Origin of the sequence: Sporocytophaga sp. (genome assembly GCF_017745095.1) — a bacterium.
In the GTDB taxonomy this organism is placed as follows: Bacteria; Bacteroidota; Bacteroidia; order Cytophagales; family Cytophagaceae; genus Sporocytophaga.
Genome location: NZ_JAGHZZ010000009.1, coordinates 57672 through 115342 on the forward strand (window position 1 = coordinate 57672; position 57671 = coordinate 115342).

Consider the following 57671-nt stretch of genomic DNA (forward strand, 5'->3'; position numbering starts at 1 on the left):
AAACTATGACAAATAACAAATTAAAGAGAATGGACAATGTCGGCATTGTTGTAGAATCCCTCGACAATGCCATCGCTTTTTTCACTGAATTAGGCCTCAAGCTAGAGGGAAGAGCAGCGATAAAAGGGGAATGGGCTGGTCGAGTTACCGGATTGGGCGATCAAAGCGTAGAGATTGCTATGATGGTTACTCCGGACGGTCATAGTCGTCTTGAACTTTCGCAGTTTCTTGCCCCAGCTACAATCTCGGACCATCGCAATGCACCTGTTAACTCTCTCGGTTATCTGCGGGTCATGTTCGCTGTTCAAGACATTGATGAAATGGTAGCCAGGCTTATCAAGCATGGAGCTCAGCTTGTTGGTGAAGTTGTTCAGTATGAGAACTCCTATCGGTTATGCTACATTCGAGGAATTGAAGGACTTCTCATAGGGCTAGCAGAAGAACTCGGTAAAAAATGAATGAAGCGAAGCACATATTCTGATATTAAATCAAGACGATCTATCCGAAAAGAAGCAACAGTAGGAGCAAGAGCAACAGATTTTAGCCTTTTATAATCCTGTCTTTCCTCTTGCTGTTGCTCATTACTCTTGCTGAACAAACCCGCACGTCCAAGCGGACATCCCGATATAAATCGGGACGAGTCTACCAATTCTTGTATTATATTTGTTTTTTAGATCAGAGGCATAAAAAAAGCCCGAAGATAACTCTTCAGGCTTTCGTACCAGGGGCGGGACTTGAACCCGCACGTCCAAGCGGACACAAGATTTTAAGTCTTGCGTGTCTACCAATTCCACCACCCCGGCAAAGATTTTTTAAGTGGAAGTTGTTGATTTTTAATAGTCAACCCCTATTTAACAAATAACCCCGGCAACCGGGGTTTTATTTGAGCGGGAAACGAGACTCGAACTCGCGACCCCGACCTTGGCAAGGTCGTGCTCTACCAACTGAGCTATTCCCGCTTATTATTTCCTTAATGGGACTGCAAAGGTAATAGATGAATTTAATAAGTCAATAGCAACGCCCGATTTTTTTTAATTTTTTTTCGAAAAATTATTGATTTCACTTTTAAAGTGGTTTTTGCTAATTTTGATCATCTTCTTATTACATGAATCTCAGAATCTTTTTTGATAACATCAAGGAGCCTTTTGAAAAGCCTTCTGTCGACCCTACACTATTCGTAAACAACATTAAAACTCACAATGAAGATTTTCCAGATTGGAAAGAGGCTGATATTGCATTGATTGGCTTAGCAGAGGACAGGGGAAGCGCTACAAATAACAATCTGGAAAACGGTCCGGATGAGATTAGAAAGAAATTATATAAACTAAAAAGAGGTGGTGGCGCTTACAAGATTGTTGATCTTGGAAATCTCCGTTGCGGCGTAAACCTTGAAGAAAGTTATCTGAGAGTGAAGGAAGTTTGTGAAATGCTCATGCAGCATAATACCATTCCTGTTTTATTTGGGGGTACACATGATCTTGATTATGGACAGTTTCTTGGATATGAATCTTCGGGAAAGGTGATTAATATGCTTAATGTCGATGCTTTTGTTGATATGGCAGCAAACAGAGAAGACATGAGTCGCCATCATATCCATAAAATTCTGGTCAACGATCCTAATATTATTTTTCACTATAGCCAGCTTGCACACCAGTCCTATCTGGTAGATCCTGAAACAATTAATGTTCTTGAAAAGCTTTATTTTGAAACGAGAAGACTAGGACAGCTTCGTGAAAGCCTTGAAGATATAGAGCCCATGGTGCGAAATGCAGATATGCTGAGTTTTGATATCACTTCTATAAAACAAGCGGATGCTCCCGGTAATGCCAATGCACAGCCATTTGGTCTGACAGGGGAAGAAGCCTGCCAGATATGTTGGTATGCAGGACTTAGCTCACGTCTCAGCTCTTTTGGGATTTATGAATATAATCCAGAGCTTGATTTCAGAGGGCAGACGGCAGGTGTGATTGCAACGATGATCTGGTATTTCATAGAAGGGTTTTATCTGCGTCAGGAAGATAAAGATGTGAGCAGCGCTAATTTTACCAAATATATTGTATCGCTTCAGGAAGAACCGCACAAACTGGTTTTCTATAAAAATGAGAAATCAGAAAAATGGTGGCTTGAGGTTCCTTATCCTTCAGGAAAAAGCAAATTTGCGAGAAATTCTATAGTTCCTTGCAGCTATGCAGATTACCAGGATGCCAATAATGGTGAGATTCCTAACCGCTGGTTGCTTACCCACGCAAAACTAATTTGATGCTAATAGGTTATTTCTTCAGTATGGAGAAAGAACCCATTACCGTCGTCGATAATTTTACACTAGCCTCTCCTGTAGAAAGGATACTGGCCTTGTTTATCGATTATATAGTTGCTGCAGTAATTTATACCCTATTCTTTTTCATCTTTCCGGGTTTTATTGCTGCATTGGCTAGTACAGTATATCTGATATTCAGGGATAATTTTGGTTTTCTAGGCTATAAATCTTTGGGAAAAAAAGTTTTTAAAATTGAGGTTTTAAAAAATGACTCTCGCAGGATCAGTATTAAAACAGCCCTTAAACGTAATTTTGTTTTCTTTACAGCGCTACTGAATATTAATCCCGGTTCCTGGTTTTATATTGCCGGGTCTGTTACTTTGTTATTCTTTGCTATAGAAGGTTATTTGCTGCTTACCACAGATGATAACCAAAGACTGGGAGATTATTTCGCAGATACTTTAGTTGTAAAGGAATAAGCTACCTCTTTGAATATTCCTGAAGATCAAGATCCAGAGAACCTACCAGAACATTTGCTTCCACTTTTAAAAGTATTCTTCTGTCGTCATTCGTGATCCACGCTTTTACCGGCAGTTCACCAACGAGAAGATTATTTGGGGGAAGTATAGGGGCAATTTTATAGGCATTTATTTTCCCGAAAATACTTTTCACTTTCTCTGTTCCAAGATATTTTACTTTGATGTTGTAAGCGCTTTCGTCCATAAATACATCGATTACCATTGTATCACCAATTGTCATTGAGTTAAAATTAGCATTTCTCAATAAGTATAATGAGCTGATCATATCTTCCATGTCAACTGTTATATCAAATGTTTTATGTTTAATATTCTCTTTTCTTGTGGTATCAGTTACAAATACTTTATTTTCCAGTCTGTTGAAAATGGAGAATTCATCTTTACGGTACTTGTTTTCCAGAAGGTGTCTTGAAAATTTTAAAGGAAGCAGGTCGAAGGTATCCACACAAGTTTCCCAGGTATCATCGAGATTGGACATCCATCCAGCCGCGCCTTTCAGCTTGCAGTTTGCTCGAACACTGTAACAGGGAGTTTTGTCTACCCAGTGAAGTTTGTTATCATTTTCAATGATCAGTGTGCCGGCATTAAGCAAGCCATAGCTGGCATTATATTTAAATCGTTCACCTTCCTTATAATAGTTATGTGTATGTTTGATTTGTTTATGTGTTGGAATAAATAGTTCCTTGCCACCTTTTTCACCTTCACAGCTACATAAAAACCAGATAGGTATAATTAACAAAAGAAAATATTGATGGATATAAGTAGATTTATTCATGCTCATTTTTTAAGTGGGAATGGCTCCAAAAAATTGTGCCATATTTTTCAAATTTAATATTTCTGCAACGGTAAAAACAAAAAAGTAAGTATAATGTGCTATGTCAAAGCCTACTAATAATTAAGACTTTTGTAACTGTCGCTTACCAGGCGCTTATGAAAATCAATCATTTGCAATGTTTGCTAATGGGTACCGAAAAAACTTTTTCATTTTGAGAGTAAAGATATTTAAACTTGTACAAGATAAAATCGAGATAAATATGAAAGGAATTCTGGCAATAGGTCTTTTGATACTTTCCAATGCATTTATGACTCTGGCATGGTATGGTCATTTGTTTTTTAAGAAAGTGCCCTGGTTCAGCAAGCTAGGTTTGTTTGGTGTTATTATTATCAGTTGGGGAATGGCGTTTTTCGAATACTGTTTTCAGGTACCTGCAAATCGTATAGGCTTTGAGGAAAATGGTGGTCCTTTTTCACTATTTGAACTAAAAGTGATTCAGGAAGCTGTTTCTTTGATTGTCTTTACTGCCATTGCTATTAATGTATTCAGATCAGACAAACTGGCCTGGAATCATGTGGTGGGCTTTTCGTTGATCATACTGGCGGTTTTCTTTATATTTAAAAAATGGTAAGTTGCAATTGCTAACGGATTTACCTTAGACAGAAATTAATATTATTGAGCTGATGGCAGAAATTACAGATAAAGAGCGTACGGAATTATTATATACAAAATTAAAGCAGGTCAGAGAGGAAGTAGGAAAAGTGGTGATTGGTCAGGAGTATATGCTGAACCGTCTGCTTTTGGGGTTATTTACAAATGGCCACATATTGCTGGAGGGTGTTCCTGGTCTTGCCAAGACATTAATGGTAAATACTTTGGCTAAAGTTTTACATCTTGATTTTAACAGGATTCAGTTTACCCCCGATCTTCTTCCAGCGGATCTCATTGGTACCATGATTTACAATCAGGCTAAAAGTGATTTTGAAGTTAAGAAGGGGCCCATCTTTGCCAACCTCATTCTTGCAGATGAAGTAAACAGGTCTCCTGCAAAAGTTCAGGCGGCTTTACTTGAATCAATGCAGGAAAGACAGGTGACGATCGGTGAAACGACGTTTAAGCTGGATAGTCCATTTCTGGTATTGGCCACTCAAAACCCCGTTGATCAGGAAGGTACCTATCCATTGCCCGAAGCCCAAATGGACCGCTTCATGATGAAAGTCCATGTTGATTATCTCGACAAGGAATCGGAACTGGAAGTGATGAGACGTATGTCAAACATGAACTTCAGATATGAACCGAAAAGGATTCTTGATAAAGGTGATATTGCCTTGATCAGAAATGAAATCAATAAGGTGAATATGTCTGAAAGTCTTGAGAAGTATATTATAGAACTTGTATTTGCAAGCCGCAGGCCAAAGGAATATGGGCTGAATGACGAAGCAGAATACATCCAGTATGGAGCTTCTACAAGAGCAAGTATCAATCTGAATCTGGCGTCTAAGTTCATAGCATTTTCCAATCAAAGAGACTATGTACTCCCTGAAGATGTGAAGTCTGTTGCTTATGATGTTTTGAATCACCGTATCATTCTTAACTATGAAGCCGAGGCTGATGGAGTGACGACAAGACAGATCATCGAATCTATCTTAAGAAAAGTCACAATCGGAAAAGTATAACACTAGGGCGAATCTGATAGGAGAGGAGGCCAATTTAACATTTTCATAACCTCGCTATAACTCGGAATTAATAAGAGTTGGCGAACTTTGAATCATATCCGGAAATGATTATTAATGGCTCTCCTGCGTTAGTAATTGACTTTTAAATCAAAAAAAGCCGAAGAGACGCTTCGGCTTTTTTTATTTTAAATCCGAAAGAGTTTACCCTTTAGATTTTTTAAGACACTTCGACTGTTTTGCAAAAAGCAAATAGGAAATTTTTTTAATAATTCAACGAGAACTCCTTTCCAACTTGATGGTATATTGTTCTGCTGCTTATTCTTTGTGGAACTTTAGATAAAGATATTTGTACACATCTGCAGAAATACCTAATGCAAGAAATACAAAGCTGCTATAGAAAAAATTGACTGCAGTGCTCATAATGATTTGGCCATCTTTTGCCATGCTCCAATTTTGTGATAGGTAAATATAAAATCCAAGGGGATGAACTATAAAGAGCAATAATGTAAAAATATTGGTGTATGATTTTGTGCTGATATTTTTTTTCTCCTTAAGTTGTTCAGTGATACTGTAATGAAGATAAAGACAAGATAGCGCAGATAAAAAAGAGAGTATAAGAATTATACCTACTCCACTGGTTTCAGCAGGTTCATTGGGAAGTGCCACTTTAATAATAGCTTCAAGAAGAATCGTAGGCAATGAAATTAGAATCGGTACAAGGTATGTAGGTGCTGTGAGGATACTAAATAATGAATATGCAAGACCAATTAATGTTGCAGTAAATTTTCCTTTCATGGATATCTTAAATGTAAATGTCGCTTAGACTAGCAGATTGTTTTATGAATTTTCAATAGATCTGGATGAAGAGTAATAAAGTCTCGATCTGACAATTAAAATGTTTACTTTGGGTTTTCTTCCGAATGAAATTGATTAGAAGAACCTACAATGTTTAATATTTCCAAAGCATCCAGAACATTATTAAGCCCCAGAGGAATTATAAGGTATTCATAAATGCCCAGAGATTCTTTTTGTATAATCTTAGTGATCGAAGCCCCCTCACTTTGGGGATCTTTAAACCTTAAACGAACAAATTCATAATTCTCATTGGTGAATTTCTTATGAACATTTAAAGCATGATCAAACAGAATTCTGGCCTTAATTTCCCATTTGCTATTGACCATTTGAGAAACCAATATGGTGCCTCGAGTAAGGCCGCTCAGATTATGTTGCAGTTCTACGATAAATCCTTTATTGGCTATGTTGAAAAAGCTATGGACTTTTGCTGTTTTATCTGTCGCTTGTTGGTTGTTTTCCATATACCAATGTAGAGATTAATGAGGAATACAATTTGACCTAATAAAGGAATTGAATGTGTAATTAAAAACGCATTGATGAAAAAGTTATCTCCTAATGTAAATAGTAATTTGTCCAAATCATTTTCAAAGATATAGAAAAGGAATTCTGGCCCCCATAGGATATAATATAGAGGTAATATTGTCATTATAAAGTGAGATAGAGTAAGGTACTTGTTTGTATGATTTATTTTTCTGTCAACAAGCCAGTATAAAAAAGAAATGAATAAAAGAAGTTCCAATAATAAAAAGGTTGTTGGAGATGATTCATTTTCAATGGTTGTGTGCCATCCGAAGCCAAGTGAATAATTCAGGCCAGGATAAATCATCGCGAATATAATCGGAACAATAGCGAGTAAAAATAATTTATATCCTTTCATTACATTATTATTACGCTTTAAATCTATTAGAATTTACTCTCCAACAACGAACCATGGTATATCAAATCTTCCTTTACTAAAGTATATGGTAACAATATCATTATTTCCAAGTTCATTATAGAGTTCTTTTGACACTGAAACTTCTTCTGAATACTTTTCAGGTCCCCAGGAAGTGAGTTTGAAATAGTAACTTTTCGTTTTGCCTGAGCTTATGCGTTTGCTTAGAATTTTTGCATGATATACTTGAGGAATAGATTGATCAAGAATATTATTTAAACCAATTATAGTTCCATAGGTATATGCGAAGAAACATGCAGAAAAGAAAAGTGCTAAGAGATAACCCTTCAATTTCCTGAATGAGAATTCATTGTTTCCAAGTATAACAACGGTCATGATGAATGCAGTGATGGAGCATGCAGGTAACCATATATTTTCGTAATTAAAAATATTATAGTCTAATAAAGCTCTTATCGCAAGTACAATGGCAGGGAAAAAAACAGCAGCGAAAATTGTTGGATAAGCAGTATCGTTTTTATCCTCTAATCGAATGATTCCCTTTGAAAATTTTAATATTAAAATAGCAGGAATCGGAATTATCATTAATGCTACTATTAAATATTCATAAGGATCAGGTGCAAAGAATGTCCAGGCCGAAATTAATCCAGCGGTCCAATTTATAATCTTTGTTGTTGTTCTTGCTTTTTTTAATCTTTGTTCTCTTTCAACTACTGTAGCTCCAAAGTCTTTGTTTTCTAAAATTTCATGCTCTTCCATTTCAGCTGTTAATTTATCAAGATCCGGATAGTGCGATGCAAGCCATGCAATGATTTCTCCTTTACTTCCAACATAAGTACTGAGTTTTATTTGCTTTTTTCCTTTGGTGCTGGATTCGATAAAAATAAACTTGCTGGTAACTCTATAACCTTTGATCTCATCTAAGAGGAGTGTTCGTTTGGTTAATGTTGTATTAAGATAAATTCTATCATGCCCTATAACAAACTTACCTTTGATTGTATCAATTATACCAATTATAAATAGAACAATCATTGTAACAGAAATTGGGATAATAATCCAATAGACTTCTACTGGTACTTCATTTTCAGCTGCACTTGGAATGAATGGCATGATTAAAATCGATCCAAATAGAGCTATCAATAAGGGAGCAAAGACGTAAATGAATATTGCCCAACCCTTTGCTATTTTATATTCCTTATTAATGCTGGTATTATCAAGAGTTTGAGAATAAGTATTATGCATTTCTATAGATTTGAATGAACAATATTGTCAATTAAAAAAAATCCCGGCTACCTTCCTTCAAAAGTAACCGGGAATGTTTTATAAATATAGTAAGCTATTTTTACTTCAGCTCATCAAGTTTTGCCTTCACTACATCTACCGCTTTTTTCATCTTCTCGACATCGCTTGCGGCGGCTGCTTGATCAAGCTTGTTTTGCTCAACATCTTTTTTCAATTGTTCAAGTTCAGCGGCATTGTCTTTTATTTTTTGTTCAAGATTTATTTTCTCCTGTTTGTTTTTATCAATATCGCGAACAAGATTTTCTCCATCTTTAACTTTTCTTTCCTGATTTTTAACAGAAGTATTTAACGCTTTCTCTGCATCTTTAATTTGATTATTAACATCTACTCTATAGCATTCCAAAGCAAATTCATATAATATTTTTTCAGCAGCTTTATATGCACTTGAATTTGATTCTTTGGTTACGTGAGTGGTTCCCATGTCTATTGCCCACCATACCTTAGTTCCTTTTCCAGAGCCTTCTACCTTAGATACAATTTTAACAGGGCTTGAAGAGATCTCAGAAACATTCGCAACTGGTACAGTATAGGTACCTTTAGAACTTTCTGTTTTTCCATAACTCTTTAATTGTTTTTCCCACATTTTCTCCACCATTTTCTGATCAAGGTCAATTACCACAAACAGACCTGACCTTTCCAGCTTATCAATTGTTTCTGTTGATTCGCTTACTTTTACTTTTTGAGCTACAACAAATTGGGAAGCAATAAATAAGAGTAATGTAAATACTATTTTCTGCATAAGATTTTTGTTTAAATATTAATTGCTAAACAATATTAATTTCTTTAAATTATTTAATCAAAGGGTTTTGTTTTATTTCCTGAATATTTTAAAACCTAAACAGGATGAATGGAAAAGTATTAATTACAGGTGGTACGGGAATTATAGGATCAAGGTTAACTCAAATTCTCAAAGAAAAAGGTTATGAAGTTGCTCATTTGAGCAGATCAACCGGAAAGGGTGATATTAAGACATTTGTGTGGGATATTAAAACAGGAGCCATAGATGATAATGCTATAAAATTTGCAGATTATATTGTACACCTGGCAGGGGCCAATGTTTTTGAAAAAAAGTGGACGAGTGAGGTAAAACAAGAAATAATAGATAGTCGGGTAAAGTCAGCAGACCTGCTTATCGATACTTTGAAAAAACTCAAGCTCCCTTTGAAGGCATTTATATCTGCTTCAGCTATTGGCTACTATGGAGCAGATACAGGTGATAAGAGAATAGTGGAAACTTCTCCGAAAGGTAAGGACTTCATCTCGAAGGTGACTGAAGAGTGGGAAGCTGCTGTGGACAAAGCTGTCGCTTTGGGGATCAGAACTGTGAAGCTCAGAACAGGCATTGTTTTCAGCAAAGACGGAGGGGCTTTGGAGCAGCTTGCAAAAACTGTAAATAAAAGTATGGGTGCCTCTGTGGGGAGCGGGAAACAACTTATATCATGGATACATATAGATGATCTTTGCAATATGTATGTAAAGGCTATTGAAGATGAATCAATGAGCGGAGTTTACAATGCTGCAGGTATTCATCCGGATACAAATCAGGAAGTAATGAAAGAAGTTGCTGAATTGCTTGGGAAGAATCTTCTTCCAAATGTGCCTTCATTTATATTAAAGATGATGTTAGGCGGCGAAAGAGCGGAAATGGTGCTAGGAGGAAATAATATTTCCGAAGAAAAAATTTTAAACACTGGTTTTCAGTTTAAATACAAAGAACTAAAACCAACCTTGCAAGAGCTTTTATTACAAAACTAATATTTAAATTCTTATTTATCTGGGGGTTTAGAGAGTTAGGCTAAATATGACCAAGGTTTTAAAAACAACCTTATCCTTAAATCCGTTTAACATAGGTAGAAAAATAATCGAGGTAGGAACAAAATTTTTTAAAATTATGGACGACTACAGATCACCTAATCCCTTAAAATCAGACGATTTTTCTGGAGAACCAAATCGAAATATTAATCCAATTAATCCTTCAAAAAATCTAAAAATTGTTACAGAAGAACAACAGAGGGTCGATGAAGAAAACAAAATCAGAAAAGCATTCAAAGAGCGTGACTGGAATGAAATCAAGAGTGCGGATTCCTGGGCTGTGTTTAAAGTCATGGCAGAGTTCGTCGAAGGCTTTGAAAAACTAGCTAAAATCGGACCTTGTGTGTCAATATTCGGATCAGCGCGTACCAAGCAGGATAACCCTTACTATCAAATGTCTGTGGAGATTGCAGCCAAATTGGTCCGTCATGGATATGGTGTAATTACAGGTGGGGGCCCTGGTATTATGGAGGCGGCAAACAAAGGTGCGCACATGGAAGGTGGAAAATCCGTAGGGCTTAATATTCAGCTTCCTCACGAACAATTTCACAATGTGTATATAGATCGCGATAAGATTCTTAACTTTGAGCACTTCTTTGTGAGAAAAGTAATGTTTGTGAAATATTCCCAAGGCTTTATTGTAATGCCTGGTGGCTTCGGTACACTAGACGAATTGTTTGAAGCGCTTACATTAATTCAAACTAAAAAGATCGGAAGATTCCCGATAGTTCTTGTTGGTAAGTCTTTCTGGAAAGGTTTGATGGATTGGATTGAACAAATCATGTACACAAAAGAAACTTGTATCGATATTAAAGATATGAGCCTTGTTACGATTGTGGATACTCCTTCAGAAGCTGTGAAGGCTATAGATGATTTCTATTCTAAATATCTGCTTCAACCAAACTTCTAATCATTGAATAAAAGCTTAACAATAGGACTAACAGGTATACTGGTATGTATTTCAGGATTAGGTTTTTATGGCAGTCTTGCTCATAAACTGGAATACATACCGGAAGACCAACTTCGTCATCAGCGCAAAATCAAGAGAATACCAGAAGATATGACCTTTGCTGGGGAGAAAGTGCATTTTAAATCTCCAGATGCTTATTTAAGATATTACAGGGAGCTTAAGGTCAATACTCAAAGTAATTCCAGCACAAGGCTTCTTTTTAGAAATGTAAGAATATGGCTTCCTGAAATTACAAGGATTGTACAAGCTTACAATCTTCATGATGATTTCAAATACCTTGCCGTTGCAGAAAGCAATCTGAGTAATTCTGTTTCTCCTAAAGGGGCTGCCGGTTTCTGGCAACTCACTGCACCTACTGCTATTGAACTGGGCCTCATCGTAAATGAGGAAGTCGATGAGCGTTATCATCCTTTCAGAGCAACTAAAGCAGCTTGCAGATTTTTTAAAAAATCTTATAAAATATTTGGAAACTGGACTTCAGTAGCCGCTTCCTATAACAGAGGTGTTGGCGGTTTGCAAAGAGCATTCAATAACCAGAGTGTGAATTCATACTATGATCTGGCTTTAAATGATGAAACATCCCGATATCTCTATCGCATTTTAGCCATCAAAGATCTGCTCAATCATCCTGCGAAGTACGGAATCACAGTTTTACGTAAGCAGCGGCCAAAGATGAAGCTAGTAAGAGTGGATACTAGCATTACGAATCTTGATAAATTTGCAAGATTACATAAAACCGATTTGGTGACATTAAAAGAATTCAACCCCTGGATTCTTGGTAATAAATTGACTGTCAGTAATAAAAAGATGAGTTACGAGGTAATCATTCCATTGGAAGCTACCCGTATAGCTCTGAAACCACAAATTGACACCAATAAGATGCTTATTCCCGAAAAAGACGTTGATAAGCTTAGCAATATTATGAATGGAACTTCAATTGGGGAGTTTGAACCTGACGCTTTTAAAAATTCCTACTGACAGAATTCCTGTTATTGCTTTTTCCTTTTAACTTGCATTTCGGGTAAGCGAACCTTCCCTTATAGAAATTGTTATGCCAGTGGAGCGAGTCAACGAAGTGAAAAAAACTAAAGAAACAACTTTTACAGATTCTACGGGATTTGAATACATCGAAGTTTTTGGTGCAAGAGAACATAATCTCAAAAATATAGACCTTACCATTCCGAGAAATAAACTGGTAGTCATTACCGGAATAAGCGGAAGTGGTAAGTCAAGTCTTGCATTTGATACCATATATGCCGAAGGTCAAAGACGATATATGGAGAGCTTCTCTACATATGCCAGGTCTTTTATCGGTGATATGGAAAGACCGGAAGTAGATAAAATTAATGGTCTAAGCCCGGTTATTTCTATCGAGCAAAAGACAACTTCCAAAAATCCTAGATCAACTGTCGGTACCGTTACTGAAATATATGACTTTATGCGTCTTCTCTATGCAAGAGCTTCTGACGCGTTTTCATATGTCACAGGAAATAAAATGGTGCGCCAGTCAGAAGATCAGATCCTGCAACATATCATAGACAATTTCAATGGTCAGAAACTGAATATCCTTGCCCCTGTGGTAAAAGGTAGAAAAGGTCACTATCGGGAACTTTTTCAGGAAATCAGAAAAATGGGCTTTACCAAAGTCAGGGTCGATGGTGAACTTATGGAGCTTGTTCCTAAAATGCAGGTAGACCGTTATAAGATTCACGATATCGAAATTGTAATAGATAGGGTGCTTGTAAGGGAAGAAGACAGATTCAGAATTTCTCAGTCTGTTAAAACGGCAATGACGCATGGAAAAGGTATTATCATGCTTTTGCAGGAAACTAAAAATGCCCAAGCAAAATTTTATTCCAAGTACCTGATGGATCCGGAATCAGGCATTTCTTATGATGAACCTGCTCCGAACATGTTTTCCTTCAATAGTCCCTATGGTGCTTGTCCTGTCTGCAATGGATTAGGTCAGGTAGAAGAAATAACGGAAGATGCGGTGATTCCTGATACCTCCCTTAGCATAAGCAGAGGTGCAATTGAACCACTGGGAGAATACCGTGATATATGGATCTTCAAACAGATCGAAGCTATCCTTAAAAAATATCAGCTAAATGTAAGTACTCCTGTTTCAAAAATTCCAAGAGATATACTGGACGTTATTTTATATGGAACGGAAGAAGCAGTGAGGATGAAAGCTTCATCGGGAAATGTATATAACTTTAAATTTGATGGTATCATCAACTTTATGAAGCAGCAGCAAGAGTATGGTTCTGAAAAGACACAGGACTGGCTGAGTGATTACACAACAGTTAATGTTTGCCCTGAATGCCATGGGGCAAGGCTTAAAAAGGAGTCTCTTCATTTTAAGATCAACGGTAAAAATATTTCTGAACTTGCCAGAATGGACATTTCTACTCTGGATACTTGGTTTACCAATCTTGATAAAAAACTTACCTCAAGACAAAAGCAAATCGCCGCAGAGGTTGTAAAAGAAATTAAAAAGAGAATAGGTTTTCTTGTAGATGTAGGATTGGATTATCTGATGTTGGACAGGCCTATGAGAACTCTTTCCGGCGGGGAATCGCAGAGGATCAGACTTGCAACACAGATTGGAACTCAACTTGTAGGCGTACTCTATATTCTTGATGAGCCTAGTATCGGTCTGCATCAGCGCGATAACGTGAAGTTGATAAGTGCTTTGAAAAATCTGAGAGATATCGGAAACTCTGTTCTTGTAGTAGAGCACGATAAAGATATGATGCTGGAGTGCGATTACATACTTGATATAGGTCCGGGAGCTGGCCGTCATGGAGGAAATGTTGTAGCTTCCGGAACTCCTGATGAATTCCTTAAAAAAGATAGCTTAACAGCTAAATATCTGAAAGGCAAACTGAATATTGAAGTTCCGGCGAAAAGAAGGGATGGCTCTGGTGAGTACTTAAAATTACTTGGAGCAAAAGGGAATAACCTGAAGAATGTAAATCTAGAACTTCCGCTCGGTAAAATGATTTGTATTACCGGAGTATCAGGAAGTGGTAAATCTTCATTGATTCACGATACATTGTTTCCTATACTAAACAAACATTTTTACAATTCAAGAAGAGAACCACTGACCTTTAAAAAGGTAGAAGGACTTGAACATCTTGATAAGGTAATTGAAGTAGATCAGTCTCCGATAGGAAGAACTCCAAGGTCAAACCCTGCAACATATACAGAAGTATTCACTGAAATAAGAAATCTTTTCTCTCAGCTTCCAGAGGCTAAAATCAGAGGATATAAGCCTGGCCGTTTTTCTTTCAATGTAAAGGGAGGTCGTTGTGAAACATGTGAAGGCGCAGGATTAAAGGTGATTGAGATGGACTTCCTTCCGGATGTTCATGTTTTCTGTGAAACATGCAAAGGAAAAAGATATAATAGAGAAACTCTCGAAGTCAGATACAAAGGGAAATCCATTGCCGATGTACTTGAAATGACTGTTGAACAGGCAACAGAATTTTTCGAAAGCATTCCAAAGATTCATAGGAAAGTTCAAACACTGTTTGAAGTTGGTTTGGGATATATTACCCTTGGCCAGCATGCGACCACCTTATCAGGTGGAGAAGCACAAAGAGTAAAACTGGCAACAGAGCTTTCAAAAAAGGATACAGGTAAAACCTTATATATTCTTGATGAGCCTACTACAGGTCTTCATTTCGAAGATATAAGGCACTTGCTGGATGTACTTAATAAACTTGCAGATAAAGGGAATACTGTCTTAATCATTGAACATAACCTTGATGTTATAAAGGTTGCGGACCATATTATTGATCTTGGTCCTGAAGGTGGAGCCGGAGGAGGTGAAATATTAGTACAGGGAACTCCAGAATTAGTTGCCAAGGATAAAAGAAGCTATACAGCGAAATTTTTAAAGGAAGAACTTAAATAGTTCTTCCTTTTCTTTTTATGAAATTCTCTTATTCCCTTGTTGACCTTTGCTTAAAGGTTCCCATTGCAATTATTTGTGCATTTAGTTGCTGTTGCTCCAAGCTGTTGCTGTTAAAAGAAGCTATACAGCGAAATTTTTAAAGGAAGAAATAGTTCTTTCCATTTCTCTTAGGAAATTCTCCTTTTTCTTATTGGATTATATGTTATTGCCCTTTGCTTAAAGGTTCCTATTGCAATGATTTGTGCAATTAGTTGCTGTTGCTCCCAACTCTTGCTGTCCCTGGGGGAACATTAGCCATTTCCATACGGTTCTTCTTAAAGATAATGGCACTAAGATATGGACTTTATTCAACAGCCGGAGAGAGGTAAGGGTGATCCTTCTGAAAAAAGGATTCAATTTATGAACATTCCTAACACTACTAAGCCCAGACTTGTAGTGATAGGAGGTGGATTTGGGGGAATTGAGCTTATTAAGGAACTAAAGTATTCAGGAAAGTTCCAGATCGTACTTCTGGACAGACATAATTATCACACCTTTCAACCTTTATTATACCAGGTGGCTACAGCCGGCCTTGAACCGGATTCTATCGCTTCGCCATTGAGGAAAGTATTTAAGGGATATGACGATTTCTATTTCAGACTAACTGAAGTAGAAAGAATTAATCCTGAAAAGAATTGCATAGAAACATCCATTGGTCATCTCAAATATGATTATTTGGTTATTGCGACTGGATCAAAGACCAATTACTATGGAATGGAGGATTTTAAGGCATTGTCTATGCCTATGAAAAAAGTTTCCGAAGCTCTTGATTTGAGAAGCAAGATCCTGCAGAACTATGAAAAGGCTTTGCTAATAGATGATCCAAAAGAATTTAGCAGTTTGGTTGATATTGTAATTGTTGGCGGCGGTCCTACAGGTGTTGAGTTAGCCGGTGCTCTTTCAGAATTAAGAAAGTATGTCTTACCAAAGGACATTCCGGAACTAGATTTTTCAAAAATGAATATTCACCTCGTTGAAGCTGGCCCAAGACTATTGTTTGGTATGTCAGATAATGCAGGAGAAAAGTCATTGAAATACTTGAGAGATTTGGGAATTATAGTTCATCTAAACTCAGCAGTTAAATCTTTTGATGGTTTTAATGTAAAGCTGCAGAATGGTTCTGAAATTCTCTCCGAGACAGTTATATGGGCTGCAGGAGTGACAGGTAATGGCCTTGATGGTTTAAATCCTGAAGTTGTAAAGGCTGGGCGTTATTCTGTGGATACATATAACAGAATTTTAGGATATGAGAACATAATGGCTATCGGTGATGTGGCTTTGATGATCAAGGAAAAAAATCCTAAAGGGTATCCTATGCTGGCCCAGGTAGCTATTCAACAAGGTAAACTTGCAGCGAAAAACTTGCAGACAATACTAAAAGGTGGTGTTTTAAAACCATTCGAATATAACGACAAAGGAAGCATGGCTACAGTAGGAAGAAATAAAGCGGTAGTTGATCTTCAGAATTTTAAATTCTCAGGAATATTTGCCTGGTTTGTCTGGATGTTTGTGCACTTGCTTTTTCTGATTGGTTTCAGAAATAAAGTGACAACATTTGTAAACTGGATCTGGAACTATTTTACCTTTGACAGGGCCACAAGGTTGATCATAAGGCCATGGTCCCGATCGGCCTGTGTACGGGAGTTTAAGGAAGAAAAAGCATATGTTGAAAAACAGAGAGGCAAAAGTTAAGAACTTTTGCCTCTTCTACATTCGTCTACTCTTTCGTTGAAGCGCTGTCTCCAATTATCCCCATACATTCTTTTTAATTTCTTATCTGTCTTCTTATTATTTCTGGCTAAAGCCTTTTCCACTTTTTTATTTACAACGCAGCCTAAGTCCCTCGTTTTGAAAAAGAAAAGCTCTTCTGTTTTGGATGTACACGCATCATAACTTACATGATTCGGGTCGCAATAATAAAATTCCAGATTCGTTTTCTGTTTTCTTTCAATGGTTTGCGCAAATGACAGATGCATTATTGCAAACATTGGAATTAGTGTTAATAATCTTTTCATAGGATTATTCATTTATTAAAACAACTGTTAAAAATCTTAAACTGTTAATTGTGCTCTTTTAATCTCATTTTAAGGTTTTTTTAACGCTATTTTAAACCACATAAATTTTCTTTGAATTATAAAAAAACAACTGATTATTTGAATATACCTCTACTGATTTTAAATGTGTTACAGTTCTCCTGCACAATTATCATCTCCAATCTTAAAACACATTAAATACAGGGTATTATGACATCGTCACAAAACGAAAACAAAAACAAAAAAAATCAGGTAATTGCATTTGCTGCAACCGGAGCCATCATGACCGGATTGTTTGCCGGAAGTACAGTTCTTTATGTAGATAATGGTCAGCTGAAAGCAGAGAATGCTGAAAAGGTTCAACAGATTGAAAGCCTTGAAACAATAGGTAAAAAACTGAAAAGTGACCTCCAGCAAATTAATGAAGAGCTCTCTTCAATGCAGGGAAGAAATAAAGAATTGGATCGTTTGCTGGCTTCTGCAAAGGATGATATTAATGGAAAGTCAAAGAAGATTACCTTACTTATAAAAGATAATGCATCTCTTAAGAAGGTGCAAAAGCAAGTTGCTGAACTCAAAAAGGTTAAATCAGGTTACTTTAACAAGATCAAGGAACTGGAAGAGCGCTTAGGCCTTCTTACCAGTCAGAATGATGAATTAAGAAGAGATAACGAAAGCCTTCAGGATAAATTGGATGACCTTTCTGCAAGATATTCCGAAATGGAAAGAAAGGTTGAAATTGCTTCTGTGTTAAGAGTTGAAAAAGCGACTACTTTAGGATTCAAAAAAATTAAATCAGGTAAGCTTGTTAAAAATAGTAATGCTGGTAAAGTAGACAGACTTACATTTTCTTTTGACCTGGTTGAAAACAAAGTAGCAGAGAAAGGAACAAAAACAATTTATGCAAGAGTAATAAATCCAAAGGGAGAAACACTTCCTGCTCCTGCATCAGAGTCCGGTACTTTCAATAATTCAGATAACAATATAAGTTTGCCTTACAGTGTTTCAAAAGAGGTAAACTATAACAATGAGAATCTGAAAGTAGAGATGTCCTATGATTTTGCAGAAGATAAGAATGCAAAAGGTTTATATAAAGTAGAGTTTTACTGCGATGGATTCTATTGCGGATCTTCTCAGATAAGACTTAAATAAGCTTAAAGCAGAAAGTTTAAAGCTTAGAGTAATTTGCAGCTTTAAGGATACTAGATCTGTTATCTTCTATTAATCAAATCTCGTAGTGTTGATATTGTCAACATAGGTAATAGCCCTACGGATTGATTGGTTATCGAAAATAACATGTAGATATTTCTTTGAGTTTTAAAGTAATATTACTTTAAACTTTAAGCTTTTAACTTTCAACTTTAAATAGTATAATTTAATTTAAAAAAGGCAGTACATTTATATCAATTGTACTGCCTTATTCTTTTTGACTTATGAAAATACTTTTGGTTGAAGATGAAATAAAAGTGGCATCCTTTATAAAAAAGGGGCTTGAGGAGCAATTGCATGAAGTGACGGTTGCGTATGACGGATATACCGGTAAACAGATGGCTCTGTCTAATCCTTATGAGCTATTTATTCTGGATATCAATTTACCGCAGATAAATGGCATACAACTTTGCAAAGATCTCAGAGCGGCGAATATACAGGCTCCTATTTTGTTGCTAACGGCTTTGGGTACAACAGAAAATAAAGTCACGGGATTGGATGCAGGTGCTGACGACTATCTGGTAAAACCATTTGAATTCCCTGAACTGCTTGCCCGTCTCAGAGCCCTTTCAAGGAGAACCACTTTACAGAATTCTCCCGGAACCAAGTATAAAATTGCTGATCTGGAAATGGATACTGATACAAAAACGGTTATCAGATCCGGAAAGAAAATAGATCTCACGGCAAAGGAATTTTCTTTACTCGAATATCTTTTGAAGAATAAAGGAAGAGTTATTTCCAGAGTGGATATCGCGGAAAAAGTATGGGAAATCTCATTCGATACAGGCACCAATGTTATCGATGTTTATATCAACTTTTTAAGAAAGAAAATAGACAAAGACTTTTCTCCTAAACTTATTCATACTTTGGTAGGTATGGGTTATGTTTTAAAAGTAGAAGATTGATTATGAAGATAAGAAGTAAACTGACATTAAAGTTTACAGGTATCGTCGCGCTGATTTTGCTTATTTTCAGCACGGCAGTCTTTTATCTTTCTGAAATCAATAGATACAATGTATTTGAAGATCGTCTTGCTGAAAGGGCGCTTAATACTGCAAGGATGTTCCTTGAAGTAGATGAGATTGATGAAAAGCTATTAAAGACATTGAGAAGGAATTACCTCAAATCACTTCCTTCCGAATTTGTCCGAATCTATGATAAAAACTATAAACCGGTATTTATAGATGATACTATAAAGTATCATTTCGATAAAGACTGGTTAAGTAAGATTCAGAAAGAAGGAATTTCAAGTTATGAAGATGGAAACCGGCAGGTAGTCGGCATTTTTTATTCAGATAATCAAGGCGACTTTTTAATTGTTGCCAGCGCTATTGATTGGTATGGTCATAAGAAGGTAAGTAATCTGGAAGCTGTGCTTACAGCGGGATATTTCATTTCACTCATTATTGTCTTTTTTTTAGGGCAGATATTTGCAAGAGAAGCTCTAAAGCCTATACAGAAGGTTGTGAGCCAGGTTCAGAAAATATCAGCATCAAATCTACATCTGCGAGTGGATGAAGGAAATGGTAAAGATGAAATCTCGGATCTTGCAATTACTTTTAATACCATGTTTACTAGGATCGAGACGGCTTTTGAATTGCAAAAGACTTTTGTCTCCAATGCCTCCCATGAGTTGCGGACTCCTCTTACCACTATCACCGGAGAAATCAGTGTAGCATTAATGAAAGATCGAACTGTCGATGAGTATAAAGAGATATTAGAATCTTCACTGGAAGAAGCAAAGGAGTTAACCAAACTGATCAATGACCTTTTAGAGCTGGCGCAGACAGGTGTTGATGCAAACTCTGTGCTTATGAGTAACCTTGACTTAAGCGAAACGATCAGGAAAGCTACGGATGAGACGCTGCGGAGAAAACCGGATGCTATGTTAAATCTTAATATGGCTAAGACATTTCCCAATGGTCCAATTGTATTTGGCAATGAAAAACTATTGTTAACCTGTCTTCTAAATATAATCGGTAATGCCTTTAAGTTTTCAGAAGATAAAGAAGTACTTATTGATTTTTCTTTTAATGATCATGAGGCCTGCATTGCCATTACTGATAAGGGATTTGGCATTAGTGAGGAAGAATTGAAAAATATTTTTGTACCATTTTATAGATCAGAAAGATCAGGAAATTTGCCTGGCCATGGTATCGGACTTCCTCTTACAATGAAAATTGTCAACATCCATAGAGGAAGGATAGAGGTTCAGTCAGCCCCAGATAAGGGAACCACCTTTTACATATTTTTACCGGTTTTGTTTATTTAATACCGTTTTAATTCTCTTTTAATTGGCCTTTAACTATTAGCAAGGACTTTTGTCTAAGTAAGATCAAGATATATTTCAGCATCTTTTAACTATTTGCTGGGAATTTTGTCTTAGCAAGACAGATTTACTACAGAATCCATCAATTCTTTTGGGATTTGAAAATAATTAAGAGGGATAAAATCAATTATAATGAAATGGTTATTCAGCATCCTGCTAATCGTTGAGCTATTAGTTTGTGTGGATGTTTTTGGGCAAACACAGGTATTTTCTGATACAGTTAAAATTACCGTTGAAGAAGCTGATAAGCAGTTTCTGGAAAAAAATCTTTTACTTTTGGCTAGCAGGTATGATATAGAAGCAGCCAAAGCTCAGGTCATGCAGGCTCGCTTATGGGAAAACCCTTCTGTGTATTATGAACAGAACGTTTATAATCCTCAGACCAAAAAATATTTTGACGCTTCAAAAAGTGGTGAGTTTATTCTTCAGGCTTCCCAACTTGTAATGCTGGCAGGAAAGAGGAATAAAAGAATTAATCTTGGAAAGACCAGCGCGGAGATTGCCGAGTATCAGTTTTTCGATCTCCTTCGCACTCTTAAATATGAGCTAAGGACAAATATAATTGAATTGTATTTCCTTCAACAATCTTATTTCATGTTTACAGATGAAATAAGAACTATGAGAAATACTGTAAGTCTTTATCAGACTCAGTATGAAAAGGGGAATATTCCATTAAAGGAAATCATTCGTCTTAAAGCATTCTTGTTTAACATGGAAAATGAAAACAAGGACTTGATCGCCCAGATTACATTAAGACAAACTACACTCCATGTGCTTCTGAACGACAAATCCAGATCATTTTATTCTCCTGTTCTGGATAAAAAGCAGGTTGATAGTCTTAATGTGAAAAATGTGAATCTCCAAGCTCTTATTGATACAGCTAATGTAAACAGATTTGATTTGAAAGCTTATAAATCCTCTCAAAAATATGAGGAACAAAACCTGGCTTATCAAAAAGCTCTTGCCGTTCCTGATCTGCGATTAGGTGGTGTCTTTGACCGGAATGGTAACTATATACCAAATTATTATGCTGTTTCTATTGCAATGGATTTGCCATTACTAAATAGAAATCAAGGTAACATAGAAATAGCCAAAAAGAGGTTTGAGAGAAGTAAGGTCCTTACGGACGAGTATGAAAATAGAGTAGAAGCTGAAGTCGCAGGAGCATTGAGCAGATCAATTGAATACAATGACCTCTATTCAAATTTTGACAATAAGTTTACCGGTGAATTCGACAGACTTATTGGAGGTATTCTTACAAACTATGAAAAACGAAATATAACATTAATTGAATTCATAGACTTTTATGAGGCTTACAAAGCTTCTGTAATCCAGATGAACCAATTGCAGACAAACAGAATGAATGCATTTGAGGAGCTTAATTTTTCTGTAGGAAAGCCCATCGTTAAATATTGATATTATCTAGTATGAAAAAAATATATTTTATAATCGCCTCTGCTGTATTGGCGGTTAGTTGTTCTGAAAAACACGCTGAAGTTCATGATGAAAAGTTTTGCCTGAGCGATACTATGAGTCGTGTAATATCCATTGATACAGTTAAAAAGCAAAGACTGGCAAATGAACTGACCTTGTCAGGAAAAGTTACTGCAAATGAAGATAAGGTAGTGAAAGTGTTTCCCCTCGTTGGAGGTATTATTGAAGACCTTAGGGTTGAGTTAGGGGACTATGTGGAGAAAGGCCAAACCTTGGCAATAGTTAATAGTAGTGAAATTGCGGATTTTGAAAAGCAATTAATTTCAGCAGAATCAAATCTTTCCATAGCACAAAAGAACTTTTCAGTAACGCAAGACATGTACAAAGCTGGTCTGGCTTCCGAAAAGGAGATGGTTATGGATAGAAAAGAACTTCAAAAAGCAGAAAGTGAATTGAAACGGATCAGAGAGGTTTTCAGAATTTATGGAGTTCAGGGTAATTCTGTCTATACGATGAAAGCGCCAATTTCGGGTTTCATTATTGAAAAGAATGTTACAGAAAATATGCAGTTCAGAACTGAAAGCTCAAATAATTTCTTTACCATCTCCGGCCTTGACGAAATATGGGTTGTCGCGAATGTTTATGAAACGGACATCAATAAAATAAAGGTAGGCTATGACGCAGAGATAAAAGTACTTCCTTATCCGGATAAGGTATTCAAAGGAAAGATAGATAAGATCTTTAATGTTCTTGATCCCGCTACTCGTGTGATGAAAGTAAGGATAAAGATGAATAACAAAGGTTATGAATTGAAGCCTGAAATGTATGCGCAGGTAATTGTAAGGTATGAAGAAGGTGATAATTCTATGATTGCTGTTCCATCTGAAAGCATTGTTTTTGACAAAAACAGAAACTTTGTGATGGTATACACTGACAAGTGTTCAATTGAAACCAGAGAGGTAGAGATCCAACAAAGACTGAATACAATTACTTACATTAAAAGTGGTCTTAAAGAAGGCGAAAGAATCATCTCTAATCATCAATTATTGGTTTATAATGCACTCAATAATTAATTTTTATTCTACGTGCATTTAATAATCAAAGATCTTTCAGTTAAGATCATCTATTTAAGATTACATTTATGAAACGGTTTATTGGAAATATAGTAGGGTTTTCCTTAAAACATAAATTCTTTGTTTTTTTCGCAACCTTAGTATTGATTATTGCAGGTATATTCAGCTATCTGAATACTCCTATAGAAGCTTTCCCGGACGTGACAAATGCTAGGGTTCAGATTATTACTCAATGGCCTGGTAGAAGTGCAGAAGAAGTTGAGAAGTTCATAACGATACCTATAGAGGTAGAAATGAATTCTGTTCCGGGCAAGACCAGTTTAAGGTCAATTTCACTTTTCGGATTATCAGTTGTCACTATGATATTCGATGATGATGTGGATGATTTTACTGCAAGGCAAAATGCAATCAATCGTCTTATGAATGTGAACCTCCCGGACGGTGTGGATCCTGAAATGCAACCACCATATGGTCCTACAGGTGAAATATTCCGATATACACTTCATAGCAAAACAAAAGATGTTAGAGAACTGAAAACCATTCAGGACTGGATCATCGATAGAAACCTGAAAGGTGTACATGGTATAGCTGATGTGGTAAGCTTTGGTGGAGAAGTTAAAAGTTATGAATTGAGCATCAACCCGGACTTATTAAAGAACTATGATCTTACTGCTCTTGATGTTTATGATGCAGTTACGAAAAGTAACATGAATGTCGGCGGTGATGTAATAGAAAAAAATGATCAGGCCTATGTGGTTAGGGGTATCGGACAGCTGAAAAGCATAGCCGATATTGAAAATATTATTATTGATGATATTAATGGTACTCCTGTTTTTGTAAAGAACGTTGCAAAAGTTCGGGAACATCATCTGCCAAAGCTAGGATATGTTTCCAGAGATACTACAAAAAATCTTGTCGAAGGAATTGTGATCATGAGAAAGGCTGAAAACCCGAGTATTGTGCTTGCAGGACTTAAAGAGAAGATAGACGAACTGAACGATTACATACTTCCAAATGATGTTAAGATAGTTCCGTTTTATGACAGGTCTACACTTATAGGTTTTACTACACACACTGTTACCAAAAACCTTATTGAAGGTATTGTGCTGGTTACTGTTATAGTATTTATCTTCATGGCTGACTGGCGAACTACTATTACGGTTTCCATTATTATTCCATTGGCTTTATTGTTCGCATTTATGTGTATGCGGATCAAGGGAATGTCTGCAAACCTTTTATCCATGGGAGCCATAGACTTTGGAATTATCATAGATGGTGCCGTCGTGATGGTGGAAGGGCTGTTTGTAATGCTCGATCATAAAGCCAATAAATTTGGCATGGAACGTTTTAATAAACTGGCCAAGATGGGCTGGGTTAAAGCAACTGGCGCTGAATTAGGTAAGTCTATCTTCTTTTCCAAATTAATTATCATCACAGCACTTCTGCCTATATTCTCATTTCAAAAGGTGGAAGGTAAGATGTTTTCTCCTCTGGCCTGGACCCTTGGCTTTGCACTTCTCGGGGCATTGATTTACACCCTTACTCTGGTGCCTGTTCTGAGCCAAATCCTTTTAAACAAGAATGTTCGCGAGAAACATAATTTCTTTGTTGAATTTGTAAACAATACAGTAATGAAGGGCTTTTCATTTGTTTTAAAACATAAGAAAGTCAGTTTCATAACCTCACTTGTTGCACTTGGAATAGGATTGTTTTCTTTCACATTCCTTGGGTCTGAATTTTTGCCACAGCTGAATGAAGGTGCTGTTTATATAAGAGCAAGCATGCCAATGAGCTCATCATTGAACGAATCTATTTCAATGACGAATAAAATCCGTAAGTCTATTTCTTCTTTTGATGAAGTTAATGCGGTGATGAGTCAGACCGGAAGACCAAACGATGGGACGGATCCTACCGGCTTCTTTAACATTGAGTTTCACGTTGATTTGAAACCCAAGGAGAAATGGGAAAGGAAGATCAGTAAAGAAGAGTTAATTACTGAAATGAAAAATAAGCTTGAGGTTTATCAAGGTATCAGCTTTAACTTCTCTCAGCCAATTATGGATAACGTGGAAGAAGCTGTTTCGGGAGTTAAAGGATCTATGGCAGTTAAGATTTTCGGTGATGACTTTGGAAGATTAGAAGAGCTGGGTGAACAAGTTAATAAGATACTGTCAGGTGTTGAAGGTATCGAAGACCTGGGCATAATCAGACTTATTGGTCAGCCTGAAATGCGTATTGAGCTTAATCAGCAAAAGATGGCAATTTATGGTGTGAGAACTGAAGATGCACAACGTGTTATAGAAATGGCTGTTGGAGGAAAGACTGCATCAAAGATGTATGAAGGAGAAAAGAAATTTGATATTGTAATTAGATATCTGCCACAATTCAGAAGGACGGAAGAACAGATTGCTAATATTACAGTTCCTACAATTCATGGGAACAGAGTTTTATTGAAAGAACTGGCGGATATACGACCTGAAACTGGCCCTGCCTTTGTTTACAGAGAAGGCAATCACAGATTTATTGCTGTAAAATTTTCAGTTAGAGGAAGAGATTTGGGAAGTACCATTAAAGAAGCTCAGGAAAAAGTTCAGAAAGCAGTGAAGCTTGATAAGGGAATGAAAGTAGAATGGAAAGGTGAATTCGAAAATCAGGTAAGAGCAACCAAACGACTTGGACAGGTAGTGCCTTTGAGTATTCTATTGATCTTCCTTATCCTGTTTGTAACCTTTGGAAACCTTAAAGATGCTGTGCTTGTGCTATTGAATGTGCCATTTGCACTGATAGGCGGTATCTGGGCATTGCTCATAACGAATACTAACTTTAGTATTTCCGCTGGTGTTGGCTTCATTGCTTTGTTTGGTATTTGTATTCAGAATGGGGTTATTCTTACCACGGTATTTAAGAATAATTTGAAGGAAGGTATGTCCCTGGCAGATACCCTTGTTGAGGGAGTAAAGTCGAGGATCAGACCAGTAGTAATGACCGCAATGATGGCCGCTTTAGGATTATTACCTGCCGCATTGTCTACTGGCATAGGTTCTGAAACTCAAAAGCCTCTAGCTATAGTAGTTATAGGAGGATTGATAACAGCTACAGTACTTACATTACTTATTTTCCCTCTGATATTTGAGTGGGTTTATAGGAGAAATATGGATTTTGAAAGACAGTTTGATTAAAGGTTGTTGTTTCCCTGGTTTCTTAAAATGTCCCGGCAATTGCCGGGACATTTTTATTTATAAATGTTTGACAAGCATAAGGAAAACTCCAGGCTTTTATCTTTCCTGACTTCCATTTGAAGATTTTTATTAACTTGAAGGTTAGAATTTTTTATAAACCAAACCCATTAAAATTTTTATGAAAAAAAAATCTTTTATTCTATTAGTTGGATTAGCTTTTTCTTTGTTGATAAGCTGTGGTAAAAAGAACGATCCCAAACCATCATCATCATCCGGACCGACTATGGAATTGGTCAAAAGTAAAGGCTCTGTTACTGTAGATACAACAGTAAAACCGGGAACAACAATAAAAATAGTTTTTCTGGCAAAAAAAGGAAGTTCAGATCTGAAAGCTATATCAATTAAAGAAGATGGTACGCCTACATCAGATCCTTATAATTTTCTACCTGACTTGAACATGCTGAATAAGGTTTCTCCTATTTTGGATTCAGTAACTTTTACATCGACAACAAGCACCTCTGGGACTAAAACATTTTCTTTTACAGTTACAGCAGCAAACGGAGATGTTGCAACAAAATCAGTGAAAGTTACATATTTCGATGCTGTGACTTCTACTACCAAACAGGACGTTGTATCCTTGAATGATTCTACTGCAAATCATTCTTCTTTTCCAGTGGGAGGATTTTATTCCTTATCCAGAAAGCCATTAAATTTTACAGGCTCATATCTTGAAAGTGAAGCCGGATCTTATGCCAGCTATATAGATTTTTGCTATATCCACAACTATACAACCTATGAACAATTTCTAGCGGCACCAAGTGATGAGGCATCCAAGGAGGTTTATCCTTCTTTAAAGAACTGGTCTGTGACTAATGCTACTAAGTTTGTAGAAACAACTTTGACAGTGGATCAATATAAAAATGCTACGGGCTCTGATATTGAAGCTTTTGCTAAAGAAGCCGGTGTTGAGAATGGAAGCACCAAAATTCTGCTCCGTAAAAACAATGGGGTAAGATATATTTATGCAATGAAAACTGCATCGGGGAAATATGCTTTGATTGATCCTTATTTTTTCGATACCAGTCAAGGAATCGCTATAAATGTTAAAATGGTGAAGTAATTCATTAAGGTCCTTGTAAAAACAGTAAAAGAGGTTGTCTTGACGGCAGCCTCTTTTATAATTTTCAATTGATAACTTTTTATCCAAGCTTTCGGCTTTCAGTTTCATTCACCTTTCAATTACTTCAAACTTTACCCGCTTGCTTTCTCCGTCTCTGTCAGTAACAGTTAAGTAATGTTCTCCTGGCTCAGGATTCACCGCCAGTTGATGAAAATCTTTAGTAGATCCAACATAGGAACTATCGATATACCAAAACACTTCTTTCCCAGGATTTCTGTGAGCAACTTCAAAAACTGTCTTTCCTTTTCTCTCATCAATTTCAATAGGAATAAATATTTTGCTTCCATGTGAAGGGTAAAGGATTTCAAATGAGCGATTGGTTACATAAGCCATACAGTCTTCTCTGTATGGAGGTAGTGTTTTATATGAGGCATTTTTATTTTTGAAATAATACTCCATAGCTGGAGGAAGTACAAACAAGGCCTTTGTGTGCATATTTCTGACAGACTCACATTCTCCGCTTACTCTATACTGCTCTGTCTCGTCCAGATGAATAAGCTTGTGATATGGACATAGTCCGGAGAGATGAGCTGCCTTTTGCGTCCATTGAATAATGCGTTCTTCACAATTTTCACCAGCTTTAAATCCACTTTTCAAACATACCTCTGTTTGAGTCATTTCATTAAATGGTTGCAAAAACCATTGCGGTGATTTAAGATGTTTAAAGATATCAAATAAAATGGGTGCAGCTGAGCCAATACCTGTAAGGTCAGGTCTACCTTCCCCGTCTGCATTTCCTGCCCAAACAGCAACCACATACTGAGGGGTGCAACCGATAGCCCAGGCATCTCTGTTACCATAGCTTGTGCCTGTTTTCCATGCTATTTTATATGCTGAACTGAAGTCTCTCCATGAAGCATCTTCTTCTGGCCTTGAGACTTCATTCATAGCTTCAAAGGTGAGCCAGATAGAGCCTGCATCTAAAACAGTACAATAATTTTGTTTTGCTTGTTCTGAAGTAAAAGATGGCTTTTCTGTTTTTAACCTGAATTTATGGATAAGATGATAATCATTTAAGGAAGATGCCATATTTCTATATATTCCTGCAAGATCCCAAAGGGTACCTTCTGCACCTCCCAATATTAGAGATAACCCATAGTGCGTATGAGGCTTGTTTAGAGTTGTTACACCAAGTTTCTTCAGATTATGATGAAATTTTTCAACTCCATACTCCTGAAGGATTCGCACTGCCGGTACATTGAGAGACCTGGCTATTGACTGCTTGAATGCTACAGCTCCATCATAAGTGAGAAAATAGTTTTTGGGAGCATAGCCTCCGATAAGCGTAGGAATATCAGCAACCAGTGACGTGTTCAATAATTTTCCTTCTGTCAAAAGCATACCAAACAACAGTGGCTTAAGGATACTTCCTGTACTTCTTCTTGCCTGAATAATATCTACACTGTAGCCGTGGTCATCGATTTTATCACTCAGTATATTGCCACCATAAGTGAGGACTTTACCCGTTTTAACATCAAGTATAAGAGCTGCCGCATTATATACACCATTCGCGGATAACCTTTCCTGATGGCGGGCTAGTATCTTATTTACAGTTTTTTGAAGGTGAATATTTATAGTGCTGATTATACGTTTACCTTTCATTCCTTTTTTCTCTGAATAGGCCAGCAAATGAGGAGCAACAATTGGTAATGCATAGGGCCTGCCTGGCAAAGGTTCTTTTAATGCCAAGTTATACGATATGTTATCGAGATAGCCATTTTCATACAGACTTTTGAGAAGTCTGTTTCTTTTCTTTAAAAAAATTACTTCATTTTTCCCGGGAAAGATGAGAGCCGGGCTGTTAGGCAATACCGCAAGAGCTGCTGCTTCGGCCCAGGACAGTTGGCTGGAGGGGGCATTGAAATACCTCCATGATGCAGCTTCAAGGCCTACAACATTACCACCGAAAGGAGCATTTGAAGCATATAATGTCAATATCTCTTTTTTTGATAAAGTAAGTTCAAGTCTTAGAGCCTGTGTGATTTCTATAAGCTTTTCAAGGAATGACCTTTTCTTGTTCTTTCGGCTCAGTCTTATTACCTGCATAGTCAGAGTACTACCTCCTCTTACTATTCTTCCGCTTTTTATATTTTGCCATGCAGAATTGCCAATAGATAAAAAATCTATGCCAATATGATTATAAAAGTTTTTGTCTTCAAAGGTTAAGATGGAAGTAACAAATTTATTCGGAACAGAATCACTGACAGGAAACCTCCATTGTCCATCTGAAGCAATTTTTGCAGCGAGTAGCTCACCTTTTTTATCTTCAAGAATGGTGCTGGTAGGATCTTTAAATAGGTTTGAAGGAAGGGAAAACCAGAACAGCAATAATAAAAAAAGGAGAAGCGTAAGTATACCTAGATATATTTTGCTTCTCCTTTTCATATGGTTAAGAATAATTATTTAAGAGAAATATTCTCTCCTGCTTTAAATACTTCTACCCATTTCCCTGGCACAGTTGCATTGATAGAGCCATCATACATAGCTTCTGCATAAGTCGCCGGAAGGTAGAATCTTCCAAGATATGCGGCATTCAGCATTACACGGAATGTTTTTTTCTCATTTGCCTTTATGTCAAAGAAAGTATACACTCTGTCATCCCTGATATCTCTATAGGTTGGAGCATCTGCCAATGGAAGTCCGTTAGAGGTTGTTTCCTCAGCTTCATCTTCATTTTCTGATTCTTCATCTCCATAGTAATAAGTATACCTTCTTCTCTTTTCTTCTTTAGTCTTTTCAGTAAAGTTATCCAAACGAGAATTATTAATTTCCCATCCTGAAGCAAAGATTTGCTTTAATGCCATTTGCTGGTAATCACCTCTTAGACCAGGATTTGAAATAGACACTTCTGCAATGAAGTCCGTTCCCTGCTCAAGTTTTTCAACATCTATTTCAGCCCCATCTTTTGACAAATAACGTACTGAAATTCCCAGATTGTTTTCAGCAGCTTCCTCCATTCCTGGCTTTGGTGTGCCTGTCAATAATACTCTGGCATATGTAACTCCATTACTGTTGTTTTTAACCTGAAGATTGAATGGATTTACATTTGGTTTGAGGTCAACTTCAGAAATTTTCATATCTGACATTGCCGTTATAGGTTTACTATTGTTGATAGAATAAGCAAAACTTACTTTAGTGCCTGGAGCAGAAACGTTTGCAAATTTTGTAATCGCCATGAGACAATAAGCAGTTTCCTGTGTACTGAGCCACTTATCTGAAGACAGAGCCGCTGAAATTTCTTTTGCAAGTGGCGCAGCTTGTGCTTTCATATTCATGATGCTTAATACTTCCAGAATCATGGCCTTATCTCTTAACGTTGATCCGTAAGTATTGTCCATTTCTCTGTAATCTTTTACTGTGAGAGATGCTGTACTTACCAAGTTTTTAGCAACCTCTGTTTGCCCTGCAAGGTGGTATGCGGCAGCAAGTCTCCATTTAGCGGGAGAGGAGAGACTTCTTGATTCTCTCAGTCTGTTCATCGCACCTATTTCAGGATCGCCTGCAAGTGCGAGTGTATATAATCTGTACGCCTGAGTCAGGTCATCGTTATATTCTCCATAGTTCCAGTTACGAGCTTCTTTCTTTTGGCTCTTCTTCCAATTATTGAGGAAACCTTGAGGAAGCGCGTATCCTTTCTTCTCTGCTTCTACCATAAAATGACCTGCATAGTTGGTGGCCCATGGATCGTAATAATTGTGTCCTGGCCAATAAGTCATACCTCCATCGGGTAGTTGAAACAATTTAAGACGTTGGATTCCTGCTTTAACATTCTTCTCAACCATTCTTTTCAAGTCCTCTGTTGGCTGCATCAATTCAAGGACATATAGTTGTGGAAATACAGAAGAAGTTGTTTGCTCCACGCATCCATATGGATAGTGAACCAAATATCTTAAACGTTTTCCCAAATTTATCGGAGGTATCACTGAAACTTCAAGTGTTGCCTTGTTTGTTCCTGCCAATCCAAATGGAGTAAAATCAGCATTCCAAGATGCATTTGAAGAAAGGACATTTTCATACACTTTGGTAATTTCAGTATTACCATTTCTAATGTCTATGTCAACATTATATTCAGCTCTTTCTTTTCCACTTGTAGCAGTTACAGAAACAGACCCTTTGCCTGCTGCTGGTTTGGCTTTTAGGAAGAAGTTTACAACTTCATCTCCAGGCTGATTGAATGTTATGCTTTTTGAGCTTTCAGCAACTGGCTCAAACATATTATTTGCTTTGATCGTGACATTAACATTCTTCACGTTTTTAGTCATAGCAAAAATATTCACAGGCAATGCTACAGATTCTTCAGGACCTAGCACTCTTGGAAGGGTCGCCAATACCATTAATGGCTTTCTTACCGGAACAGCTTTCTCAGCTTTGCCATAAGCCCCGTCAGGATTTCCTGCAACGACCATTGCTTTCACAGAACCTACGTATTGTGGCATTTTTAATGTGTGCGTAACCGAGCTTCCAGCTGCAAGACTAAATGGTCCTATAAACTTGACAACAGGTTTAAATCTGTTGGTTTTATTTCCTTCACTTCCTTTAAGTTCCCCGTCACCACCAATGCTTAATATCTTATCTATTCGTTCTCCATATGCACCGATGACATAGTCATACATATCCCATGTATTTACTCCAAGTGCTTCTTTAGCATAGAAATGGTCATGGGGATCGGGAGCTTTAAAATGAGTAAGGTCAAGCAAGCCTTCATCAACAACAGCAAGTGTATATATCATAGGTTTGCCGTTTTGTTCTTTTATAGAGACGGTAAAGTCTTCTTCCGGTCGCAGCTCTTCTCTCATTGTAATGACCGGAGCCAGTATGGTTTGTGGATTTTCAACAGTTATAGGAATTATTCCATATAATCGAATCGGAAGATCATTAAGCGTTTGTGCGTGTGGCTGAATCAATGTAACGTTAACAAAGATGTTTGGAGTCATCTCTTCAGTAACTTTGAATTCAAAATTATTATTCCCTTTCTTAGTCTCCATCCATTGGGTCTGCAGTACTTTAGCTCCCGATTCAATGCTAATCAAGGCTCTACCCTCACTGCTTCCCGGAATTGAAAGACGAGCAGTTTCTCCTACGTTATATTTTGGCTTATCCGAAGAGAAAGAAAGTAATGCTGCACCTCCCTGATTTCTTTCTCTTGAGTTGCCAGCCCATCCTGGCCAGTCTATAAATACTATCTTCCCGGTGCTATGACCACTTTTAGTATCTTTAGCACGAATATAAAAACGACCCCACTCAGGATAATTGACTCTGAATTGCCATTTTGCCTTTCCATTGATAGTGACTACATTTTCTCTTACAAGAGCTTGTTTGTAATTATTGTCCAGATATGCTGAAAGGTTCTCTTCTCCTTTTTCCCACCAGTATCTCCATTCTATTTTGTAAAGCTCCATCTGGATGTTTCTTCCGGATACAAGATTCCCATTAGCATCAAGAGTTACTATGTCAATTGTATGAGAAGTATCGGTGAGGAGCATGTTTCTGGCTTTGTCGCCTTCTGGCACTCTAATACCTGTAAAGGATGTAAATGGATAATATGGCATAGAAAATCTGTCAATGCTTGAAGCACCACCTTCTTCCATTACTCTTACTTTAAAGTTGGCTGTCATCACGCCAGGTGCATTATCACCAGCTTCAAGATGTGCATTCACCATTGCATTACCATTCTGATCTATTCTGCCTTTGAAAATTTCAATTGGTTCGCCTTCATATTTTTTCCCTGGATCATCAAAGATGAAATCAGAATATTTGTTAAACTTAGTTTCGCCTTTTGCTAGTTGAACTGTCACGTCAGTCTCTAGATTCTTTGCAACCGCTCCATGCAGCCATTTTACATTTAAATCACCTTTCATTGATGATTCGCCTGCTGTGATTTTATCTGTGCCAAAATCAAGATTTATTTTAAGTCTGTTTGGCATTACGGTTTCTATCTTCAACGGATAGCTGAAAGTAGCTCCACCAACTTTAACAGTTGCAGTCCAGTTACCAGTAGGATCTTCTGGGGAAGTTGTAGTGCTGAAGTTGTAGAATCCCTCTACTGAATTAGAAGATACGAGCTTCTTTACTACCTGACCTGAAGGGTTGGCTAGTTCAAAGTTTACAGGTAGATTTTTAGGAAGATTATGAAGTTTATCTTCAAGTATAAAAGTTAAAAACAGAGAATCTCCTGGTCTCCAAACTCCTCTTTCTCCATATAAAAATCCTTTTATTCCTTTTTGTACTTTAGCTCCTGAGATATCAAAATTGCTGACAGCTAAAGCGGATTGATCATCCATTTTTAGATAACCAATTTGTTCTTCTTTCTTAACCTTAACTAAAAAAGGTTTCTTCTTTAAGTCAATGGTAAGCACCCCTTCACCATTAGTTTTATCCTGCAATAATAGTTGCTGTTGGTAGTCATAGACTTCTATACTTGCGCCGTCAACGGGTTTGGTTGTTTTAAGATCTGTAACTACAAATACAAGATTTCCTGAAGAACCAGCCTTAGCGATTATACCAAGATCTGAAGCGAAAATGTTCCTTGAAACAGATCTGTATTCACCGTAATAAGAATTATTGCAAGGATTCTCTCTCTCGGAATAGTCGTAATCCTCATTATAATATTCTTCCGAATAGTCCCAATAGCTGGATTCGTTTTCCTCAATAATATCATCTTCATTGTCTTCCAGAGTAGTTTGGCCTGTAGCCTCAGATACGGCCTCTTCAGAAGCATCACAACTATAGAAAATATCTTTTTTGTCAAAGCCAATTTTAATCTGGTAAATAGCTCCTGGCTCCGTTTTGATTAAAGTTGAAATATCAAGAGCATATCTTTTCCATTTACCATAATCATTAGGGTTAGTATTATTTAATGAGATATTCTTTTTCAGAATTACTTTTCCTACTCTTTTAATCTCACTGTTGCCATCGTATTTGTTTACCTGGAAAAACTGAGTAACATTGTTTTCAAAGATCTTGATGACTTTTACATTAACAGATTTCAGGCTTACTGCTTCAAATGGGAATATAAGACCATCTGTGCTTGGAAGAATAACACCTTTGCCGGTTAGTTTAACAGAAGGTTTTATTTCTTCAAAGTTAATATCCAGATTTTGTGTTTTTCCTAAACCTTTACCTTTAATGTTCTTAACTCCTTCATTTACTGTAATAGTCTTATTGCCAATTTGTCTTACAGGTGGGTAAAGCTTTAATATATTTTCGTCTTTTACTATGTTGAAATCAGGAACATCAGTAATCTGGATAAGGCCTTGAAGATCCTGATTAGGATCAAGTGGGTCGGAAAATTGAATTTCTGCATATTGGTCTTCACCCTGCACTGCTCTGGCAGATACAATGGAGAATTCTCCGATAGCTGGAACTTCAATAGTTTCATTTCCTTTTGTCTCAGATTGAATAGGAGTGCCATCCCATGTTAAGATAACAGTTCCTGCTGCCTCTTTTCTTTGAATCTTTTCAACCTGAAATCTATGAGTCTTTCTATCGTTTTCATGAATCCAGGTAATTGAGAGGGCTTTACCATCCTGACTCGCAGTTAAAACTTTTTCAAGGGTTGCATTGTCTACAACATCAGCGGTACTTAGTATTCCAAGCAATTTCTGAGAAGCAAAGTTCGTCACATCATAAGTCCTTAATCCTTCTACATATACTTCAAAGGTCTGAGGTATGGTCTGAAACGCAAAGTCAAATGTCTGAAGGTCTTCAGGCATCTGCATAACTTCTCCTATTTCAAACTTGGCATCAAACGATTGACCTGGATTAAGCGGCTCTTCCGGAACAAATTCAATAGTACTCTTATCTATCCATTTTGTAGTACCTTTGATTGACGGTGAGAAACTGAATAATTCTGTCTGAAGAGGCGTGTTAATCTCTTCTGGCTTTACAATTTCAGAAATAAAAGAAATTCGTATAGGCGATTCCCTGGATATAATTCCGCCGGTGAAAGAACTGACATAGGCTTTAAACGCCGGGTTGAATTTGTATTCACCTTTAGCTTTGTTTTTTGAAGCGTACCAGAAGACGCCTCCACCTATTGCTGCAATTGCTAATATTGAGGACAAGATAACTTTTATCTTACTGCCTGAAAGTAATGTTTTTAAAGACATAAAAAAGTTAATAATAGCTTTCTAAAAGTTTTATTATTGGTGTTGGTTTTAATTTTATATAGGTTAAAGTCATACGTAAGTTAACGGAAAAGCTTCTTTAAAAGTGGAAATCAGATAAAAAAAATTGCCGCCCTTTTATATGAAAAGGCGGCAATTATAAATTTTTTATATAAGAAAATTATTTACCGAAGCTGAATCTTCCACCGATACCACCTTGGCCAGTCGCATATGGATAGCGTAAGAAAGCAATAAATACGTTAGCATCAGCAAAGAAAGTAATAGGAGCTTGTTTTAAAGCATACTCTACTCCTCCAACTACGTCCGGACCAATATCAATTGTGTGCACTCTGTCTTCTGCATAGTAATAGTTTCCAAAGTTGTCATAATACTGACGTACTGGTACAACGAAAGTATTGTATCTCAACTGTCCTCCGAATCCTATGTGCCAAGTAAATCCATCGATATCTCCGATAGGAAATCTCCATAGGTAATGTACCTGAAGAGCCATACCAAAATAATTATAACCGTAACGGCCAGCATAATATCCATTTCCTCTATAATCATAATCGTATTTTCTGTCATAATATCTGTCTGCATAGTGTTCACCACCCCAAACAGGAAAACCGAATACAAACTCCAAGGCTTTTTTATCCATGTACTTTTTTAAAGTAACACCGGTAGGATCTCCAAGCTTAAGACCTAGTGTCAGATCATTTCTTGAAAATGCCTGATTCCCTTTTGAAGAACTTTTCTTCTTCTGTGAATATCCTGAAAATGAAATGCCAAGCATCAGGATAAATACAACTAATGTTCTGGTAATTGTCCTATTCATATATTTAGTTTAATTTTTCGCCGCTAATATAATATAAGTCTGTCGGGATTTTAAAATCCTTGAGGTCGTTTTCTTCTAATTCAACCTTTTTAAATACTTGATCTGCTATGAGTGTTATCGTTTTTCCGCTTTGCAATTTTAATTTTATAGGAATTGAAAAGCCATTCTCAGATGCTCTCATACGGTAAACCAGGTAGAATTTGTTTTTCTTTCTTTTTAGCTTGTACTCAAATGCCGGAATGTCAGTGTGTAGCAAGTACTGGTTAAAGAACGGCCTCAAGTTAATCATTCCTTTTTGAGAAATAAAATTTATCAATTCGTCAGAACATATCTGCTTTTGAGAATATTGCTGCTGAATATCTTTTAGTATCGAAAACCACAAACTGTCATTGTCTAGCACAGAGCGAAGGGTATGTAGCATCCATGAGCCTTTGTAGTACATGTCAGAATCTTTCCAATAGTGGTAATTGACATTTGAAGGTCCCTTTACCGGCTCGCTGTTTTTAATATAATTTCGTTGTCGTAACAGGTAATTTACAGATGTATTAAAGTCAAAAATACATTCGACAAATAATGCTTCGGCATAAGTCGTAAATGATTCCTGAATCCAGAGATCTCCGTGATCGCATGCACTGACATTGTTCCCCCACCACTCATGCGCACTTTCGTGGATAACAATGTAGTCGTATCCAAGCATATTTTTTCTGAACTTATTTCCATATGCAATAGCGCTTTGGTGCTCCATTCCGAGATAGGGTGTTTCAACTATTGCGTAGCCATCTTTGGGAAATGGGTATTTTCCAAAATATTCCTCGAAGCATTTTAGCATTGGTTTTACCTGTTGAAAATATTCCATTGCTTTATCTTCATTTTGTAGGAGCACATAATATCTGAGATCTAAAATGGTACCGTCAGGTCGAATATATTCATCTTTGATTTCTGTATAATTACCAATGTTTAGGGTTACATTGTAATTATTAATGGGATAATGTACTTTCCATCTATAGGTATGAAAATCTTTGTCGCAGACTTCCTGCTCCAGATTTCCATTGCTTATACACTTCAACCCTTTGGGGACAGAAAAAATTGTCTGTACACTGTCTGGTTCATCTGAAGGATGATCTTTACAGGGCCACCAGAGGCTTGCTCCGTCTCCTTCACAAGCAACACCTATCCATGGTTTACCAATGGCATCTTTTGCCCATACAAAGCCACCATCCCAAGGCGGATTTTTGGCTTCAATAGGATTGCCAGAGTAAAAAAATGATATGGAGTCTGATGAAGTTTGAGCTAGTACTTTTTTAAAGTTAATAAATACTGCATTACTGTCTCTTTCATAGTTAAGAGTTTCATTATGAAATAGGATGCTGTCTATCTTAAGTCTTGAAGAAAGGTCTATTTGTATTCTGGTCGTGGGTTCGATTATTTTGAAGTAAATTGAATTGCAGCCATTGATGTATTTTTTATCAGGATCAATCTTAAGTTTTAAGTTGTAAAAGTGAACGTCATAGCATGTTCTGAGTGGAGAAAGGCTCCCTCGCAATGTATCGTGTCTTGTAAAGGATTTGGTCTGGGCCTGACCACAATGATAAATAAACAGAAATGAAAGAATGATAGAAAAAAATCTTAAATGCATTTTTCCAGAAGCGTTATGCTGTAAAGTTGGAGATTATTTTACTAAAGAAAAAATTGAGGAACGGAATCGGTTTTTCCCCTTTTATTTAATTCAGCATTAAGGTTTAAAGCGGCGCTGATAAGGCCTGCGTGACTGAAAGCCTGAGGAAAATTTCCCAAATGTTCACCCATAAAACCCAATTGTTCAGAAAATAAACCTACATGGTTCGCATATCCCAGCATTTTTTCAAAATAGAACTGTGCTTTCTCTAGTTGACCTGATCTGGAAAGACATTCAACATACCAAAATGTACACATTGAAAATGTCCCTTCTCTGCCACCTAGTCCGTCAGGAGCGGCTACTTCAGGTATATAACGATAAACAAGAGAATCGGATACCAGCTCTTTTTCTATTGCTTCCATTGTTTGCAGCCAGCGGGGATCAATTGGACTGATAAACTTAACAATTGGCATGAATAAGCAAGAGGCATCAACAGTTTTGGCTCCCTGATACTGGACAAATCCCTTTAAATCGTCGTCCCAGAATTCATTATATATGCTTTGATATATTTTATTTCTTTCAGTTTTCCATGTTTCTGGATATGGAAATGACCTTGATTCTGCTATCTTAATCGCTCTGTCAAATGCCACCCAGCACATGAGGCGTGAAAATAAAAAATGCTTCTCTTTCCCGCGGACCTCCCATATCCCATTATCTTCTCTTTTCCAATTATCTATGAGCCAGTTAACCTGAAATACAAGATTATTCCAGAAATCATGACTTATTGGCTCAACATATTTATTATACAAATACACAGAGTCTAATAGTTCACCATAAATATCCAGTTGCAATTGTTTGTTTGCATTATTGCCAATTCTTACCGGTGCCGAACCTTTGTATCCTTCAAGGTTATCTAGCGTAATTTCCTGTGGGTTGTTATTGCCAGATGTAGAATACATTAGATGTAAATGTCCCGGGTTTTCAATATCATGACATTGATAATGTATCCATTTTACAAATGCCTGTGACTCTTTGGTATAGCCTGTTTTTACAAGTGCATAGAGGCAAAAAGCTGAATCTCTTATCCAGCTGTATCTATAGTCCCAGTTTCTATTACCTCCAATGAATTCGGGTAACCCGAATGTAGGGCTTGCAATTATTGACCCGTATCTTCCACTACAAAGCAATTTGAGTGTGAGGGCTGAGCGCTGAATTGCTTCAAGCCATCTCCCCTTATAAGTGGATTTCGAAACCCAGTCTCTCCAGTATTTTACCGTTTCAAAAAATGTTTTTGTAATAAAGTCTCCCAATGAAATATTGGGAGGATCTTCTTTCGAAATATCTTCAAGAATAAAATCTGCACGTTCGCCTTCGTTCAGGGTAAATTCGGCATACCCGTCATTTTCTGAAATATGCATAGGTACAGAGCTTTTCAGTCTTAGTTTCAAAAGACTTTCTCCCTGACCTTCGAATAGTATTTCAAAATTGTGATTTCTTTTATGGGCAATATGTTCGTCTCGACCATAATTAAATCGAGGCCTGCACTCCATTTTGAATTGAATGTTTCCTCTGATGCAGGAAACCCTTCTTACGAGTTCATTTCCATGCACCATACCTTCTATTGGCATGTAATCCGTAATTTCTCCTACTCCGTCTGCAGACAAAAATCGTGTAAGTAAAACATTGGTACCGGGAAGGTACATTTGCTTATTCCTAACTTCTTCCTTAATAATAGGATGGATCTTAAAATAACCACCCTTTTTATAGTCTAAAAGGGCCGCGAAAATAGAAGGAGAATCATAAAACGGGAAGCACAAAAAATCTATAGACCCATTGAGGCCTACAAGAGCTATTGTATTTAAATCTCCTATGATTGCATAGTTCTCAATAGGCTGATAATTCATCCTTCTTTCTTACTGATCAAAATTCCGTCAGTAAGGAGAACAGTTTAAAAGAAAATATGTTGGCGGATAATGTAAACGGAAAAATAATTATTTTCTTACCAGGGTCAGGAGTTCTTTTTGTACTCCCCAGTCTCTGGCAAGTTTTAAAATGGCAGTTGCCTCCATTTCACTGATAAAACCTTTTGAATTAGTAGCCTCCCAGACCATATTCAGATAAGAAAGTTTGGTCTGAGTATCATAGGTTCCGATAGTTGCATTGAAAAATTCACGAGCTCGTTCGAAGGCAGTGAACACATCGCTGCCTATAAAGTCTTCAGCCCATTTTAATTCTTCTACTGCGCTTAGATTCTGAGCAGTTGTTTTTAAAATTGCCTGCTCGTCTTCATTTAAACCATGATAATTGAAAATTATTGATTTTAGAAGCAGAAAGGCCTTTTTCTGATCGCTTGTCATTTGGACAGTCATACCAACGCAAATATAACATTTTTAAATTTATTTTCCCCCATACATCCGATTTTCTTCAAATGATAAAGAATGCCTCTGTAATTTTATCTGCAATCAATTTTCCTTTAGGCGTCAACTTTAAAAAATTATCTTCTTTTATCATAAAGCCATCCTCAATAAATGATTTTGCAGTATCTATATAATAGTTTACCTCAAGATTAAACTTTTGTTTTACATCTCCCAGATCACATCCCCATTTGGTGCGCAATCTGGTTAGAAAATATTCATTCGCTTTATCCAGATCTGTTAGTTGCTCTATTGTAAACTCCGGCTTTGAGATGTTTATTCCTTCAATATATTTATGATTATTGCTTATATTATATTGTCTTGAAATACCATTAAATGAATGGGCAGAAGGTCCAAGACCCAAATAGTGAGTTCCCAGCCAATAGCTGCTATTGTGGCGTGCAATATAACCTTCTTTGGCAAAGTTGCTGATTTCATATTGTTCATATGATGCTCTCTCTAATAAGAAAATAAGGTCTTCAAATTGAAGGGCAACTATTTCCTCTTCCTCTGGAGTAAAATGCCCTTTTTTCAATCGCTTGCCTAAAACTGTTTTCTCTTCAATCGTTAATGCGTAAGCTGAAATATGAGGAATATCAAGGTCTACAAGCGTTTGAATATTTTCTTCCCATTTTCCCTTGCCAAGACCAGGTATACCATATATAAGATCAGCAGTTATATTATAAAAGCCTTGTTCTCTTGCCTCTTTAATAGAGTTAATTGCCTTTTCACTATTATGAGCTCTATTCAATAACGTCAATAAATTATCCTGAAATGCCTGAACACCAATACTAAGTCTGTTTATGCCCGCTTGTTTTATCCCCCTTAAATACTTTTGAGTAATATCATCAGGATTTACTTCAATTGTTATTTCGGCATTATCATTAATCTTGTAAAGCTTCCTTATTTCGTCTATAATTTTTTTAACTTCATCGACAAGAAGTAGAGACGGTGTTCCTCCTCCAAAGTAAATTGTATTGATGTCTTCATTAATGTAGCTTTTCCTTTGACTCAACTCCATACAGATTGCCTCTACCATTTTTTCTTTGAATGATAAGTTCGTTGAGAAATGGAAGTCGCAATAATGACAAGCCTGCCTGCAAAAAGGGACGTGTATATAAATTCCTGACATTTATTTTTTATGCAAAATTAATCCTGAATTGAAAATAGTAATTTTACAGTTTACTTTCGTTAGTATAAACGTGTTGAAAAACTTTTTAATTCTCTTCGTCTTACTCTTCACTTCACTCTTTTCTTATGGACAAAGAGACAGTACCCGTATTTTTCTTTCGGTTTTCTCTGAAAATAATGGTTTAATAACTGATCATAAAACATCATTCGGAGACTCGGTAAGTGCAGTATATGAAGTAAAAGAGATTATACAAAAATTACACAAACAAGCATATCTTCAGGCTTCAGTGGATTCACTCGCAATGTATGGAGATACATTGAAATCTTTTATCTCTTTGAGGGACCAATTCAAATGGGCTGCTCTGAAAAAAGGAAATATTAATCCGTTAATATTAAGCAAAACAGAATTTCAGGAAAAATACTATCGGGATAAGCTCTTCAATATAGAACAGTTTCTGGCTTTTGAAGATGATCTGTTGACTTATCTGGAAGATCATGGCTATCCTTTTGCTTCTCTCCGGATAGATTCCTTTATGATTGAAAAGAATAGCCTGTATGGCGTTCTCAATTATGATAAGGGGCCTATGATAGTTTTCGATTCTGTGATTATAGTGGGGAGCAGTAAGGTGAAGAATAGGTACTTGATGCGTGAACTTCATATTGAAAAAGGGCAGCCATTTAGCCAGAAAAAAGTACTAGAGGCTGATAAAATATTATCAGCACTGGGATTTGTCAGGATTTCCAGACCTCCAGTGGTGGAGTTCAGAAGTGGCAAGGCGACTGTAACTATCTTCTTGGAAGATAAGAAAATCAATCAGGCTGATGGTATTATCGGTTTTCTTCCAAATGAAGGAGGAGGAAAAAAATTGCTTATTACTGGTGAACTTAATCTGAACTTAAAAAATGTATTTGGTACAGGTAAAGGCGTACTGCTGGAGTGGAAAAAGCTTAAAGCATCTTCTCAGACTCTAAATATTGGATATTACCACCCGAAATTGTTGGGATCCAACCTTGATTTGCGGATGAATTTTAATTTGTTAAATCAGGATAGCTTATTTCTTACTGTTTACAGGGGAATAAATGTATCAAGTGCCTTGTCAGTAAGATCAAGAGTAAGTTTTTTTACAGGGCTCAAGACATCCCGCCAATTCTCCAGTCCTGTTGGAGCTGATACTACAGTCTTACTTATGTCAGATTATAATTATTATAATTATGGCTTGAGTTATAATTGGAATAATTTGGATGATATATTTTATCCTCATAAAGGTTGGATATTTGATGTACAATTTTCTTTGGGAAATAAAGTTTTGAGGGAAAATTCGTTGGTTAAGCCTGAATTATATGATCAGCTTGACAAAAAATCTATCCAGTACTCCTGCAATATTCTGATAAACAGATTTTTTCCGATAAGGGCCAAGTCTGTAATTTTTACAAGATTTGAAGCCGGCAAAATTTTCAACGACAAAAACACCCTGTTTATTAATGATTTGTATAGGGTAGGTGGACTCAAATCTTTAAGAGGATTTAATGAATTGAATTATTATGCGTCGACATTTGGCATTGCTTCTGTCGAATATCGATATTTTACAGATCCAACTTCCTATCTTCTAGTGTTTTATGATCAAGGATATGTGTCAAATGTCGTGAATCCTTCTATTAAGGATGATTTTCCATTTGGATTTGGAGTAGGCGTGTCCTTCACAACTAGTGCAGGAGTGTTTAATTTCGTTTATTCTTTGGGTCAATCCAGAGATCAGAAATTAAGTTTGAATCTTTCTAAGGTTCATTTTGGTATAATAAGCAGGTTTTAGTTAATTTGTTCCTTTCTTAAAGTGCATGCTTTATAATTCAGTCCTTTCGTTTTGTTGGGCCTTTCTAATCGCAGTATTTGCAATTCCGTCTATAATTTATGTTGCTCACATCAAAAAATTACTGGATGAACCAAATTTGCGTACCGTTCATGAATCTCTGACCCCTCGCTTGGGTGGATTAGCGATCTTCGCAGGATTTATGTCGGCATTAACTATTTTTGGCTCACTCGAAAATGGTGTACAACAAGTTTTAGCCGGTTCAATTATCATTTTTTTTATTGGGTTAAAAGATGATGTAGTTCCGGTATCGGCATTTAAAAAGTTTTTTGTTCAGGTGCTTGCAGCAGGTATTGTCATGTTTGTTGCGGATATAAGAATATCAGATTTTAAAGGAATGCTGGGATTATATGAGGTAGATAATGGAATCAGTTATGTGGTTACATTCCTTGTTATTATTGGTATTACCAATGCAATTAACCTTATCGACGGTGTTGATGGACTAGCAGGAGTGATAGTGATGATCATTACTTCTACATTTGGGGTATACTTCTATTGGTATGGAGGAGAAGCTTTCGGGGTTTATTCTTATGTCGCTTTTAGTTTGTTGGGATCAGTAATTGGATTTTTAAGGTATAATTTTCACAAAGCAATTATATTTATGGGAGATACCGGATCCTTGGTGTCCGGCTTCATCTTATCAATCCTGGGAATACAATTTGTAAGAATGGAGGCATTTGACGCATCTCCATCTATTGCTATTGCTGTGTTGATCATTCCTATAATGGATACGCTAAGAGTTTTTATGCTGAGAATACTAAACGGTACATCGCCATTCTCACCGGATAAAAATCATATCCACCACAGACTTATGGATCTTGGATTTTCTCAGGTAATGACAGTATTTTCACTCGCTTTGATTAACCTTTTTGCCATATTGGGAGTTAATGTACTTTCTAATCTGGAAAATAACTATTTACTATTTTTAATGATAGGATATGGTTTTTTAGTTACAGGAGTAATCGAAATCTTTTATTTGAGATTAAAGAGAGAAAATGCTGGTGCATAAGTCTAAAAACAATACTAGCCAAGTCAGGGCTATCTTATTTTTAATTTTGGCAATATTGCTTCCTCAAATGGGCAATTCTGCTCAAACTGCATTTAAAATTGTAAAAGATCTAAGTTCAGATTGGAAGATATATAATGCTGATATAAATGGGTATGTTCCTTTTATGAAAGGAAAATCCCAGAAAAGCCATTTTATTTTTCAATGGATTGACCTGGATAAATATGCCGGATATCACCTTCAGGTAAAAGCTGCTCCAAAGTTATCATTATTTGTAAATAATGAATTGTATTATACTAATACAGAATCCAAATATCAGGATGTTGCGATTCCTATTAAGGATCTTCTAAAGAAGACAGTAGGAGGGAGGAAGGATTTACTTACTATTTATCAACCTGATGCTTCCTTTAATGAAGGTTCGGTTTTCATAGGGTATTTTCCGGAAAACCAGATAGAATCTGCTCCTGCAATTAGTATTGAGGCTAAAAAGCAAAACTTTTTAGGAGATCTTATTATGGCACTTTTCATAAGTTCATTCGCCATTATTGCAATTTTGAAAAACAGATTTCCTAAATCGTTTTCCCTATTTTTCCAAAAATCTGAATTTTCACTAAGTGCCTCTGAAGAATTACTAAGTAGCCGTATTATTGATTTTCCGCTCGTGCTGGTAATTATTTTAAATGCATTTTCACTTAGTATTTTGATATTTTCAAACAAAGAAAGCGAAGACTTTGTCAAATTTCTTACGTTAATTAAAAACCAGGATTTGTCATTGTTCTCCCAGTTTGCACTGTCAACTCTAATGATAATCTTTCTTATAATAGTTAAATATTTACTAATTACATTTCTCGGATGGATATTTGACCTTAATAAACTCATTACTCTTCATTTTTATGAGTTTTTATCTATTATGCTAAAAGTCAACCTGTTTGTGGTTCCGGTTGTTTTAATTTTATTATCGTTGAATAATTTTCATCCGTTTATGTCTATTACGGCTTTGACAATTATCTTATTGATAATCTTCTTCCTGTTAATACTAAAGGTTTCCTATATCATATTTAAGTTTTCCAACTATAGAAATCTTTATTTATTTTCTTACCTTTGTATCAGTGAAATACTGCCTTTTATTGTAATTACTAAACTATTGGCATCTGACGTTATAAAATATTAATAAGGTATTGAGATAATGAGTGAAATTAAAGAAAAAGAGCTAAAGGATAGATATACAAAAGTATCAAGTATCTTAGTAACACAGCCCAAACCGACAGACGATAAATCGCCTTATTACGGATTAGCTGAGAAATATAAGCTGAAAATAGATTTCAGGCCATTTATTGAAATTAAAGCACTCGATTTCAAAGAGTTTAAAAAGCAAAAGATAGAGATTCTTGCACATTCCGCAGTCATCTTCACCAGCCGTAATGCAGTAGATAATTTTTTCAGGCTTTGTGCAGAGGGAAGAATTGAAGTGCCGGCAGAAATGAAATATTTTTGTATTTCTGAGCAAACAGCAAACTACCTTCAGAAGTATATAGTAATTAGAAAGAGAAAGATCTTTGTGGGACAAAAAACCGCAAAAGATCTTGAGGAAATTCTTAAAAAGCATAAAAACGAATTTTATTTATATCCTTGTTCCAATATCAGAAAGGAAGAAATTCCTTTATTTCTTAAGGATAATGGATTTAAATTCAGTGAAGCAGTAATTTATGAGACAGTTCCTAGTGACTTGTCAGATCTTGCAGAAGTTAATTATGATATAATAGCTTTCTTTAGTCCTTCAGGAATTAACTCACTATTTACCAATTTTCCTGAATTTAAACAGAATAAAACAAGGATAGCTGCATTTGGCCCAACTACGGCAAAGGCGGTGAAAGATGCAGGATTAATATTGGATATAGAAGCTCCACTACCAAATGCACCATCAATGACTGGAGCCTTAGAGCTATATATAAAGAAAGCCAATAACATTAAGTAAAATTATCCGTAAAAGGTAAGGCAACCTAGTTATCAAAATCCCACATTGGAAAAGAAGTATTGATTTCTTTTTTAATTTTATTTATATTTAATTTAAAAATATTTAGTTTTGGAACTGGATTTATTATCCCAAGGTGTCTTTTATGAAAAGATTTAAACTGTCTGTGTTTTTCTTTCTGATCTTTGTTTCTGCTGGTTTTGCCCAGCAAGATGCACAGTTCAGCCAGTATATGTTCAATACCCTGTATTATAACCCAGGATTTGCTGGTACTGAAGGACTAACGAGATTTACCCTGCTGAACAGGGTTCAATGGCTAGCGTACCAGTCAACCCAATATAAAGGATCTGCGCCGTATAGTACAGTGTTAAGTGGTTCTTCCCTACTTCCCTTTTTTAATAAGAGGTTGGGCTTGGGTGTTCATTTAGTAAATGATAATCTTGGTCCACTAAATAATACAGAGTTCCAGCTTTCAGGTTCTTATCATTTTAAAATTAAAGAAGGTGTATTGGGTGTTGGTGCTCGCGCGGGTGTTTACTCAACTAGAGTAAGAACTGATTGGTACAGGGTTGTACAGGAGAATGATCCAATTTACGACTATCTAACTGGAGATGCTAATAATAAAATAAGACAAACAAAACCAGATTTTGGTGTAGGACTTTGGTATCAGAGTAAAAAATTCAGTGGGGGAGTGAGCTTTGACCATTTAGGAGAAACTAAGCTGTCTTATAATACTCCATCCATTAATTCGAAACTGGCAAATCACCTTTATATAAGTGGTTCTTATAATTTTGATGTAGGGCCTACCATTAAGGTAACACCATCTGCATTCTTTCAGACTGATATGAACCAGCTTACATACCTTTTTGGGGCATTGGGAACGTATAATGAAAAGTTCTGGGTGGGTCTGAATGCACGTCAGTCTTTTGCGAAAAAAGACGTGGATCAGGGTGGCAAAACACTATCCAACGATGATATAATTATGTACGTTGGAGTGAACCTTTTGAAAAATAAACAAAATATGAATGCGTTAAGAGTCGGTTATGCATTTGATTTTGTAACAAACGGCGTAAAAGCCAAAAAGAGAACTTCCCACGAGATTATGCTCTCCTATATAGTTCCGACACCTTGGGAATTACCTAAACCTAAGATCAGAACGCCAAGATACAGGCACGAAGAAAATTAACAAAATTTTGGAATATTGAAATTTTTTATAGAACTTGTACAACATTTCTAAACATTTTATCAATTATTTGAGTTTTTTTTGGACTTTTATAATTGAGATTAAAAAAGTTCGTTTTAGAAATAAAAATTTAGTAACTTAAAACACAATTTATTATCAAAAAATTTACAAAAGAAAATTAAACAAGTGTATTATGAATAAAATAGGTGTTATCAGAAGTCTCTGCTACATTGCACTGTTCGGAGCCTCTATTCTTATTCAGGGATGTGGGCGAGGTACCTCCGATGGAGGGGGAGACCTAGTCGGCGTTCAGGGAAGAGAAGGATGGGTTATGACAGTGCCATACGGTATGACAACATGTCCGTCGGGGACTTTCCACATGGGGCAGGCGGATCAGGATGTTCCGGCTACTCAAATTAACCTTAACAAACAGGTGACTATCGGTGGGTTCTATATGGACGAAACCGAAATTACGAACAATGAGTACAGACAATTCATTGACGTAATGTTAAGCGATTCAGTTGACGTATTGGGTGAACAATATATCAGAACTGAATTGTATCCCGACACAGCTGTTTGGGTAAAGGATTTTGCTCACCACATGGGTGATCCAATGATGGAATATTATTACGCACACCCTGCGTTTGATGAATATCCAGTAGTTGGTGTTGACTGGTTCGCTGCAAGATATTTCTGCGAATGGAGAACTAAGCACATGAATAACTGGAGAGCAGAGCAAGGTCTTTGGAAAATGCCAAACTTCAGATTGCCTTCAGAAGCAGAGTGGGAATACGCTGCTAGAGGTGGAAGAGATATGGCTAAATATCCTTGGGGTAACCCATACATCAGAAATGCAAAAGGATGTATGCTTGCTAACTTCAAACCTGGAAGAGGAAACTATTACGATGATGGTTTCATGTATAGCTCACCAGTTGCTTCTTACTTTTCAAATGACTTCGGTCTTTATGATATGGCAGGAAACGTATCAGAGTGGTGTGAAGACGCTTATTATGATGCTGCTGTTCCTGTAGTTTGGGATCTTAACCCAACTTACTACGATGACGACGAGCCTAGAAAGATTATCCGTGGTGGTTCTTGGAAAGATATTGCTTACTTCCTTGAAACCGGAACACGTACTTTCGAGTATCAGGACACTACAAAGTCATACATCGGTTTCAGATGCGTAATGACTTATCTTGGTAGATCTTCAGGTTTCGAATTCTAAAATCAAGTCCTTTAAAGATTTAATAAGTTTAATAGTTGTATAATCACAAACTATATAATAATCTATTACCTAATAATTAATTGTTAAACACTTAAAATTTAAAAATTTACGAAAATGAGTTCAAACAAAGGTGGTTTTAAAGATGTATTCTTTAACAAGATCATGCCAATGGTCTACGGACTTGGTGCCGCAGTTGTAATTGTTGGTGCGATGTTCAAAATTATGCACTGGCCGGGTGCTGGTCCAATGCTTGTTGTTGGTCTTAGCGTAGAGGCATTAATCTTCGTTTTCAGTTCATTTCAGCCTGTTCCTCACGATCCAAAGTGGGAGAGAGTTTATCCTCAATTGGCTGATGATTACTATGAAGAAGAAGAAGAAGGTGAAGTTGCTTCTAACGATGGTCTTACAAGAAGACTTGATGATATGCTTTCTGAAGCAAACATCACTCAGGATGTTGTTAACAAACTAGGTGCTGGTTTCAATTCTCTATCTTCATCTGTTTCTAACCTTAAAGATCTTTCTGATGCTTCTGTTGCTTCTAACGAATATGCAAACAACGTTAAGCAAGCATCTAAGTCTCTTCTTGAGATGAATAAATCATATTCTAAAACTGTAGATGCAATGTCAGAAATGGCTAATGCTTCTGTAGATGCTAAAGAATATCATTCACAAGTTCAAAACATCACTAAAAATCTTGGTGCATTGAACGCTGTTTATGAAATGGAGCTTCAGGATGCTAACAATCACTTGAGAGCTATGAACAAATTCTATGGTAATCTTTCTCATGCTATGGAGAACATGGCAGATGCAAGCAAAGATACTGCTCAGTTCAAAGAAGAACTTGGTAAACTATCTAAGAACCTTGTTCAGCTTAACAATGTGTATGGTAACATGCTAACTGCAATGAGAGGTTAATTTTCAGTAGAAATTATTTTAAAAACGAAAAAGAAAAAGGTTTAAAATATGGCTGGAGGTAAAGAAACCCCAAGGCAGAAAATGATTGGGATGATGTACCTGGTTCTAACAGCACTGTTAGCGCTCCAGGTAAGCTCAGCTATCATACAGAAATTCAAATTTCTTGATGATAGTTTGATGAATGTGAATGAAAAAACGACTGCTGAGAATGCTAAAGTAAGTGGCAACATCAGAAGAATCGTTGAACAAGAAGGTAATAAAGATGCTCATATCGTTAAAAAAGCAGATGAAGTAAAAGCTGCAACTGCTGAGCTAATTGCTTACATGGAAGGTCTTCGCAAACACCTGATTGAAGATACAGGAGGAAAAGAAGAAGATGGAAACTATAAAGGTGCTAAAGAAGAAGAAAAAGTAGCAAACTATATGGTTGGTCCAGAAGGTAGCAAAAACGGTGAAGCTTACAAGTTGAAAGAAAAACTTAACAATTATGTTGCTTCTCTTTCGAAATTTGGTGTAAATGCTCCTAAATTAGCATTGGATGGAAAAGAAGATCCGATGTTCATGAAGGATAAAGACCAGGCTAGAAAAGATTTTGCTCAGCTTAACTTCTCTGAAACTCCAATGGTTGCTGCTCTTGCAGTACTAGCGCAAAAGGAAGCGGAAGTTCTTAAATATGAGAATGATGCCCTAACTAAACTTGCGAGTGAAGTAGGTGCATCAGATATCAAATTTGATAACGTAGTTGCGATGGTTAGACCTGCGTCTAAAGTTATTGCAGCTGGTACTAAATATGAGGCTGAAATGTTCCTTGCAGCATCTTCAAGTGCAATTACTCCAACAATGAGCCAGGATGGTAGAGCTATCCAGGTTGATGCAAGAAAAATCGGTAAAGTTTCTTTTACTGCAACTGCTGGAGCATATGACAAAGAAGGTAATGCTAAGAAAAAGTGGAAAGGTGCTATCAATTTCAAGTACAAAGGAAAAGATACTACTTTCGTAGTTGAAGAAGAGTATATCGTTGCTAAGCCTGTTATTCAAATTCAGTCTGCTTCAGTTTCTGCTCTTTACAAAAATTGCGGTAACGAACTTAATGTTCAGGTTCCTGCTTTAGGTTCTACTTACAGTCCTTCATTCTCTGCAAGTGGTGCTAAAGTTATTCCTGGTGCTACAAAAGGTCTTGTTACTCTGGTTCCAACTGGTGCAAAAGTAACTCTTAATGTAGCGAGCAGCGGAAACGCAATCGGTTCACAAGAGTTCAATGTTAGGTTGATCCCAAAACCTGAAATTCAGGCTTTATCTAACGGTAGCCCTGTAAATGAGAAACAAGGAGTTCCTGCTCCTGGTCCTAGAGCTATCACAATGAAGGCGGTACCTGATGAGAGCTTTAAAACTTTCTTGCCTAAAGATGCAAGATATAAGATCACTCAATGGGAAGCTATCCTTGTTAGAGGAAAGAGACCAGTTACTCAAACTTCTTTCACTTCTGAAACTGGAAACCTAGCTCAGTTTGCTGCCTCAGCTCAGCCTGGAGACAGAATCATGATAGAGGTTAAGAAAGTTACTAGAACTAACTTCCTTAACGATACGGAAGAAGTTAATTTGGGAATTGTTATTAAGAACATCCCGCTTAACTAATACCTAAACTGCTTAGTTATGAAAAAAATTAGTGTTATTTTGTCAGGTTTGATGTTCGCATCAAACCTGATAATTGCTCAAGAGGCAGCTGAAGCACCTGCTGAAGCAACTCCTGCAGCAGAAAATACAGGTTATAACAAATTTTCTGTTAGACCTATACATGAATCTGATATCATGTATAAGAAGACGATCATTAGAGCTCTGGATCTTAGAGAAAAACAAAATAAACCTTTGTTTTCTAAAAACAGAGAGCTGACTCGTTTACTAATCGATGCTGTTCAAAGAGGTGATATAAAGGCATATGCTTCTGATTCCCTTTACGATGGTAAAACTCTTACAATTGAAGAATTCAATGAGAGAATTAAAATGCCATCTGAGCAAGCTGAACTTAGTGCAGAAGAGTTAGAGATTATGAAGGCAAATGGGGAGGATGTTGCTGCAATTGGTGGTGGTCCTAACTTTTATTTCCCAACTGATTTATATCAGATGGAAATAAAAGAAGATATCATCTTCGATAAGCAAAGATCCAGATTGTACTACGATATTCACGCAATAACAGTGTACGTTCCTGCTGATCACCCTGCTAACATCAGAGGTATTCAGACTCCAATTGCTTCTTTCGAGTATAAAGAATTAGTAAACAAACTTTTCAAGGATAACCCTAAAGCAATTTGGTTTAATCCTCAGAACGATCAGCAACATAAAAATCTTGCTGATGCGTTCGAGTTGCGTTTATTTAGCTCTTATATCATCAAAGTTTCCAATCCAAATGATGCATACTTAGTTGACATCTATGGTGGAGATCAGCAAAAAGGTATCATGGCTGCTCAGTGGGCCGCTTTCGAGCTTCTTGAGTATGAGCATAACCTTTGGGAATTCTAAGAGATTTCTAACTATAAGGAATTATAGAAAAAGGAGGTTGAAAAACCTCCTTTTTTATTTATTGCCTTCTTGATTATCATTCTCTTTTTCACCTGAAAGATTTAATAGTACCAGCTCCGCTTTGGCCTTCCCAACTATTTCTGATAGTTCTTCAACACTTGCTTGTCGGATCTTACTTACCGAACCAAAATGGCTTACCAGCTTTTGAAACGTAGACTCTCCAACTCCTTTTATAGAAGCTAACTTACTTTTGGCTAAAGTACTTTTGCTCCTTTTCGTTCTATGAAAGGTTATTGCAAATCTGTGGGCTTCATTTCTGATTTGCTGTATTACTTTTAAAGACTCTGATTTTTTATCGATATACAAAGGAAGCGAGTCATCCGGATAATAGATTTCTTCAAGTCGTTTTGCAATACCTACAATGGGTATTTTACCATATAAGTCAAGCTCCTGTAATGCTTGGCATGCTGCAGAAAGTTGACCTTTACCTCCATCGATTACTATTAGGTTTGGAAGAGGTTGTCCTTCTTCTAAAACTCTTTTATATCTTCTGTGAACTATTTCATGCATACTATCAAAATCATTCGGACCAACTACGGTCTTAATGTTATAATGGCGATAATCTTTCTTTGATGGTTTTGCATTTTTAAAGACCACCATTGACGCAACTGGGTTTGTTCCTTGGATGTTGGAGTTGTCGAAGCATTCAATATGAAAAGGCTTTTCTTTTAACCGTAGGTCTTCTTGCATTGTATTGAGTATCCTTGAATCTCTTTCATTATTTGAGATGGATTTGCTCATTTGATATGCTATATTATTTAGGGAGAGATCCAGAAGCTTTTTCTTGTCGCCTATAGAAGGGACGGTAATTTTCAGCTCATCTATTTCTACGGGTATATTGGCTATAATATCTCTCGTAGATACTTCCATTTCTTCTCTGATGCCAATTATAGCCAGCTTTAAAAGATCTTCATCCGTTTCGTCAAGCTTCTTTTTAATCTCTATATTTTTAGTTTGAAGAATTGCGCCATTTACTATGTGTAGGTAATTAATAAATGCATTCTTCTCAAGACTTTTGATTGTAAAGACATCCAGATCCGTAATCTTGGGATTAACAATAACTGAGCTTGTCTGGAACTTTTCTAGTAAATCAAATTTAAGTTTGAGTTTATGAGCTTTTTCGAACTCAAGGTTTTCTGCGGCTTCCTGTATCTGGTCTTTGTAGTAAGTTTTGACTACAGCAATATTGCCTTTGAGGATTTGATGGGCTTTGTCTATATTTTCTGAGTATACTTCCTCTGTAACTAAGCCCTCACATGGTCCTTTACAGTTACCTATATGGAACTCCAGACAGACTTTGTATTTTCCATCATTTACATTTTTCTCTGAAAGGTTAAAAGTACAAGTTCGTATAAAAAATAATTTATGTATCAGGTCAAGAACACTATTCATAGCCTTAACACTCGTATAAGGGCCATAGTATGTTCCCAATGATTTGTCAAATGTTCTTGTGGCTATAACCCTTGGAAAACGTTCACGGGATACATATATGTAGGGATAGGTCTTATCATCTTTTAGAAGTATGTTGTACTTCGGCTGATTATTTTTGATAAGACTGTTTTCTAAAAGGAGTGCATCAAACTCAGTGTTTACTATCGTAAACTCAATTTTTCTTATTTGACTGACAAGTTTTCGTGTCTTATTGTCAACACCAGTATTTTTATTAAAGTAGTTAGAGACTCTTTTTTTGAGAGACTTTGCCTTTCCTACATATATAAGTTCTCCTTCTTCACTGAAGAACTTATATATGCCAGGTTGGTCAGGTAAATTTTTAACTTGCTCTCTTACCTCCTCACTTTCCGCCATGATTAAACCTCCTAAAATTCGTCAGGCAATACTTGTTGATGTTTTTGCTGAAGAGAATCGGAGTGCAGAGAACTCTTTTCTCTGTACCTTTTACAGTCTATTTCAACACTTAGTTTTGTAGGACGAGGGAAGCGTTCTTTGACTAAGCCTAGTGTTGAATCTGCAAATACCTTTTTCATGAAAATAGCCCAAAGTGGCATCGCCATTCTCGCTCCTTGACCGAGATCCATATTTCTGAAGTGAATACATCTGTCATCTCCTCCAACCCAAGCTCCAGCCACTAATTTTGGGGTAATGCCCATAAACCATCCGTCTGAATAATTTTGTGTTGTTCCCGTCTTTCCTCCGATTTCATAACCATTCCACAAAAGTCCATACTTATTCAGACCAAGTGCTGTTCCACCTTTTTCTTCTGTAGCACCTTTAAGCATATGTACCATAAGGTAGGCAGTTTCCTCATCAAATACTTCAACACTTTTTGGTATGAATTCCTGAAGGATATTTCCATTCTTGTCTTCAATTTTTGTAATGAAAAAAGGTTCAGTCCAAAATCCATTGTTGACAAAAGTGCTGTAAGCTCCTACTAGTTCATAAATAGAAACATCGCTTACGCCTAAGCAAAGTGCAGGTACAGGATCCAGCGGGCTGGTAATACCCATTCTCTTGGCATTGTTCACTACCACCTGTGGTCCGATTTCTTTCATCAGGTTTGCAGTGATGGAATTAATTGAATTTGCCATTGCTTTCCTTAGCGTGAACATCTCCCCAGTGAAGCCTTCTCCATTACTGTTTTGTGGAGTCCACGTCTGGTTTACGTCTGCAGTCGGGAATGTTACAGGAAGGTCTGGTAGTTCATAACAAGGGGAATATCCAAGATCGATCGCTGAAGCATACACAAATGGTTTAAATGTTGAGCCAGGCTGCCTTTTACCTTGCTTTACATGATCATATTTAAAATGCTTATGATCTATTCCTCCTACCCATGCCTTGATGAAGCCTGAGTGTGGATCCATTGCCATGAATCCGCAATGAAGGAAATGTTTGTAATATTTGATTGAGTCGATTGGAGACATCAATGTATCTATTTCTCCATTCCAGCTGAAGATCTTCATTTTGATCGGAGTCTTCATTACTTTCATGATCTTAATTGTATCATTTCCATACTGAAGTTTTAATGCACGATATCTATCGGATCTTTTAGCAGCTGTTTCTATAAAATTTGGTATAACTTTTCCCTGCTCATCTGCCCAAGGACTTTTGCCCTTCCAGTGTTCGAAGAACTTACGTTGTTCTTCTTTCATGTGGGACGCAACTGATTCTTCTGCATATTTCTGCATCTTGGAATCAAGCGTTGTATATATTTTTAAACCGTCTGAATATAAATCCAGGCCTCTTTCTCTACACCATGGAATTAGGTAAGATGTGATTAAGCTCCTGAAATATGTTGCAGAACCTTTATTGTGATTTTCTACATTGTAATCTAAAGTGATAGGTAATTTCTTAATTGAGTCAGCTTTGATAGAAGTCAGATAACCATATTTGGACATTTGACTGATTACAGTATTTCGTCTTGATGTAGAGGAATCGGGGTTATAGACAGGACTATAGGTTGTAGGTGCTTTTAGTAAACCTACAAGCACAGCAGCTTCTTCTACTTTAAGGCTATCCGGAGTTGTGTTAAAAAAGGTTTTCGATGCTACTTCAATACCAAAGGAATTACTTCCGAAATCAACAGTATTCAGATACATGGTCATGATTTCTTTTTTGGTATATGCCCTTTCTATCTGCACTGCGGTAATCCATTCTTTGGTTTTGAAAATTACCTTTCCAAGAGTTCCCTTACTAAGTTTGCCTTTATAAAGAGCGCTTCTGGTTTGAAATAAATTTTTGGCAAGTTGTTGTGAAAGAGTACTTCCTCCTCCGGAATGTCTTTGGCCTAGAATAATTGTTTTGAAGAAAACCCTGCCCATTCCTCTTAAGTCTATACCGGAATGTTCTTCAAATCTTGAATCTTCGGTAGCAGTTAAAGCATTTACTAGATTTGGGGAAAGTTTTTCAAATTCTACAGGAGTTCTGTTCTCTTTAAAATATTTTCCCAATAAAACATTATCAGCTGTGTAAAGCTCAGACGCAACTTCACTTTTGGGGTTTTCCAAAGCTTCTAAGCTTGGCATAGGGCCGAAAAGGCCTAAAAAGTTAATAGAAACGAAATACACATAAAGTACTAAACTTCCTGTACCGGCAATAAAGCTGATCCAGATAGTTTTGATGAATGCGGATATAAAGAAATTACTTTTGCTCATGTTTACTTCTTATAATGTTCCTCAAAGAAATTAAGGTAACTTTCAAGTTTTTTGGATCTGTTGAACAGGGAAAAATTCTCCTCTGTTATTACAAATAAGTCATATTTTAGGTTCTTGGTTTCGGATTGAAAAGGTTGAAAATTTTTAATTTGGGTGTAATATATCATTCCTCCTGATTTATCCGCAAGGGTTTTTATACTTATTAAATTAAGAGTGTCATTTAATTGGACAACTTCAGTCTGAATTTCTCCTGGTTTATAATGTTCACCATTGTATTTGGTCAGAGCATTGACAATTTTGGCAGGTTTTAAATTTTTGCCATGAACTGCCACAATAAACATATGAGGTTTATCTTTTATATCAGTTTTATATTTAACCTGATCTTCGTTTAAAGATTTTCCACCTGCAGAAGCTAGTTTTATATATTCCTCCGTTGAAGCCAGAAGCTCCTTTGCTTTGGGAAGCAGTACACTTTCTTTCTGATTTGCAATAAACTCTTCCAGTTTTCCTTTGTAAATCAGGGCATTTTTCGTCTGTCCAACGATTAAAATTTCAAGCAGTTGTAATTTGTCTTCTATATCATTTTCCTTATATGCGATCCTAATAGCTTTGATTGCTGAATCGGCATCGAAGAACCTTTCAGCTTTATATAGATTGTATGCATCTCGATACAATCCGTTGATATGTTGGCTGGTTTCCCTTGTTTCAGCCATATAATTAGGGTTGCGAATCAATTTGGAATATATGGAATTGGGAAACTCGTCATGCAACATAGATGCAAAGGTTTCAAACTTAGGATCTGGCTTTTCTTTATAGAGGAGATACAGAAAATATAAAATTTCAGATTTAAGTTTAGACGTCGGGAATCTTGCTAGATGTTTCTCAAATGATTTTATAGCATTTCCTTTTTCATCAAGTTTCTGATCATAAATTTTCCCTACATTATACAATGCATTTTCCACTTTAAGGGATGATTCAGCCTTTGCTTCATCTGAAAAAGGGATTTCTTTGTAATATTTTGTCTTATCTACTTTCGCTTCTTTTTCCTGTTTTTCTTTTGATTCAAGTGCAACAGCTGCAGAATCTACGGCTTGATTTTCTTTTTCATCTATATTGTCCTGTGCAGCTTCTTTCGTGGATCGCCTCCAGTTGTCTTCAAGTTTCCTTTGTCCCCAGCGTTTCACGAATTCTGTTTTTCCACGTGTTATGGATGCTTCATTATAATAGTGCCAGGAACTTTCTC

Annotated in this window: 42 protein-coding genes and 2 tRNA genes (1 of these 44 only partly in view); 26 read left to right on the forward strand and 18 right to left on the reverse strand. The window is 36.6% G+C overall.

Translation table 11 applies throughout. The features are described 5' to 3' along the window. The first annotated feature begins 5 nt into the window (after positions 1-5). Positions 6-458: a VOC family protein gene (locus J7604_RS15095; RefSeq protein WP_293897171.1), complete on the forward strand. Its 453-nt coding sequence runs from the start codon at positions 6-8 to the stop codon at positions 456-458. A gap of 261 nt (positions 459-719) precedes the next feature. Here the strand turns inward: J7604_RS15095 and J7604_RS15100 are convergent. Continuing rightward, positions 720-803, reverse strand: a tRNA-Leu gene (locus J7604_RS15100). Positions 804-886: 83 nt separating this feature from the next. Then, positions 887-959 (reverse strand) — tRNA-Gly (locus J7604_RS15105). A gap of 146 nt (positions 960-1105) precedes the next feature. On the opposite strand from J7604_RS15105, the gene J7604_RS15110 reads away from it, so the two are divergent. Both J7604_RS15110 and J7604_RS15115 read left to right on the forward strand, forming a co-directional pair. Continuing rightward, positions 1106-2260: a formimidoylglutamase gene (locus tag J7604_RS15110; RefSeq protein WP_293897172.1), complete on the forward strand. Its 1155-nt coding sequence runs from the start codon at positions 1106-1108 to the stop codon at positions 2258-2260. Further along, entirely contained in the window at positions 2260-2736 is a 477-nt protein-coding gene (locus J7604_RS15115) for an RDD family protein (RefSeq protein ID WP_293897173.1), read from the forward strand. Before J7604_RS15110 ends, J7604_RS15115 begins: the two co-directional genes overlap by 1 nt. Before the next feature lies 1 nt (position 2737). On the opposite strand, the gene J7604_RS15120 is transcribed toward J7604_RS15115, so the two are convergent. Beyond that, the gene (locus tag J7604_RS15120; RefSeq protein ID WP_293897174.1) at positions 2738-3574 is read right to left on the reverse strand and encodes a DUF3108 domain-containing protein; all 837 of its coding nucleotides are present in this window, start codon (positions 3572-3574) and stop codon (positions 2738-2740) included. Positions 3575-3827: 253 nt separating this feature from the next. Here J7604_RS15120 and J7604_RS15125 point away from each other — a divergent pair, with 253 nt between their 5' ends. After that, entirely contained in the window at positions 3828-4199 is a 372-nt protein-coding gene (locus J7604_RS15125) for a DMT family protein (RefSeq protein ID WP_293897175.1), read from the forward strand. Positions 4200-4251: 52 nt separating this feature from the next. Then, complete coding sequence (locus tag J7604_RS15130; protein ID WP_293897176.1) at positions 4252-5244, forward strand: AAA family ATPase; 993 nt, start codon at positions 4252-4254, stop codon at positions 5242-5244. Positions 5245-5559: 315 nt separating this feature from the next. Here the strand turns inward: J7604_RS15130 and J7604_RS15135 are convergent, their stop codons facing one another. The 4 genes from J7604_RS15135 to J7604_RS15150 all read right to left on the reverse strand — a co-directional run bounded on the left by J7604_RS15135 (position 5560) and on the right by J7604_RS15150 (position 9032). Beyond that, entirely contained in the window at positions 5560-6039 is a 480-nt protein-coding gene (locus tag J7604_RS15135; protein ID WP_293897177.1) for a hypothetical protein, read from the reverse strand. A 104-nt stretch (positions 6040-6143) separates the two neighbouring features. Further along, positions 6144-6560, reverse strand: a complete 417-nt coding sequence (locus tag J7604_RS15140; protein ID WP_293897178.1) for a hypothetical protein — start codon at positions 6558-6560, stop codon at positions 6144-6146. Positions 6561-7009: 449 nt separating this feature from the next. Continuing rightward, positions 7010-8233, reverse strand: coding sequence for a hypothetical protein (locus tag J7604_RS15145; protein WP_293897179.1), 1224 nt, complete (start codon positions 8231-8233; stop codon positions 7010-7012). Between the two features lie 100 nt (positions 8234-8333). After that, positions 8334-9032: a chromosome segregation ATPase gene (locus J7604_RS15150; RefSeq protein ID WP_293897180.1), complete on the reverse strand. Its 699-nt coding sequence runs from the start codon at positions 9030-9032 to the stop codon at positions 8334-8336. 104 nt (positions 9033-9136) lie between these two features. Between J7604_RS15150 and J7604_RS15155 the strand changes: the two genes are divergently transcribed. From J7604_RS15155 to J7604_RS15175, 5 genes are all read left to right on the forward strand, one after another. Next, positions 9137-10048, forward strand: coding sequence for a TIGR01777 family oxidoreductase (locus J7604_RS15155; RefSeq protein ID WP_293897181.1), 912 nt, complete (start codon positions 9137-9139; stop codon positions 10046-10048). A gap of 136 nt (positions 10049-10184) precedes the next feature. Further along, positions 10185-11015, forward strand: coding sequence for a TIGR00730 family Rossman fold protein (locus J7604_RS15160; RefSeq protein WP_293897182.1), 831 nt, complete (start codon positions 10185-10187; stop codon positions 11013-11015). A 3-nt stretch (positions 11016-11018) separates the two neighbouring features. After that, the gene (locus tag J7604_RS15165) at positions 11019-12053 is read left to right on the forward strand and encodes a lytic transglycosylase domain-containing protein (protein WP_293897183.1); all 1035 of its coding nucleotides are present in this window, start codon (positions 11019-11021) and stop codon (positions 12051-12053) included. 73 nt (positions 12054-12126) lie between these two features. Next, positions 12127-14997: an excinuclease ABC subunit UvrA gene (uvrA, locus tag J7604_RS15170; protein WP_293897184.1), complete on the forward strand. Its 2871-nt coding sequence runs from the start codon at positions 12127-12129 to the stop codon at positions 14995-14997. A 336-nt stretch (positions 14998-15333) separates the two neighbouring features. Next, on the forward strand, positions 15334-16728 hold the full coding sequence (locus tag J7604_RS15175) for an NAD(P)/FAD-dependent oxidoreductase (protein ID WP_293897185.1): 1395 nt from the start codon (positions 15334-15336) through the stop codon (positions 16726-16728). Here the strand turns inward: J7604_RS15175 and J7604_RS15180 are convergent. Next, entirely contained in the window at positions 16725-17051 is a 327-nt protein-coding gene (locus J7604_RS15180) for a hypothetical protein (protein ID WP_293897186.1), read from the reverse strand. The genes J7604_RS15175 and J7604_RS15180 overlap by 4 nt on opposite strands. Before the next feature lie 228 nt (positions 17052-17279). On the opposite strand from J7604_RS15180, the gene J7604_RS15185 reads away from it, so the two are divergent. The 7 genes from J7604_RS15185 (at position 17280) to J7604_RS15215 (ending at position 27413) form a co-directional block, all read left to right on the forward strand. Next, positions 17280-18221, forward strand: a complete 942-nt coding sequence (locus J7604_RS15185; RefSeq protein ID WP_293897187.1) for a hypothetical protein — start codon at positions 17280-17282, stop codon at positions 18219-18221. 281 nt (positions 18222-18502) lie between these two features. Continuing rightward, positions 18503-19183, forward strand: coding sequence for a response regulator transcription factor (locus J7604_RS15190; RefSeq protein WP_293897188.1), 681 nt, complete (start codon positions 18503-18505; stop codon positions 19181-19183). Positions 19184-19185: 2 nt separating this feature from the next. Next, entirely contained in the window at positions 19186-20550 is a 1365-nt protein-coding gene (locus J7604_RS15195) for an ATP-binding protein (protein ID WP_293897189.1), read from the forward strand. Positions 20551-20739: 189 nt separating this feature from the next. Continuing rightward, the gene (locus tag J7604_RS15200) at positions 20740-22023 is read left to right on the forward strand and encodes a TolC family protein (RefSeq protein ID WP_293897190.1); all 1284 of its coding nucleotides are present in this window, start codon (positions 20740-20742) and stop codon (positions 22021-22023) included. An 11-nt stretch (positions 22024-22034) separates the two neighbouring features. Then, on the forward strand, positions 22035-23114 hold the full coding sequence (locus J7604_RS15205) for an efflux RND transporter periplasmic adaptor subunit (RefSeq protein WP_293897191.1): 1080 nt from the start codon (positions 22035-22037) through the stop codon (positions 23112-23114). 68 nt (positions 23115-23182) lie between these two features. Further along, positions 23183-26293, forward strand: coding sequence for a CusA/CzcA family heavy metal efflux RND transporter (locus J7604_RS15210; protein ID WP_293897192.1), 3111 nt, complete (start codon positions 23183-23185; stop codon positions 26291-26293). 178 nt (positions 26294-26471) lie between these two features. Continuing rightward, entirely contained in the window at positions 26472-27413 is a 942-nt protein-coding gene (locus J7604_RS15215) for a hypothetical protein (protein WP_293897193.1), read from the forward strand. Positions 27414-27521: 108 nt separating this feature from the next. Here the strand turns inward: J7604_RS15215 and pbpC are convergent, their stop codons facing one another. From pbpC to hemW, 7 genes are all read right to left on the reverse strand, one after another. Next, a complete protein-coding gene (gene pbpC / locus J7604_RS15220) occupies positions 27522-29858 on the reverse strand; it encodes a penicillin-binding protein 1C (RefSeq protein ID WP_293897194.1) in 2337 nt (778 codons plus the stop codon). Positions 29859-29872: 14 nt separating this feature from the next. Further along, positions 29873-35581, reverse strand: coding sequence for an MG2 domain-containing protein (locus J7604_RS15225; RefSeq protein WP_293897195.1), 5709 nt, complete (start codon positions 35579-35581; stop codon positions 29873-29875). A gap of 178 nt (positions 35582-35759) precedes the next feature. Further along, positions 35760-36413, reverse strand: coding sequence for a hypothetical protein (locus tag J7604_RS15230; RefSeq protein WP_293897196.1), 654 nt, complete (start codon positions 36411-36413; stop codon positions 35760-35762). A 4-nt stretch (positions 36414-36417) separates the two neighbouring features. Next, a complete protein-coding gene (locus tag J7604_RS15235; protein WP_293897197.1) occupies positions 36418-38049 on the reverse strand; it encodes a M1 family metallopeptidase in 1632 nt (543 codons plus the stop codon). Between the two features lie 41 nt (positions 38050-38090). After that, complete coding sequence (locus J7604_RS15240) at positions 38091-39932, reverse strand: glycoside hydrolase family 15 protein (RefSeq protein WP_293897198.1); 1842 nt, start codon at positions 39930-39932, stop codon at positions 38091-38093. Positions 39933-40019: 87 nt separating this feature from the next. Further along, entirely contained in the window at positions 40020-40397 is a 378-nt protein-coding gene (locus tag J7604_RS15245) for a hypothetical protein (RefSeq protein ID WP_293897199.1), read from the reverse strand. 55 nt (positions 40398-40452) lie between these two features. Continuing rightward, entirely contained in the window at positions 40453-41574 is a 1122-nt protein-coding gene (hemW, locus tag J7604_RS15250) for a radical SAM family heme chaperone HemW (protein ID WP_293897200.1), read from the reverse strand. 28 nt (positions 41575-41602) lie between these two features. Here hemW and J7604_RS15255 point away from each other — a divergent pair, with 28 nt between their 5' ends. The 9 genes from J7604_RS15255 to gldN all read left to right on the forward strand — a co-directional run bounded on the left by J7604_RS15255 (position 41603) and on the right by gldN (position 52259). Continuing rightward, complete coding sequence (locus J7604_RS15255) at positions 41603-43384, forward strand: BamA/TamA family outer membrane protein (RefSeq protein ID WP_293897201.1); 1782 nt, start codon at positions 41603-41605, stop codon at positions 43382-43384. A gap of 25 nt (positions 43385-43409) precedes the next feature. Beyond that, positions 43410-44450, forward strand: coding sequence for an MraY family glycosyltransferase (locus J7604_RS15260; RefSeq protein WP_293897202.1), 1041 nt, complete (start codon positions 43410-43412; stop codon positions 44448-44450). Further along, a complete protein-coding gene (locus tag J7604_RS15265) occupies positions 44437-45618 on the forward strand; it encodes a DUF4271 domain-containing protein (protein WP_293897203.1) in 1182 nt (393 codons plus the stop codon). The genes J7604_RS15260 and J7604_RS15265 overlap by 14 nt, the downstream gene beginning before the upstream one ends. Before the next feature lie 15 nt (positions 45619-45633). Then, positions 45634-46422: a uroporphyrinogen-III synthase gene (locus J7604_RS15270; protein WP_028981158.1), complete on the forward strand. Its 789-nt coding sequence runs from the start codon at positions 45634-45636 to the stop codon at positions 46420-46422. Between the two features lie 142 nt (positions 46423-46564). Then, positions 46565-47605 (forward strand): type IX secretion system membrane protein PorP/SprF, encoded by a 1041-nt coding sequence (locus tag J7604_RS15275; protein WP_293897204.1) that lies wholly within the window; start codon positions 46565-46567, stop codon positions 47603-47605. A gap of 190 nt (positions 47606-47795) precedes the next feature. Continuing rightward, the gene (gene gldK / locus J7604_RS15280; protein ID WP_028981160.1) at positions 47796-48827 is read left to right on the forward strand and encodes a gliding motility lipoprotein GldK; all 1032 of its coding nucleotides are present in this window, start codon (positions 47796-47798) and stop codon (positions 48825-48827) included. Between the two features lie 114 nt (positions 48828-48941). Then, a complete protein-coding gene (gene gldL, locus J7604_RS15285; RefSeq protein ID WP_028981161.1) occupies positions 48942-49742 on the forward strand; it encodes a gliding motility protein GldL in 801 nt (266 codons plus the stop codon). 48 nt (positions 49743-49790) lie between these two features. After that, a complete protein-coding gene (gene gldM, locus J7604_RS15290) occupies positions 49791-51377 on the forward strand; it encodes a gliding motility protein GldM (RefSeq protein WP_293897208.1) in 1587 nt (528 codons plus the stop codon). Positions 51378-51395: 18 nt separating this feature from the next. Then, on the forward strand, positions 51396-52259 hold the full coding sequence (gene gldN, locus J7604_RS15295) for a gliding motility protein GldN (RefSeq protein ID WP_028981163.1): 864 nt from the start codon (positions 51396-51398) through the stop codon (positions 52257-52259). 54 nt (positions 52260-52313) lie between these two features. Here the strand turns inward: gldN and uvrC are convergent, their stop codons facing one another. The 3 genes in view from uvrC to J7604_RS15310 are tightly spaced (at most 11 nt apart) and all read right to left on the reverse strand, a layout consistent with a single transcriptional unit that may run on beyond the window. Further along, positions 52314-54125 carry an excinuclease ABC subunit UvrC gene (uvrC, locus tag J7604_RS15300; protein WP_293897211.1) on the reverse strand — a complete coding sequence of 604 codons (1812 nt, stop codon included), beginning with the start codon at positions 54123-54125 and terminating at the stop codon, positions 52314-52316. Between the two features lie 11 nt (positions 54126-54136). Beyond that, entirely contained in the window at positions 54137-56428 is a 2292-nt protein-coding gene (locus tag J7604_RS15305; RefSeq protein WP_293897213.1) for a transglycosylase domain-containing protein, read from the reverse strand. Positions 56429-56430: 2 nt separating this feature from the next. Then, positions 56431-57671, reverse strand: partial view of a hypothetical protein gene (locus tag J7604_RS15310; protein WP_293897215.1) — the final stretch only. Its footprint extends 1360 nt past the window's final position; only the last 1241 of its 2601 coding nucleotides appear in the window; the start codon falls outside the window, past its right edge; it ends in the stop codon at positions 56431-56433.

Excerpts from the sequence above, each read along its gene's own strand:
- J7604_RS15095 (WP_293897171.1), top strand. The coding sequence starts at position 6 with ATGACAAATAACAAATTAAAGAGAATGGACAATGTCGGCATTGTTGTA.
- J7604_RS15110 (WP_293897172.1), top strand. The coding sequence starts at position 1,106 with ATGAATCTCAGAATCTTTTTTGATAACATCAAGGAGCCTTTTGAAAAG.
- J7604_RS15115 (WP_293897173.1), top strand. The coding sequence starts at position 2,260 with ATGCTAATAGGTTATTTCTTCAGTATGGAGAAAGAACCCATTACCGTC.
- J7604_RS15120 (WP_293897174.1), bottom strand. The coding sequence starts at position 3,574 with ATGAGCATGAATAAATCTACTTATATCCATCAATATTTTCTTTTGTTA.
- J7604_RS15125 (WP_293897175.1), top strand. The coding sequence starts at position 3,828 with ATGAAAGGAATTCTGGCAATAGGTCTTTTGATACTTTCCAATGCATTT.
- J7604_RS15130 (WP_293897176.1), top strand. The coding sequence starts at position 4,252 with ATGGCAGAAATTACAGATAAAGAGCGTACGGAATTATTATATACAAAA.
- J7604_RS15135 (WP_293897177.1), bottom strand. The coding sequence starts at position 6,039 with ATGAAAGGAAAATTTACTGCAACATTAATTGGTCTTGCATATTCATTA.
- J7604_RS15140 (WP_293897178.1), bottom strand. The coding sequence starts at position 6,560 with ATGGAAAACAACCAACAAGCGACAGATAAAACAGCAAAAGTCCATAGC.
- J7604_RS15145 (WP_293897179.1), bottom strand. The coding sequence starts at position 8,233 with ATGCATAATACTTATTCTCAAACTCTTGATAATACCAGCATTAATAAG.
- J7604_RS15150 (WP_293897180.1), bottom strand. The coding sequence starts at position 9,032 with ATGCAGAAAATAGTATTTACATTACTCTTATTTATTGCTTCCCAATTT.
- J7604_RS15155 (WP_293897181.1), top strand. The coding sequence starts at position 9,137 with ATGAATGGAAAAGTATTAATTACAGGTGGTACGGGAATTATAGGATCA.
- J7604_RS15160 (WP_293897182.1), top strand. The coding sequence starts at position 10,185 with ATGGACGACTACAGATCACCTAATCCCTTAAAATCAGACGATTTTTCT.
- uvrA (WP_293897184.1), top strand. The coding sequence starts at position 12,127 with ATGCCAGTGGAGCGAGTCAACGAAGTGAAAAAAACTAAAGAAACAACT.
- J7604_RS15175 (WP_293897185.1), top strand. The coding sequence starts at position 15,334 with ATGGACTTTATTCAACAGCCGGAGAGAGGTAAGGGTGATCCTTCTGAA.
- J7604_RS15180 (WP_293897186.1), bottom strand. The coding sequence starts at position 17,051 with ATGAAAAGATTATTAACACTAATTCCAATGTTTGCAATAATGCATCTG.
- J7604_RS15185 (WP_293897187.1), top strand. The coding sequence starts at position 17,280 with ATGACATCGTCACAAAACGAAAACAAAAACAAAAAAAATCAGGTAATT.
- J7604_RS15190 (WP_293897188.1), top strand. The coding sequence starts at position 18,503 with ATGAAAATACTTTTGGTTGAAGATGAAATAAAAGTGGCATCCTTTATA.
- J7604_RS15195 (WP_293897189.1), top strand. The coding sequence starts at position 19,186 with ATGAAGATAAGAAGTAAACTGACATTAAAGTTTACAGGTATCGTCGCG.
- J7604_RS15200 (WP_293897190.1), top strand. The coding sequence starts at position 20,740 with ATGAAATGGTTATTCAGCATCCTGCTAATCGTTGAGCTATTAGTTTGT.
- J7604_RS15205 (WP_293897191.1), top strand. The coding sequence starts at position 22,035 with ATGAAAAAAATATATTTTATAATCGCCTCTGCTGTATTGGCGGTTAGT.
- J7604_RS15210 (WP_293897192.1), top strand. The coding sequence starts at position 23,183 with ATGAAACGGTTTATTGGAAATATAGTAGGGTTTTCCTTAAAACATAAA.
- J7604_RS15215 (WP_293897193.1), top strand. The coding sequence starts at position 26,472 with ATGAAAAAAAAATCTTTTATTCTATTAGTTGGATTAGCTTTTTCTTTG.
- pbpC (WP_293897194.1), bottom strand. The coding sequence starts at position 29,858 with ATGAAAAGGAGAAGCAAAATATATCTAGGTATACTTACGCTTCTCCTT.
- J7604_RS15225 (WP_293897195.1), bottom strand. The coding sequence starts at position 35,581 with ATGTCTTTAAAAACATTACTTTCAGGCAGTAAGATAAAAGTTATCTTG.
- J7604_RS15230 (WP_293897196.1), bottom strand. The coding sequence starts at position 36,413 with ATGAATAGGACAATTACCAGAACATTAGTTGTATTTATCCTGATGCTT.
- J7604_RS15235 (WP_293897197.1), bottom strand. The coding sequence starts at position 38,049 with ATGCATTTAAGATTTTTTTCTATCATTCTTTCATTTCTGTTTATTTAT.
- J7604_RS15240 (WP_293897198.1), bottom strand. The coding sequence starts at position 39,932 with ATGAATTATCAGCCTATTGAGAACTATGCAATCATAGGAGATTTAAAT.
- J7604_RS15245 (WP_293897199.1), bottom strand. The coding sequence starts at position 40,397 with ATGACTGTCCAAATGACAAGCGATCAGAAAAAGGCCTTTCTGCTTCTA.
- hemW (WP_293897200.1), bottom strand. The coding sequence starts at position 41,574 with ATGTCAGGAATTTATATACACGTCCCTTTTTGCAGGCAGGCTTGTCAT.
- J7604_RS15260 (WP_293897202.1), top strand. The coding sequence starts at position 43,410 with ATGCTTTATAATTCAGTCCTTTCGTTTTGTTGGGCCTTTCTAATCGCA.
- J7604_RS15265 (WP_293897203.1), top strand. The coding sequence starts at position 44,437 with ATGCTGGTGCATAAGTCTAAAAACAATACTAGCCAAGTCAGGGCTATC.
- J7604_RS15270 (WP_028981158.1), top strand. The coding sequence starts at position 45,634 with ATGAGTGAAATTAAAGAAAAAGAGCTAAAGGATAGATATACAAAAGTA.
- J7604_RS15275 (WP_293897204.1), top strand. The coding sequence starts at position 46,565 with ATGAAAAGATTTAAACTGTCTGTGTTTTTCTTTCTGATCTTTGTTTCT.
- gldK (WP_028981160.1), top strand. The coding sequence starts at position 47,796 with ATGAATAAAATAGGTGTTATCAGAAGTCTCTGCTACATTGCACTGTTC.
- gldL (WP_028981161.1), top strand. The coding sequence starts at position 48,942 with ATGAGTTCAAACAAAGGTGGTTTTAAAGATGTATTCTTTAACAAGATC.
- gldM (WP_293897208.1), top strand. The coding sequence starts at position 49,791 with ATGGCTGGAGGTAAAGAAACCCCAAGGCAGAAAATGATTGGGATGATG.
- gldN (WP_028981163.1), top strand. The coding sequence starts at position 51,396 with ATGAAAAAAATTAGTGTTATTTTGTCAGGTTTGATGTTCGCATCAAAC.
- uvrC (WP_293897211.1), bottom strand. The coding sequence starts at position 54,125 with ATGGCGGAAAGTGAGGAGGTAAGAGAGCAAGTTAAAAATTTACCTGAC.
- J7604_RS15305 (WP_293897213.1), bottom strand. The coding sequence starts at position 56,428 with ATGAGCAAAAGTAATTTCTTTATATCCGCATTCATCAAAACTATCTGG.